Origin of the sequence: Alistipes sp. AF14-19, assembly GCF_003461645.1 — a bacterium.
Classification (GTDB): Bacteria; Bacteroidota; Bacteroidia; order Bacteroidales; family Rikenellaceae; genus Alistipes; species Alistipes shahii.
The window spans coordinates 342,108-399,778 of the sequence record NZ_QTXM01000001.1; the positions used below are offsets into that span (position 1 = coordinate 342,108).

Sequence of the window (57,671 nt, forward strand, 5' to 3'; positions counted from 1 at the left end):
GAAGAGGAACCGCAGGTCGTGGCGGATGCGCATCATCTCCCAGGCCTCGGCACGCCAGGCGTCGGCCTCCTCCAGCAGAAAATCCGATGTGAAGCAGGTGTAGACCATCTCGCCGGCGGGGACCTTGAACCGTCCGTCGCGGCTACGGCGCACCGGACGGTCGAACATCGCCGTCTGCCGCACTTCGCGGCTGTCTTTGTCGTGGCGGCTGTCCTGCCGGTAGACATAGCAGTTGCGGCAGCCTTCGCTGATTTTCCGGCATCCGTGCCAGGGGTTCCACGAAACGGACATGGTTACATGAACTCCATGCGCAGGCGCACCATGTGGCGGCACTCCACGCCGTTTTCGAAGATCGGCGTAGGGCTGTGCTTGCGGAAATAGTCTACGTCGATGCCGCAGCGGACGAATCCGCAGCGTTCGTAGAGGGCGATCTGCCCGAATCCCGAATTGCCCGTGCCGATTTCGAGCAGGCGGAACCCCGCCCGGCGGGCCGTGTCGACGGCGTGGGCCAAAAGGGCCGTGGCGATGCCCTGCCGCTGACGGTCGGGCACGACGGCGATATTCACGACCTCGGCCGTGAAGGGCCGCGTGTGGATCAGCACGTACTGTCCGACGATCCGGCCGTCGTCGCAGGCGGCGTAGCACGTTCCGCGGCCGATGTAGTCGGCCACCGAGGCTTCGACCTCGTCGGCCAGCAGCAACAGTTCCCGCGAAGGGGTTTCGGTTTTGCGAATTTCCATATCAGAAAAGGGATAGGGCGCCCCGGAAGGTCGCCAGTACGACAATGTAACGCAGGGTCTTGCCCGCGAGCATCGCGCTGCCGGTCAGCCACACGTTGCTGCGCATCAGTCCCAGCACGATGGCGATGGCCTCGCCGATGGTGGGCAGGAAGGCGAAGAAGGCCATCAGCGCCCCGCGTCCCGAGAGGAATTTCCGCGCCCGGGCCAGTTGGCGCGTCGAGACACCCAGCCGGGTGATCCATTCGGTCTTGCCCAGCGTCCCGATCCAGTAGCAGGTCATGCCGCCGAGCGTGTTGCCCAGCGCGGCCGCGACGACGCATCCCACGGGATCAAGCCCCATGCCTGCGAGCACCACCATCACCGCCTCGGAGCTGAAAGGCAGGACGCTTCCGGCGATCAGCGCCGAGAGGAAGAGGCCCCAGTAGCCCCAGTCGATGAGAAATTCGGTGATTGTTTCCATATCTATCCGCACGGGGCTTTCGGCGGCCCGTGCAGACAAAGATAGCGATTTTTTCGGTTCCTACGCCTCCCCGGCCCAGCCGCGGATCACACGGCTGCGGACGTCGACGCCCATTTCGCGGGCGCGGGCGAGAATGCGGCGCGCCAGGGCGGCTTTCCTGTCGTCGGGCGCGTAACGGAAATAGGCTTCCGCCGCGCGGATGTGCGCTGCGTCGACGAGCGGGAATTCGCGCGTTTCGGGGATTCCGAACGCCGATGCGGGGAGTTCGCGGCGTTCTTCGACGGTGAGCCGGTCGGGAGTTTTGGTTTTCGGAGCCATGACGGTGTGGTTTTTCTTTCCGGGCGGCAAAATCCGGGCCAGCGGAGCGGCGTTTGTCTGCGAGGTGGCGTGCCGACGGCGTGCGAATGGCTTTCAGGGGGCCGGGTGCAGAGCCGCCGGGCGATCCGGCTGCCGGCGGCATACCGCCCGGGACCGGCGATCCAAAGCAGCGCGAAGGCCGCGAGGCAGAGCATGTTTGATGCCTTCGTTTGGTTCTCCCAAATTGATGGATTATCTTTACAGCCGTGAATTTCAACCGCTACATAACGGAGGCCGAATTTTCGGAACTCGCCGCCTTTATCCGCCGCGAGGGCGTCGTACGGCGTTTCGCCCGCGGCGAACGCCTCTCCGGGCAGGGACTCCGCAGCCACCGCTGCGGACTGGTCGTGCAGGGCGCTTTCCGTTACGTGCACGCCGACGCCGCGGGAGAGGAGCATGTCGTGGGTTACGCCTTTGCCGGAGAGTTCGTCGGCGACTATATCTCGATGTGCGTCGATGCGCCGTCGCAGGTGACGATCGGGGCGATGTGCGGCGCCGAGGCCCTGCTTGTTCCCGGCGAACGGCTCGAAACCTTCTACCGCACCGATGCCGCCTGCGAGCGGCTGGGCCGCAGGCTGGCCGAACACATGCTGGCCGAGGTTTACGAACGTCTGCTGGACCGCTATGCCGCCTCGCCGCAGCAACGCTACGAGGCCCTGACGGAGCGTTGTCCCGACGTGTTGCAGCTCGTTCCCCTGCGGGAACTGGCCTCCTATCTGGGCGTGCGTCCCGAGACGTTGAGCCGCATCCGCCGCCGTGTCCGCTGATTTCTTGATCTGCGTCAACGTTTTTTTGGGGCGCACCCGTTAACTTTGTTTCCATGAAACGAGCGATTGTCATCGGGGCCACTTCCGGCATCGGCCGGGCGTTGGCCGAACGCCTTGCGGCCGAGGGATACCGGGTCGGCGTGACCGGGCGGCGCGAGGCGTTGCTGGAGGAGCTGGCGGCCAGCCGTCCGGGCAGCTTTTGTTACGCCGCGGCCGACATCATGGACCCTGCCGCCGCCTGTGCGGCGCTGGAACGCCTCGCCGGAGAGCTGGGCGGCATGGATTTGTGCGTGGTCAGCGCCGGAACCGGCGACCTGAATCCCGGACTGGACTATGCGCTGGAAGAGCCGGCCATCCGCACCAACGTCGTGGGCTGGACCGCGGCGGTCGACTGGGCCTACGGCCGTTTCGAGGAGCGGGGCGGCGGCCATCTGGTCGTCATCACGTCGGTCGGGGGCCTGCGCGGCGGCGGTGCGGCTCCGGCCTACAACGCCTCGAAAGCCTATCAGATCAACTATGCCGAGGGCCTGCGGCAGCGGGCTGCGAAGTCCGGACTGCCCCTCCCGGTGACCGACATCCGTCCGGGATTCGTCGCGACGGAGATGGCCAAGGGCGAGGGGCTGTTCTGGGTGATGCCCGTCGACCGGGTCGTGGAGGGGATCGTGCGGGCCATCCGCCGCCGCCGTAGCGTGGCGGTCGTCACACGCCGCTGGCGGCTGCCTGCGTGGCTGATCCGGCACATGCCGGAGTGTATTTACCGTAAAATGGGATGATGATGAACGGATGGTTTCTGGCGGCCGGAGCGTTGCTCGCCGCCGCATTCTTCGTACACGTGTTTTCAGGCAACCGCTTCTACTCGGCGGCGCGCCCTGATGCGGCAACGGCCCCTTCCGGAGCTTACGAGGCGTGGCTGATGGGCCGCTGCGGCGTTCAGATGATTTCAGTGGACCTGTTCCTCTGCGCGGCTTTTCTTTTGCTGCTGGGGACGGGCGTCCTGCCGCGCAATTTCGCGCTCGAACTCCTGCTGCTGCTGGTGTTCGGCGGCTGGTGCGTCTTCTGGCTGGTGTCGCTGCTGTGTGAAAAAGCCGGAGGGCGTCATTACCTCCGGCTGTGCCACTGGGCGTTGTTCCTCGTGCTGTTCGGTTTGGTGCTGGGCGGCATGCTCGGGTAGTCCTACTCCTCCTCTTCGTAATAGACTTTGTAGAACTTGCCCTTCTCGTCCTCGCCCTGCTCCAGCAGGTTGCGGTTGCCGTGGACGTAGATGTGGAAATTGCGGTCGAGTTTGATGACGCTCTTGTACGACCGCGCCTGCTTCTTGACGGCTGAATCCGAGATGCCGAATTCGTCCTCGATGCGGATGTCGCGGTCCTGTTCGTACTCCTGGCGGAAGCGCGTGAAGCTCTCCACGACCTCCGGCTGGCGGATCACCTTCTCCGAAAAATCGTCCATCGAAAAGCTCTCCTGCTCCTGGAAATACTTCATCGTCTCGTTGAGCAGCTCGGCCTGGTCGGCCTTCGACACCTCGAACTCCTTCGAGAGGTGTTTCGTGACGTATTTCTTGCACATCGCCAGCGTGTTGTGCGTATTGTGGTAGTTGTCCTGCCGCTGGCGCACGCGCAGGAAGTCGTCGATCCAGTAGCGTGCTTCGGTGCGGTTGGTGTTGTCGACGACGAAGACCGCAAACCCCTCCTCGCGTTCCGTGTTGAAAATGACGGCTCCCTTGTCCAGCCGTTTGATGTCGATGCCTTCGCGGGCCGCGATGTGCACCCCTCCGGCCTGCTGTTCGACGTCGAGGAACGTGTCGCGCGTCTCGGACTTGAACAGCCCCAGCGCGTCGCAGCGTTCGCCGCCGAAATTGCAGTCCGAAAAGTAGGCCGTGTAAAATTCGCCGCCCTTGATCTGCGGGTGCATGCCGCTCTCGTAGAGGTGCTTGGCCAGGCTCACCGAATGTTCGAGGAGCGCCTCCGGGTCGTCGAAGATCCTGCATGCGAAGTTCCAGACCTCGTTGCACCCGAGGTCGGTCTCGTGGTGGAGGTTGTAGCACTCCTCGCTCTTGAAGCCGCCGAGGAAATAGGCCGTGAGCGTGCGCATCAGCCCTTCGTCGGCGACCTGTGCCGAGAGTTCGGGCGAGACCGTCAGGGGTTCGTCCTTCGATTTGTTGCCGACGACGTGTACGGCCAGCGCTTCGATGCGCGTATCTTCGGTGTATAACATGTTCGGGATCGTTTAACGGACGACAAAGATGCGCATTTTTTGTCTCCCCGGCAAGTCCTGCGGCCGATAAAAAGGCCGGAATCCGCGGGGGACTCCGGCCTTCGGGCGTGTGGCGCGGCTTATAGGCGGGTCGCAGGCGCGATCTTCAGGCGGAACGTGTAGTCGGCGTAGGGAATCCGGTATTCGGGCAGCGGCAGCGCGCCCCACGAGTTGACGCACGCCAGTCCGTACTGCACCTTGTCGAGGCATACCGAAACGTTCTTCTGCTTTTCGACCTCGGGCGAGTGTCCCTGCCGTTTTGCGGGGCCTTCGTCGAGCGACTCCTGCGGGTAGTGAAGCGCCGAGGCGGAGAACGGAGCGTCGGAGGTCACCGTAAGACCCCGTCCGCCGATGTCCGCGAGGTGCCACCAGCGCAGGTCGCTCTTCGTGCCGGTCTCCTGCGGGCGGATGTAGGGGTGGAACTGCTCGTCGACGTTCTGGCGGTAAAGTCCCACGAAGGCCGACGATTTGCGGTCGGCGTAGTTCTCGCCCGGTCCGCGGCCGTAGTATTGCAGGCGGTCGAACGCCTCGGGCATCTCGAAGCGCATGCCGAAGCGGAACATGTCGGGAACTTGGGCCCCCGGCGTGGCGTGCAGCGACTGTGCGATCGTGACGGCGCCCGTGTTGTCGACGGCGTATTCGATCTCCAGCGTGGCCTGCACCCCGGGCATTTCATAGCCGGCCTTCACCGTGACGATGCCGTCGGCCTCGGCATGGGTGAGCGTCTTGAGTTTCATCTCCGGCTGTTTCCAGACGGCCATTTTGTGTTGCAGTCCGGCGCCGAAGTCGTTGTCGGTCGGCGCGCGCCAAAAGTTGGGGCGCAGCGTGGAGCCGTCGGCCAGGAAGTCGAGCCCGCGGACTTCGTAACGGGTGATGAAGCCCGTCTTGCGGCTGAAGTCGAGCCGCAGGCCGTTGCCCGCGACGATCAGGAAGTCTTTGTGGTTGTCCGCAACGAAGAGCGATTCACCTTCGGCTGCGGATTTCGCCGCGGGAGCCGTGAAGACGTATTCGCGGATCGGCAGCTGGGCGCGCGCCGCGGTGTGGCCCGCGGGCAGGATGCCTTCGGCCGTCTTGAGTTTGTAGGCCACGTCGAGCAGCAGTTCGCCCGCCGCGGGCAGCGTGGCCGGATCGTAGGGGAGCGTGATGCGCACGCGCTGCTGCGGCGCGGCTTTCAGTCCGTCGACGACGCCCCGGCGGAGGGGCGTCCCGTCGCAGAGCACCTCCCAATGGAGGTCGTAGTTTTCGAGGCCGCGGAAGAAATTTTCGTTGAGGACCTCGACCGTATTCCCCGCATCGCCGGCCCACGAGGTCCAGACCGACTGGTAGTAGTAGCGCACCTCCTCCATGTGGGGGTTCGGAATGCGGTCGGGACCGATCAGGCCGTTGTCGCAGAAGTTCTGGTCCGAGGGATCGTAGGGATTCCAGTCGCCTCCGTAGCCGTAGACCGTCACGCCGTTGCGGCCTTTCTTGCGCAGCGACTGGTCCACGAAATCCCAGATGAATCCGCCCTGGTATTTCGGTTCGCGGCGGATCAGCTCCCAGTACTCCCTGAATCCGCCCATCGAGTTGCCCATAGCGTGGGCGTATTCGCACTGGATCAGCGGTTTGGCGGGATTCTCGGCGAGGTATTTCTCACACCGCTCGTAGCCCCAGTACATCGGGCAGATAATGTCCGTGTTGCGGCTGCCGGGCGAATAGACGGCCCGTTCGTGGTGAATCGGCCGCGAGGGGTCGTAAGCCTTGATCCAGTCGTAGCAGGCGTCGAAGTTCGGCCCGTCGCCCGCTTCGTTGCCCAGCGACCAGATGATGACCGACGGATGGTTGATGCTGCGCTGCACGTTGCGTTCGTTGCGCTCCAGATGCGCCTTGGCGTAGAGCGGATTCTTGGCCAGCGTCTTTTCGCCGTAACCCATGCCGTGCGACTCGATATTGGCCTCGGCCACGACGTAGAGTCCGTATTGGTCGCAGAGCGAGTACCAGCGGGCGTCGTCGGGGTAGTGGCACGTGCGCACGGCGTTGATGTTGTTCTCCTTCATGATGCGGATGTCCTCCAGCATGCGCCCCTCGGAGACGTAATAGCCGTAGTCGGGGTCCATCTCATGCCGGTTGGCGCCCTTGATCAGCACCGGCCGGCCGTTGACGAGCAGCTGCCCGCCCTCGATCTTCACGTCGCGGAATCCGATCCGGAGCGGAATGACCTCGATCACTTCGCCCGCCGGCGCGCGGAGCGTCGCCGTCAGTCCGTACAGCACGGGCGTCTCGGCGCTCCACAGGGCGACTTTCCCGGCGTCGAGCGTGCAGCGCTCCTCGTCCTTCGTGACGCGCAGCTGCTGCGACGCGACGCTGCGCCCTTGGGCGTCGGTGAGCGCCAGTTCGACGCTGCATCCCCGCGCCTGCCTGGGGAAGAAGGCTTTGACGGCTACCGTTCCCGCGGTGTAGTTGGCCGAAGGCGCGGCGTCGACCTGAATGTCCGTAATTTGCCGTTTGTCGCGCGCGTAGAGGTAGCAGTCGCGGCCCACGCCCGAAAGGCGGAAGAAGTCCTGATCTTCGAGGTATGTGCCGTCGCACCAGCGGAAGACCTGGAACGCGATGAGATTCCGGCCGGGTTTCACGTAGGGCGTCAGGTCGAACTCGGCCTCCAGCTTGCTGTCCTCGCTGTAACCCACATAGCGGCCGTTGACCCAGAGGTAGATGTTCGACGTCACCGAGCCGAAATGCGCGACGATCTGCCTGCCGGCCCATGCCGCGGGGATGTCGACCGTACGGCGGTAGGAACCCACGTGGTTCTGCTCGACGGGAACGTGCGGCGGATCGTTTTTGAACCAGCCCCGCCAGGCGTAACCGACGTTGAGGTAGACCGGATCGCCGTATCCGTTCAGCTCCCAGAGTCCCGGCACGGGCATGTCGTTCCAGCCTTTGTCGTTGTAGCCGACGCGGAAAAAGTCCGTCGGTCGCTGGTCGGCGTCGCGCACCCAGTTGAATTTCCAGTTTCCGTTCAGCGTGACGAACCGCTCCGAGAGGGTCTTGTCGCCCGTTTGTGCGGCTTCCGGCGATTCGTACGCGAACCAGGAGCCATGCATCGGCATTCGGTTCACGGCATTCACGCCGGCGTCCTGCCATTCGTTGCTCTGCGCGCCGGCCGTCAGCGCCGTCGCCGCGGCCAGCCAGCATAAGAGGATTTTCTTCATCGGTTATCTCTGTTTTTAAGGTTTAGGCATAGTCTGCCGAAGCGGTTTCCGCTGTGCCGGATGTCCGGCGCGGTCCGATCGGTTAAATTTCGGAAAAATGTCGGGAAACTCCAAATATGGCGGCTGAAAAAGACGACAGCCGTATTGTTCCGGTGCATTTTTGCCGGGTGACGGTTATTTCCAGTCATGTACCTGGTCCGTTCTCACGCCGCCGCCCGCAGGGCAGTCCTCCTATAAAAAAGCAAGGACGCAGGTACAACCCCTACAGTCGGCCCGTTACAGCCTTATGATGGTAGTTGCCCTTACGCCCAAGCCTGTCCCCCACCCGAACGGGCAGGGACAAGGCTCAAGTTTCAGACAAATATTACACCATCATAAAAACTGCCGTATTTCTACAACAGGTAACGGTTTACTGTAGGTATAAAGGTTTGTCTTAACCTTTGTTTCTATTTTCTATTGCGAAGATAGTCAAATAATCCGACTAACCAAAAAATCCGGCCCCCTTTCGGAGGCCGGACCCACTATAAATAACTATGACAAAAACTTTCGTTTATGCGTTGGCGGTCGCCAGCGGCGAAGCCTGCGTGTAGGTGCGGGCGGCCAGCTCCTTGTCGAGCATGTACAGCCCGAACTTGTTGCCTTCGACGGCCTCGCAGGCGGTGATCATCTCGCGTGCCGACTCCTCCTCCTCGACCTGCTCGTCGACGAACCAGACGAGCATGTTCGACGAAGCGTAATCCTTGTCCTCGGCGGCGATGGCGGCCAGATTGTTGATCATGGCCGTAACCTCCTTCTCATGGACCAGCGTGTCCTGGAACATCTCCAGCGGCGAAGTCCAAGCAGTGCGCACCTCCTCGATCGGGAGCAGCTTCACCTCGGCGTCGCGCGAGAGAATGTAGTTCATAAAGATCCGCGCATGGTCCTGCTCCTCCTGGAACTGTACGTAGAACCAGTTGGCGACACCCTTCAGCCCCTTGGCCTCGGCGTCCATCGACATCGAAAGATAGAGATAGGCCGACCAAAGCTCGGCATTGATCTGCGCGTTCATCGCTTCGTGTAATTTCTTGCTTAACATAACTGTATTGTTTTAAGTTTGCGGTTTATCATCGTTCGTGATACAAATATACAATAGTTTTTCGTGATTTGTATCAAAATAGTCATCAAATTATTTTATATCGAAATGGCGAGACATTATAAAACAAAATAGACGGCGTCCGAATACGTATTCGGGCGCCGTCGGATGGTTTTCAGCGGAATGCGGATCAGTCGTCGATCTCGATCAGGCGGAACTGAAGGTCGAATTTCAGGTCGAGACCGTTGTCGAGCTTCACCTCCCAGTCGCGCTTGTCGCGGTCGATCGAGACGATCTTGCGGCCTGCGAAGTTCTTGGCGACATAGTCGCGGATCTGCTGCGGAACGATGGCTGCGGGAACCTCGCCGTACTTGCAGTCGACCTCCTTCCACGCTCCGTCCTTGGCGAACTCGACCTTCGAGCCGTTGACGAAGACCACCTTGTAATCCTTGTCGAACAGCTCCTCGTCGACTTTGGCGTAGGAGACCTCGACAGCCTTGAAGTGGGTCTGGACGAACTGTTGCGCAACGGCGGGAAGTTCGCCGACGGTGATGATCCGGTCTTTACCGGCGAAAGCGGGAACCGAAGAGGCCATGACGGCCAGCGAAGCGAGAAGAATCGTGAACTTTTTCATAATCGTAGTGTTTTAATTGAATTTCGTACTGCAAAGTTGCGGCCCGAAACTGAAACGAATCTGAAAAAAGCGGATTTCCTGCATTTTTTTCACGCCGGGAAATCGACCGCGAAGCAATGCCGCCCCTCCTTATAAGAATAGGACACCTTCAACCCGTAGAGACGGCAGACTGCGTCGACCACGGCAAGGCCCAGCCCCGTAGAACCCTCCTTCTTCGTTCCCTGATAGAACCGGTCGAAGATACGCCCGGCGTCGAGCGGACCGCCCGCACCGCTGTTGCAGACCGTGAAGCGACGCGGAGCGACGCGCACCGTCACCTCGCCGCCCTCGTCGCCGTGAACGAATGCGTTTTTCAGCAGGTTGGCGACCACGCTCCCGGCCAGCGACGGATTCATCCGCGCCGTGAGCGGCCCCTCGTCCACGAGCGCAAAGCGCATGCTGCGGTAGGCGTAAATCTCCTCCATGTCCTCGGCCGTGCGGCGCACCAGTGCGTTCACGTCGACCTCTTCGGCCTCGGGGAACTGGCCGTTGTCGATCTTCGACAGCAGCAGCAGCGAACGGTTGAGCCGCACGAGGTAGTCCAGCGTCCGCTGCACCTTGGCGATCTCGCCCAACTGCTCCCCGGTGAGCGCATGCGCATCGTCGACCAGCATTTCCAACCGGTTGCGGCAGACCGCCAGCGGAGTCTGCATCTCGTGCGAGGCGTTGCCGATGAACTGTTTCTGCCGCTCGAACGACGACTCGGCCCGCTCGGCATAGCGGCGCGCGGCATCGTTGAGTTTCCGGAACTCCGTGACGGAGGTCTCGACGGCCAGCGGCGCATTCCGCGCCCCCACGGTGTAACCGTCGAGCCACCGCAGCAGGGCGTAGAGCGGCCGCATCGTGCGGTAGAGCACGATGACCGTGACCAGCAGGATCATCAGCAGCAGGAAGAGGTAGAGGCAGACCATCCACCGGAGGATCGACTCCCGGAGGTCGTCCTTCTCGATGGTCGGAGTCATCACCGTCAGTTCGCGCCATTGCCCCGCGCCGTCGCGGAACACCTTGCGCAGCACGCGGGCCGGCTCCTTGTCGTCGCGTTCGGGAATGAAAATCTCCTCGTCGGAATAGCGTTCGTGGTGCTGTGCGGCGGCATATTGGGGCGACACTTCGTGCAGGAAATAGCCGTTGTTGCCCTCGTCCGCCGGAACGGGAAGCTCCCGTCCGGCCAGAACCCGCTTGACGATCACTTCGGCACGAGCTTCGAGCGCGTCGTCCACCTCGTCGTTGATCTCGTCGATCAGCGTGAAGTAAAACAACACGGCCCATGCCGCCAGAAGCAGCGACAGCGCCCACGAAAGGTGCAGCAGGATGCGGTAAACCAGTTTCACGGCTGTACGAGTTTATAGCCGAAGCCGTAGACTGCGCGGATCTCGATGTCGGCGCCCGCATCGTGGAGCTTGCGGCGCAGGTTCTTCATCTGCGCATAGACGAAATCGAAATTGTCGGCCTGGTCGATATGGTCGCCCCAGACCCCTTCGGCCAGCGCGGTCTTGTCGACCGTGTGGTTGGGGCGGGACATGAAGTAGTGGAGGATGTCGTACTCCTTGCGCAGCAGCTCCACCTCGCGGCCCGCCACCTCGACCCGGCGGCTGTCGGGCCACAGGCGCACGTTGCCCGCGTCGAGGCTCTCGTAACCGCCGCGCTGGTGACGGCGCAGGACGCTGCGGATGCGGGCGCTCAATTCCGCCAGGTGGAACGGCTTGGGAAGGTAGTCGTCGGCGCCGAGTTCCAACCCCTCGATCTTGTCGTCGAGGGAATCGCGGGCCGAAATGATGATCACCGCAGCCGGGCTGCGACGCCTCTTCAGCTCTTCGAGCAGCCGCAGGCCGCTGCCGCCGGGCAGCATGATGTCCAGCAGGATGCAGTCGTAGTCGTATGCGGCGATCTTGTCGAGCGCCGCGGCGTAATCGGCGGCCTGCTCGACGACGTACTGCTCCCGGGTCAGCGTCCGGACCATGATCTCCCGCAGGGAGGGTTCGTCTTCAACAATGAGTATCTTCATAATACACTCCTTTTTCTCGTTTCTCGGGACAGGGGGAGGGGCGAAAATCCGGTCTTGAAACCCGCGGCCCGCCACCGCCCTCCGAAACCCGTCTTTCAGACGGGCGAAATTACGGCCCGAATCCGAAAGGAAACTGAAATGCCGGGAATCAGCGCTGCCCGGTGCGCCGGAAATAATTCTGCAAGACCAGCAGTGAAATGATCTTTTCGCGCCGGCGGTCGCGGAACTGCGCGACGTATTCGTGCGCATGCGCGATGATCGCCTCGGCCTCGTCCGGATGCTCGATGTAGTAGCGCATCCGCTCTTCGAGGTCGGAATAGTCGGGCCGGATCTCGACGTAGTGGTAACCGGGGATGAGCGTGCCCTCCATGAACCACGTCTCGTAGGTCGGACGGGGCATCACGGCCAGCGAGTTCGACGACATGATCCACTTGAGGTTCGTCGCCACGTCGTAGCCCTCGATCGCCAGAATGAACTTGTAGTTCAGGTGGTCGTACATCGAAATATGGGGTTTGGTCCACTCCGGGGGATATTCGGGACGGGGCGTCGAGATGCCGGCATCGCAGCACTCCGAACCGAAATACATGCGCATGAAACGTTCGCGGTGGGGACGCCGCGTGATCGCCAGCCGGAAAATCGCCTTGTCCGACTTCTTCCGGAACGGAATGTCGTCCCGCAGGAAGATGAAATGGCGGACCTTGTCGAGGTTCAGCAGCACCGAATTGGCGTTGTCGCCGCAGATCGGCCTGCTCTTGACGATCGACGGCACGTCGGGAACCGTCGTCACGTCCCCGGGAACGGTATTCCACAGCAGGCGGTCGCTGAACCAGCGGGTGAACTCGTAGGTATCGAAGAAATAGGCCGTCTTGACGCCCCGACGGAACTTGTGGTCGCCTAACGGACGCAGCCCTTCGCGGGGGGGGGTCGCAGGCGCAGGCGACAGTTTGTTGTAATAATCCGCCCGCCGACAGATGTACTCCCAGTCGGGGCGGCGTTCCGCCTCGGCGAGTACCCGGTCCAGACGGGACTGCAACAACCGTTTCGGCGTAAGGTAACGCGCGAAACTCCGCAGGAACCAAAACAGTTTGATCTGTTTGTTGTGAAAAATACGGTTCAGACGGTTCATCGGCAATGGGTTTAGCTCAACAAAGATACGAAAAAGTCGAATGGGTTGCAAAACAGAACCGTACAAGATTCCGTAAAACCGCCTACTGATATAAAAGGGGCGTTACGGCTCCAAAGATAAAAAAATTCCGCGAAAACGAACAAAAAAAGGCGGAAACATCGGTTTCCGCCTTTTGCCGGGGATCGCCCCGCTTATGCCTTCAGGCCGTCGTAGGCCCACTTCACATAGGTCGCACCCCAGGTATATCCGCCGCCGAAAGCCGACAGAATGAGGTTGTCGCCCTTGCGCAACTGGCTCTCGTAGTCGCAAAGACACGAAGGAATCGTGGCGGCCGTGGTATTACCGTTGCGGTCGATGTTGATCATGCACTTGTCCTGCGTGATGCCCATACGGCGCGCCGTGGCGTCGATGATGCGCAGGTTGGCCTGATGGGGAACCAGGAAACGGATATCCTCGCCCTTGAGGTTGTGACGCTCCATCATCTCCACCGAAACGTCGGACATCTTCGACACGGCAGCCTTGAACACGGCGTGGCCGTCCCACATGATCGTGTGCCAGTTGTTCTGCACGGTTTCGACCGAAGCCGGGTAGCGCGAACCGCCCGCCTTCATGTAGAGCTGCATCTCGCCCGAGCCGTCGGAATGCAGGATCGAATCCACGACTCCGAAACCTTCGGTATTGGCTTCCAGCAGCACGGCGGCGGCAGCGTCGCCGAAGAGCGGGCAGGTCGAACGGTCGGTATAGTCGACGATCGACGACATTTTGTCGGCGCCCACGACGATGACCTTCTTGCTCGTGCCGGCCTCGATGAACTTCGCGCCGGTGGTCAGGGCGAACAGGAAGCCGCTGCAAGCTGCCGAAACATCGAACGCAAAGGCGTTCTTGCAACCAGCCTGGTCGGCGATCAAGTTACCCGTCGAGGGGAAGAACATGTCGGGGGTCACCGTGGCGCAGATCACCACGTCGATCTCCATGGGGTCCACCCCCGTCTTATCCAACAAATTGATGACCGCACGGGCGCCCATGTAGGAGCTGCCGATACCCTCGCCCTTGAGGATATGGCGCGTCTTGATACCCGTATGCGACATGATCCACTCGTCGTTGGTGTCGACCATCCGGCTCAATTCGTCGTTGGTGAGGATATATTCCGGAAGGTACTGTCCCACACCCGTAATAGCTGCTGTTATCTTACCCATTAGCTTTGGCTTTTCGTGTTTTGGTTAATTTTGAAACGCACGTTGCAGTTTCGCTGTCAGATCGGCCTTGATGACCTGTTCGGTCGAAAGGATCATGCTCCGGATCGCCTGGGGCGAAGAGCATCCGTGACCGATGATAACGGGCGCGTTGACGCCCAGGACGGGTGTTCCGCCCACGTTTTCGTAATTCATGGCGTCCCAGAAGGCATTGCGGCAGCCCAAGGCCGTGTTGATGCGGTAGAGGCCCTCGGCCATTTTCAGCGCCGTGTTGCCGACGAATCCGTCGCAGACGATCACATCGGCGACCTTGCCCGAAAAGAGATAGGAACCCTCGACATTGCCCACGAAATTGATCCGGCTCTCCGCCTTCAGCAGTTCGTAGGTGGCTTTGGTCTGGGCGTTGCCCTTGGTCTCCTCCTCGCCGATGTTGAGCACCGCCACGCGCGGACGCTCGATGCCCAGCACCGCCTCGGCGTAAATCGAGCCGATCAGGCCGTACTGCGCCAGCACCTCGGGCTTGCAGTCCACATTCAGGCCCACGTCCAGCAGCAGCGCAGGACGCCCTGCGATGGTGGGAACGATGGATGAAATCGTGGGACGCACGACACCCTCGATCGGTTTGACGGCATACATCGAACCGACCATCATGGCGCCGGTCGAACCTGCGCTCGCAAAACCGTCGACAGCTCCCTTGGCCAGGTAGCCAAACCCGACCGTGATGCTCGAATCCGCCTTGGCCTGGAAAGCCTTGGCCGGATGGTCGCCCATCTCGATCACCTCGGTGGTCGCTACGATTCCGAACCGCTCGGCGGGACATCCCTCCGAAGCGAGCACGGACTTAATTTTCTCTTCGTCGCCGAACAGCACGATACGGCTGTCCGACCCGATCGCATCGAGCGCCATGACGGCTCCCTTGACAGCCGCTTCGGGTGCATAATCGCCGCCCATGGCATCTACGCCAATCTTTATCATACTCGTACGAGTGTTGGTTGATATCCTGTCCCGCTCCCGACCCGCCCCCGGAAAACATGCACGACCGGGGATTCAGGCAGCCGGAAGGGAACCTTCATAAATTAAAAAAGAGGCACTCCCCGCGGGGATGCACTCTTTTGAGCGCCGGAATTATTCGGCAGCTTTCTTCTCGATGGCGAGCTTTCCGCGATAGAAGCCGCACTCGGGGCATACACGGTGATAGAGCACCGCTGCGCCGCAGTTCGAGCAGGTAACCACCGTCGGAACGGTAGCCTTGTAGTTGGTTCTGCGCTTATCGCGTCGCGTCGACGAGACTTTGTGTTTAGGATGTGCCATTTTTAAATATAATTTATAAGTTTAAACGTATCTTTATCCGTGTTTATTTCGCGCCGCCGGGTTCTTCGCCGCCTTCGCCTTCTTCGCCGTCCGCGCCTTCGGCCTCCATCCGCTCGCGCAGGGCGGCCAGCTTGGCCCATTCGCCCCCGCCGCGCTCCCCGGCGCCTTCGGCCGCAGCCTCGATCGACGCGAACTCCCGGTCGGAAACGATCCGGAAGCGTTCGAGCATCTCTGGGTTGCACTCCCCCTCGGGATGCACCCGCTGGTAGGGCAGCGACAGCACGATGCTTTCGTAGATGTACTGCGCAAGTTCCACGCGGTCCTCGCCCGGCAGCATCCACATCACCTCGCCGTCGTATTCGTGCACCTCGTCGGAGAATTTCACCACCAGCTGCCCCTCGAAATCAATGGGCACACGGCAGTCCTCCAGGCATCGGTCGCATTCGACGACGACATGACCCGTGATCCCGACATCGAGCGTGAGCTGCTTCTCCGAGCGGTCCACACCGACCGAGACCTCACACCGTCCGTCCTTGATCTCCGTGCTTTCGAAGGCTTCGAACAACGCCTTGTCGACCTCGAAACGGAAGTCGTGACGACCGTTTTTCAGCCCTTTCCAGGCAATCGAATATCGTTGAGCTACCTCCATTTACGCACATTTAGTGCGCAAAGTTACGAAAAAATAAGACATTTGCAAAGAAAACCGCGAGTTTTAGCACTCCCGGCCCGGCGGGGCGCAAATAAATTTGGCGTTGCACGACAGTTGTATTATTTTTACGGAAAAATAGTCCGCGCACGGACCGCCGAACCGATCCGGCGCTGCATCCGGCCCGCGCGGCCCCGACAGAACATGGACGAAAAAGGATTTACAATCGAAGTCACGAGCCGCTACGAAGGGTGGTGGCGGTACAATGCGGCGCTGATGTGCGGCTGTTTCGACGCCGCCGGCCGGCGCATCGGATTCGCCTCGTCGGCATCGACCGTGGCCGACGTCGGCTCGAACCTTGCCGAACGCCCCGCAGACATCGCCGCTGACCGCACGGCCGCGCTGCAAACCATGCCGTGCGACCACCTCGTGCTCTACCTATATATAATTCCCCACACGCTGCCCGCGGACAACGAAATCGACGCGACCAGGCCCTTCGGGATCGAGGTGAGGATCTCCTATGCCGGACGCCGCCTGCGCACCGAAAAGCGGGAGATCAACCAATGGTCGGGCGCCTCGGTCGAAATGCGGGTCGATTCGAAAAAATAGGCTCCCGACCGACCCGGAAGCCGATATAAAGAAAAGAGGAAACCATCGCTGGTTCCCTCTTTTTCTATCGGATGGCTTACGACTATTTGTTGTTGTAAGCGGCCATCTTCTCGATCAGCATGAGGACCTTGTTCGAGTAGCCCCACTCGTTGTCGTACCACGAAACGACCTTCACGAAGGTGTCCGTCAGCGCGATACCGGCAGCCTTGTCGAAGATCGACGTGCGGGCGTCGCCCAGGAAGTCCGACGAAACGACAGCCTCCTCGGTGTAACCCAGGATGCCCTTCAGTTCGCCTTCCGAAGCCTCCTTCATGGCAGCGCAGATCTCGTCGTACTTGGCGGGCTTGGCCAGGTTTACGGTCAGGTCGACAACCGAAACGTCGAGGGTCGGAACACGCATCGACATACCGGTCAGCTTACCGTTCAGCTCGGGAATCACCTTGCCTACGGCCTTTGCAGCGCCGGTCGACGAGGGAATGATGTTGCCCGAAGCGGCACGGCCGCCGCGCCAGTCCTTCATCGAGGGACCGTCGACAGTCTTCTGCGTTGCGGTGGTCGAGTGAACGGTGGTCATCAGACCGTCGGTGATGCCGAACTTGTCGTGCAGAACCTTGGCGATGGGGGCAAGGCAGTTGGTGGTGCACGATGCGTTCGAAACGATCGTCTGGCCCTTGTAGGTATCGGTGTTCACGCCGCATACGAACATCGGGGTGTCGTCCTTCGAGGGAGCCGACATAACGACGTACTTGGCGCCGGCTGCGATATGAGCCTCGGCCTTCTCCTTGGTGAGGAACAGACCCGTCGACTCTACCACGTACTCGGCGTTAACCTCGTTCCACTTCAGGTTTGCGGGGTCCTTCTCGGCGGTTACGCGGATAGCCTTGCCGTTTACGATCAGCTGGCTCTTCTCCACGTTGAAATCCACCGTACCGTCGAAACGGCCGTGCATCGTGTCGTACTTCAGCATGTAAGCCATGTAGTCCACGGGAACCAGGTCGTTGATGCCCACCACTTCGATGTTGTCGTTCGTGCAAGCGGCACGGAACACCAGACGGCCGATACGACCGAAGCCGTTGATACCGATTTTAATAGTTGCCATAATAATTTGAATTATTTGTTAATAAAAAATTGCGTTATTTTTTTAACAGCACAAAAGTACATACTTTATATAATTTACGCAAATAAAAAATTAAATTTTTTTACGAACCGCGGACGCATCCGTTTCCCGGCACGCACCCGTCCGCCGGAAACCTCCGCCGTCTTCAGGCGCACAACACCGCGGAAGCCTACTGCGCAGCCAGTTTGGCCCGTTTGGCCATGGCCGAGGCGAAGACGAAATCGTTCAGCTCGCGGTTGTCCGCATGCAGGATGTCGTCCTTCGTCCCCTCCCACCACTTACGGCCGTCGTGGATGTATACAATTTTCTCGCCGATCTCCATCACGGAGTTCATGTCGTGGGTGTTGATGATCGTCGTGATGCCGTACTCCTGGGTGATCTCGTGGATCAGGTTGTCGATGACGATCGAGGTCTGCGGGTCGAGTCCCGAGTTGGGTTCGTCGCAAAACAGGTAGCGGGGATTCATCACGATAGCCCGGGCGATGGCCACGCGCTTGATCATGCCGCCCGACAGTTCGGCCGGATAGAGTTCGTTGGCCCCGTCGAGCCGCACGCGCTGGAGGCAGAAATTCACGCGCTCCATCTTCTCCCGCTCGCTCTGCGAGGTGAAGAGGTCGAGCGGCAGCTTGACGTTCTCCACGACGGTCGAGGAGTCCAGCAGCGCCCCGCCCTGAAAGATCATGCCGATGTCCTTGCGGATACTTTTGCGTTCCCGGAAACCGAGTTTCGAAAAGTTCACCTCGTCGTACCACACGTCGCCCGAATCGGGTTCGTGCAGGCCCACCAGCGTCTTGAGCAGCACGGTCTTTCCCGAGCCGCTGCGGCCGATGATGAGGTTCGTTTTTCCGGTCTCGAATTCGACCGAGATGTCGTCGAGCACCACCCGGCCGTCAAACGACTTGACGATATGTTCGGCGCGTATCATATAAGCAGGACTTGTGTCAGGATCAGGTCGAAAAGCAGAATCACCACGCAGCTGGCCACCACGGCGCGCGTCGAAGCCGCGCCGACCTCCAGCGAGTTGCCCCGGGCGTTGTAGCCGTAGAAGGCCGAAATCGAGGTGATGATGTAGGCGAAGAAGACGGTCTTGATCAGCGTGTAGGTGATCGAATAGGGCTTGAAATCCATCAGCAGGCCGTCGACATAGTCGGCGGGGATCATAATGCCCGTCGCGGCGGCGATGAGGTATCCGCCCAGAATGCCGATCAGGATCGAGAGGATCGTCAGAAAGGGGAAGAAGACCATCGCGGCGACGATCTTCGGGAGGATGAGGTACGAGGCGGAGTTGACGCCCATGATTTCGAGCGCGTCGATCTGTTCGGTGATGCGCATGGTTCCGATCTCCGAGGCGATCGACGACCCGACCTTTCCGGCGAGAATCAGCGCCACGACCGCCGACGAAAACTCCAGGATCATCGTCTCGCGCGTGGCGTAACCCACCAGCGAGCGGGGAATGAACGGCGAATCGAGGTTGATGCACATCTGCAACGTGATGACCGCGCCGATGAAGACCGAGATGATGGCCGTCAGGCCGATCGAGTTGACACCGAGCGACTCCATTTCGAAAATGATTCGCCGGCGGTAGATGGCGGCCTTCTCCGGACGGGAAAAGACCTTTCCCATCAGCATGAAATAGCGCCCTATGAGTTCGAAAATCTTCAACATGCTACTGCTTTTCCTCTTCGAAATCGACGTAGTCGCCCACATCCTTCGACACGCGCTTCTCGGGCATTCCCGGGGTTTTGTGCACCTTCACCTCGCCTTCGCGCTCCTTGCGCGGCTGCTCTGCAAAGGGCGAGCCGAAACCGCCGAATCCCTTCGGTCCGGACTGCTGTCCGAAGCCTTCGCCGAACTGCTGCTCCATCTGCTTGCGGACCTTGTAGATCCGCCAGCGGAAAGCCAGCATCAGCACGACGACCAAAATAACAAGTCCCATAAGAAAATACAAGATAAACAGCGCGATGCCCTTGAGCAGCGCGGGGGCGCCGAGCGCCAGTATGACGATAAGGAGCATCGTCAGCGGATTGCGCTGCACGAAGCCCGCCAGGGAGTCGATGATTGCCAATATGAAATTCATTCCGATTTCGGTTTACATCTCCACAAAGGTATGGAAAATTATGCGTATTTCAATTAAATGTCGTAAATTTGGCGTCTGGAAACGAAAAACAAATCACAATCCCATATGTTAACTCCCCTCACCGCCATCTCGCCCGTCGACGGGCGTTACCGTAATAAAACGGAGAAATTAGCCGATTATTTTTCGGAGCAGGCCCTCATCCGCTACCGCATCCGCGTCGAAGTGGAATACTTCATCGCCTTGTGCGAACTGCCGCTGCCGCAGCTGACCGGCATCGACCGCTCGAAGTTCGCCGCCCTGCGCGCGCTCTACCTCGATTTCTCGGACGCCGATGCCCGGCGCGTGAAGGAGATCGAGTCGGTGACCAACCACGACGTAAAGGCCATCGAGTACATCATCAAGGAGAAAATGGACACCCTCGGGCTGGAGGCCTATAAGGAGTTCGTGCATTTCGGCCTCACGTCGCAGGACATCAACAACACGGCCATTCCGCTCTCGCTCCGGGAGGCGATGACGGGCGTCTACTACCCCGTCGTCGAGGAGGTCCGCGACGCTTTGGCGTCGTTCGCCGAGCAGTGGCGCGAGGTTCCGATGCTGGCGCGCACGCACGGGCAGCCCGCCTCGCCGACCTCGCTGGGCAAAGAGTTTTCGGTATTCGTCGAGCGGCTCGAAAAGCAGTTGTTCATGCTCCACGACATCGCCGTTCCGGCCAAGTTCGGCGGCGCCACGGGCAACTTCAACGCCCACCGCGCAGCCTACCCCGAAATCGACTGGGTGGCTTTTGCCAACCGATTCGTGAACGAGACGCTGGGGCTGTGCCGTTCGCAGTACACCACGCAGATCGAGCACTACGACAACCTGGCGGCGATCTTCGACAACATGAAGCGCATCGACACCATTCTCATCGACCTCTCGCGCGACATGTGGACCTATATTTCGATGGAGTACTTCAAACAGCAGATCAAGGCCGGGGAGGTCGGATCGAGCGCCATGCCCCACAAGGTCAACCCCATCGACTTCGAGAACGCCGAGGGCAACTTCGGCATCGCCAACGCTGTTTTCGAGCACCTCGCCTCGAAGCTGCCCGTCTCGCGCCTCCAGCGCGATTTGACCGACTCGACCGTGCTGCGCAACATCGGCGTGCCGATGGCCCACGCGGTGATCGCCCTGCAATCGCTGCTCAAGGGGCTGAACAAGGTGATCCTCAACCCCGAGGCGCTGGCGCGCGACCTGGAGAACAACTGGGCCGTGGTGGCCGAGGGCATCCAGACCATCCTGCGCCGCGAGGGTTTCCCGAAGCCCTACGAGGCGTTGAAGGCCCTGACGCGGACCAACGCCCACATCACCCGCGAGTCGATCGCGGCATTCATCGAAACGCTCGACGTCGCCGAATCAGTCAAGGAGGAGCTGCGCGCCCTCTCGCCCTCGACCTACACGGGCGTGTTCCGGTAGGCCGGAACCGGCATCGAAAACAAAGGCAGGACCCGAAAGCGTCCTGCCTTTATTCGTCCCGACGGACCGTCACTCCTTGCAGCAACGCACCGTATAGCCGTAAGACCGGTTCATGTCCAGTTCATTATTGATCGAACCGCTGCTCGACAGTTTGCTGCGGAAGAAGAGGTAATAGGATTTGACCGAAGAGGTTTCCGCCGACCAGTAAGCGCCCGAACCGCCGGTCGAGCTGCGCAGCCCCACGATGGCGCCCGAACTGTAATTGCGATAGCCCTGCGCCGGATACCAGGCCGTCTGTCCCCCGTGGGTATAGGTCATACCGTAGTTCGTTCCGTCCCATACCGAAACGCCGTCGATGTACTGACGTCCCGAAATCAGATCCTCCCATGCACCGGTTCCAGGAACCCTGTACCCCGGCGGGCAAGGGTCGTTGAGCGTTTTGGCCTCACCCCACAATGTCGCGTTCGGCGACGCAAGCCAGTTATAGCCGGTTCCGACCTTATCGTTGTAGAACGTCATGGGATTGGCGGCAGCCCCGTCGGTCGTCGTCGCACTCTTGCTGAAAGCCCAGTCCAGCGCCGGATAAGCGGGATTCACCACCGTGCCGTTCTTTGCTTCGAGGAACGCATTGGCCGAAGTTTCCGTTTTCTCGCCCCCGTAGAACGGGTCCTTGCGCCCCCACTGGTAATACATGCCGTAAGCGTCCGTACCGCCTGCGGTCGTACCTGCGGCGCCCAGGTTGCGGTCCATGAAGACCGTCCCGTTCCCGTAGGTCATCGTCTGCGGAGCGTCGGTCACCCAGACATGCCAGCTCCAGACGACCTTTCCGTCCTGCATCAGGGCGACCAGCGCGTTGCCCCTGCCTTCGCCGACCGTGAGGAAAATATCGCCGGAGGTCGTGTCGAGGGCGACTCCCGAAACGAGTCCTTCGGAGTCGGTCCACAGCCAGTCGGCCGTCATGCCGTCCGCCATCTCGATCGCCGGCTCGAATCCGACCCCTTCGCCGGCTCCGTTTCCGCGTACCCGGGCATTGAAAACATACGTTCCGGGCGCCGAAACCACATAGCAGTTGGCCGTCCCCGCAACGCTCAAGTCGTTGACCTGCGCCGCCGAAAGAGTCCCGCCGTCCGTCAGCGCGATTTCCACCCGGCCGTTTCCGGCCTTTACCGACCGAAACAACTCCACCTGCTCGTCGCCCGTGGCTTCGACCGGATTTCCGGAGCCGTCCTCGATCTGCCACGGCGTCACGGCGGCGTCCGTCGTCACGGTCCAGAAACCTTTATCATCGCGCCCCACGACGGGGACAGGCCCCGAAACAGGCATTTTCGCTCCGGCGGCATCTTTCAGCCAGGGAATATCCTTTTCCGCGGCGAGTGTCCAGTAATACGCATCCCCATCGACCGCAATGCCGATCAGCGGCGCTTCCGCCGCCGCATTGCAGGCTACCGTCACTTCGGTCCCGTCGCAGAACGTAAGGCGCACGCCGTCCTCCGTCTCGGCCAGCGACCGCACTTCCGACTGCGACACGGCTCCGGCCAGCGTCTTCAGCGAGACCAGGCCCGCATTCAGGTCTTCGATCTTTTGCAACAGTTCGGCCGAGGGGGGGGGAACAGGTTTGTCTCCATCCGGGTCCGAAGCCCCGGATTCGCTCTTGCAGCCGCCGAGAAGCAGCGCCCAGGAGCAGATCACAAATAATTTTTTCATCATACCTTGTTTTTTAGTTAATGGTTCCATCTGTTCCGTCCGTAAGGGACAGACTTCACGGAGAATACCGCGCAGGCAAAAACAGGCATGACGACCCGGCAAAGCATGGCGACGACTTCCTCATCCAACCGTAAAAAAGTCTGTCCGAAGAGGTTCGCAGCAACAGGAAAAAGAGGGCCGAAGCAAATAAGGACGCACGGAAAAACCGCCGGCGACGACTTCAGGCGCTCCCTTTCTCCGCAGGAGCAAACACCCTATCGCGCAAGGCAGGTCTTCTGACTTGTCCCCCGAGGCGGCGCCTTCCCGGTCCCGGAGGACCAGTGGCTCAAGAATGCCGCAACGAAAAAGCCCTTGCGGGCGGGACTCACAGCAGCGGGAACTGTTGCCGATTCACACGGCATTCCCTTTTAATTCCCCTCCACGGGGAAACCATTGCACGGCAAAGGTACACTTTTATCGGCAGGAAGCAAGCGATCCGGCGGAATATTTCCGCGAAACGCGCCCCGCCGCTCTGCGCAGCGGACCGTTCCGACCACGATGCGTCCCTTTTCCGGCAGACGGCGGCGCGACTTTGGCACGCGCTTTGTACTTATTTCAGTCAACTGCGGCACAGCAACCGCAGTGAGGTTTCTTCATTTATTTAAGTTTGGGTTAGTAGTTTTAGGAGGGCAACCTCCTGGGGGCAGCAGGCAATCGTGAGATTCCCTGCTGTTTTTTTATCCCCGGAGGGCATCACTAACCGAACAGGTCGTTGAGCACGGCGGCCAGACGATACGACGCCAGGATCAGCTGGCGTTCGGGCAGCAGGTAAGTGTCCGTCACGAACTGCTTGCCGTAGGTCCCGTCGGCCCGCTGCCAGTCGTAGATCACCCGGCAGGCGACGGCCGTTTCGTACAGCCATTCGCGGGGCGTACCCTTGGCCATCCCGGCCTTCTCGCGTTTGGAGAAGGTGTCCAGCAGCAGCCGGTACTCGCTGTAACTCCAGCCGTGGGCGCCGTCCAGCACGCCCCAGTCCCACATCGCATGGTAGGACATCTTTTTCCCGTTGAGGTCCGCACGGCCGCTCTTGCAACCGGGGTACTTGACATGCGAAGGGCAGTGCATGTCGCCCACGATGTGAATGACATACATTAGGTTCAACCGCACGAGCGAGTCGCTCATGTTCCGGTAGTCCTTCAGCCGGTCGATGGCGTGCATCAGCTCCACGACACAGTTGGTTTTTCCCTTGCGCAGCGTGTCGACCAGCTGCATGTCGGCATCCACGTAGCTCACGTGCTCGACATTGCGGAATTCGGGGGTGTCGCGGTACTTGTCCATCCACGAAGCGTAGTAAACGATCGAATGGTCGAGGTAGCGGGCGATGTTCCTCTTCGCCCGGGGCGTCAGGTTGCACTCGGCGATGTAGGCGATGGCATCGTGACGCGTGCGGTCCCATGCCTGCGACGGCAGCGCCGCGCAGAGCATAAGGCCCAACAAAAACAGTTTCAGGTTCTTCATTGTCTTTCAAATTAACGGGTTAACGATTCGGCGCGGAAGTTATCGAACGGCACGCGGTTCTTGCTTTTGACCGCCGGGGCGAACACCACGCGGGTCGTAGCATCGGCTCCCGCAACGGCGAAGGCTGCAAATTTTCCTTTAAAGGCACTATCATCAGGCATATGCCACAAATAAAACAATAAAAAGAAATAAAACCAAAATTATTCCGGTGAAAATTCCACGACAAGACCCGATAATCGGCCAAACGGTCCCCGGCGGACGGCGATTGCAGGTTCGGCACGCGCTTTGTACTTATTCCGGTCAGCTGCGGCACAGCAACCGCAGTGAGGTTTCTTCATTTATTTAAGTTTGGGTTAGTAGTTTTAGGAGGGCGACCTCCGGGGACAGCAGGCAATCGCGAGATTCCCTGCTGTTTTTGCGTCCGCATGCCGGGCGCGCCGTTCCCGCGTGCGCAGGGTACGAAAAAGCCGCCCGGTGTTCCGATCGGTTCTTTGCAACGCTCCGGCTGCCGATTTCACGGGGCGGCAATGCGCTCCGGCACGAAAACTGTGCGGCGGACGACGAGGGAAAACAGCAAAATCCAACCTACCCACCATGGCAAAACGTAAAAATATCACCACGACGCAGCTGGCGCTGATGACCGCTGCGGCCGTCATCAGCCTGCGCGGGCTCCCGATGATGGCCCAGGAGGAACTGACGATGTTCTTCTACATTTTCTTCGCGACGTTCCTCTTCCTGATTCCCGCAGCCCTCGTTGGCGCCGAACTGGGCAGCGCCTTCGCCGACCGCGGCGGCGGCGTCTACACCTGGGTCAAGGAGGCTTTCAACCGCCACCTGGGCTTCTCGGCGATCTTCCTGCAATGGATTCAGAACGTCGTCTGGTATCCCACCGTACTGGGATTCGCCGCCGCGTCGATCGCCTACATGATCGGCGTTCCGGCTCTGGCGCAGAACGGGCTGTACGTCGGGTTGTTCTCGATTGCGATGTACTGGTGCGCGACGCTGGTGACCCTGCGCGGCACGTCGGCCATCTCGGGCATCACCTCGAAGGGATTTCTGATCGGCACGGTGCTCCCGGGCGTCGTCGTGATCGTGATGGCGGTCATCTGGATGGCCGGCGGCAACGAAATCGCCCTGAAGGAGATTCCGGCCGGCGTCTCGCAGATCGTCAACGTCGACGCCGCGCAGCACGTCCACCCGCGTCTCTTCCCCCACATCACGGGCATGAGCGACATCGCGTTCCTGGCGGGCATCCTGCTGCTGTTCGCCGGCGTGGAGGTGCACGCCGTGCACGCTCCGGAACTGGCCAAACCCCAGACGCAGTTCCCACGGGCGATGTTCCTCGCGGCGCTGATCTCGTTCGGACTGTTCACGCTGGGCGCGCTGGCCGTGGCCATCATCACCCCCTACGACCAGATCAACCTCCAGTCGGGGCTGTTCACCACCTTCCAGATCGCTTTCGAACGTTACCACGTGGGATGGCTCTCGAACGTCATGGGACTGCTCGTGGCCTTCGGTGCGCTGGCGGGCGTGATGTCGTGGATTTCGGGCCCCAGCCGCGGCCTGCTGTGGACGGCCAGGGACGGTGCTCTGCCCTGCTTCCTCCAGAAGACCAACAAGAACGGCGTGCAGCTCAACATACTGATTATCCAGGGCTGCATCGTGACGCTCCTCTCGTCGCTTTACATCGTGATGGACGACGTCAGCGTGGCGTTCTTCCTGTTGAGCGCCCTGACCGTGGGACTGTATCTGATCATGTACATGATGATGTACGCCGCAGGAATCCGCCTGCGCTACACGCAGCCCAAGCTTATCCGCAGCTACCGCGTGCCGGGCGGAAACACGGGCATGTGGCTGATCGGAGGCGTGGGGTTCCTCGCCGTGCTGTTCTCGTTCATCGTCACCTTCTTCCCGCCTTCGCAGCTGCCCGTGGGCAGTCCGGCGACGTACACGTGGCTGGTGGTGACCGGCACGGCGGTCTTCCTCGCGATCCCCTTCATCATCAGTTTCTCAATGGACAAACGGAACGCCCGGCGGACGCCGGAGGCTTAAAACTCGACCGTCAGGCCCAGCGTCGGGAGCAGCGTGCCGCTCACCTGTTCGAGGTATTTCATGCGGTAACGCCGCTCCGACGCCGGAGCCGAGGGATTTTCGATCTCCCCCGTGGACATCAGCACGTCGGGCTGGCGCAAACGACCGCCCGCAACGTTTTGCAGGTCGATGTAGACGCCCAGCATGCAGCGGCGGAAGTAGAACACCTTGTCGACGCGCACGTCCAGCTGGGCGAAGGCGTCGAGCCGCCCGGCGTTGTATTTCGAATAGTCGTAGTAGGGCCGTCCCTGCGCATCCCACGCCTCGACGAGCGACGAACGCTCCACGTCGTAGGGCGTGTAGGGCGCACCGCCCACGGCGCTCAACTTCGCACCGAAGCTCCAGTGGCGCGGCAGGTCGTAGGTTCCGCTGACGTTGACCACGAAACGGTTGTCCCACGCCGAGGCGATCCACGGGGCCTGCCGGTCGTTGCGGTACTCCGAGCGGAACACGGTCACCGACCCCACGACGTTCACTCGCCCCGGAATCTGCCAGCGGGCCATCGCCTCGACGCCGTAGGCGCGCCCCTGCGCCGAGGAGACCAGCTTCTCGTTGCCCACCACGCCGTAATCGTTGCCCTTGCACGAGAGCGGAATCCCGTCCGCCACCGACAGCGGCACATCTCCGTAGCGTTTGTAAAATCCCTCGACCGAGACGATCAGCCGGTCGCGCAGCCGCCAGTCGACACCCGCGCTGAAGACCCCGACGCGCATGTAATCGAGCGATCGGTTGACCAGCGCGTCCTCCTCCTTGAATCCCAACGCCGTGTAGGGCGGCAGCTGGCAGTAAAGTCCCGCGCTGCCGCTCACCGACCAGCCGGGACCTACCGCATAGGAGACCGAGGCCCGGGGCGACAGCTGACGCCACACCCGCGCCATACGTCCCGAGTAGTCGCACCCGTCGGCGCGCAGGCCCGCCGAGGCGGTGAACCGCTTGTCGGCCGAGGCGTATTCGGCCCCGGCGAACAGCCCCCAGCCGACGATTCCCAGCCGGGTCCGGTAGTCCGACAACTGCGTCCTGTCGGTATAGAGCCGTTGCAGCGTGCGGTTCGTGTAGTCGGAATAATTCACCTCGACGCCCTCGCGGACGGTCCAGCGGCCCAGATAGGTGCGGTTCTCGGCCCGGAGCGTGGTCTTCTGCTCCACGGAGCGCAGCCGGAGCGTCAGGTTGTCCTCCGACGAATCATCGTTGCGCAGGTATTTCAGGTTGCGGTTGTTCAGGTAGTTGTGGCTCAAGGTCACGGTCTGCACGTGGCGGCCCGCATAGTGACGCCACGAAGCCCCCACCGTGAAGGTCTCCTGCCGGATACGGGGCAGGTAGCTCAACAGGTATTCGGCGTCCTCCCCCTTCTCGTCGACGTTGAGACGCATGTTGTCGAATCCCGCAAGGGCCAGCACCGTCAGCTCGTCGCGCTCCGAAAGGCGTGTCTTGACTTTCGCCTGCCCGTCGATGTAGTTGGGCAGGAAGGGCAGCCCCAGCAGTTTGAACAGCAGTTGCAGGTAGGACTGGCGGATGGAAAACAGATAAGTCGTCTTGCCGCCGATGTGCCCGCTGCCGCTCAACCCCACTTCCGAGGCGCCCAACGTCGCTTTGAAGGTCTGCTTTTCGGCATTGCCGTCACGGAGCCTGAAGTCCAGCACGGAACTCAACGCCCCGGCCCGGTCGGCGGGAAAGGCTCCCGTATAAAAACTGATTTCGCGCACGAGGTCGGCGTTGACGATGCTCACCGGACCGCCCGTCGCCCCCTGCGTGGCGAAATGGTTGATGTTCGGGATTTCGATCCCGTCCATGTAGAACTTGTTCTCCGCAGGCCCGCCGCCGCGCACGATCAAATCGTTGCGATACCCCACGGGCGAGAAGGCCACGCCGGGATACGAGCGCACGATGCGCGACACGTCGCGGTTCGAGCCGGGGCTTTTCTCGATCTCCCGCAGGCCGATCACCTTCAAACTTACGGGACTCTCCGCCGTGACGCGGAACGGCGACGGACGGACCGTCACGGCCTCCAGCTGCGCGGCATCCTCCTCCAGCTCGACTTCGATAAAGGGCGTGGCGGCCGAGACCATGTATTCGGGCGTCGTGAGGCTCTTGTAGCCCACCGACGAGACCGCCAGCCGCCAGATGCCCGGCTTCACGCGCTCGATGCGGAACCTCCCCAGCGAGTCGGTCGAGGCTCCCTTCTGCTCCTGCCCGGCCAGCACCACGGCGGCATAGGCCACGGGGCGGCGGCTCAAACGGTCGATCACCCGCCCGCTGACGGGATAGGTCCCGCCCTGCGCCCGCACGGCAAACGCCGCGGCCAGGCCGAAAAACAAAACAGCGACTTTCAGGAATTTCATACGGCAAAAATACTCGGTCAGGCGCCTTCCGACGCCGTTTCATCGGTACATTTCGGCAGCAGTTTCAGGTACGAGAGCAGAACCACGTTCATCACGAGGGCGTAGACGATGGCCGGGACGGCCATTTCGCCGCTGTCGAAGATCAGCGGCGAGGTGGCGACGGCGATCGCCTGCGCAGCGTTCTGCATCCCGACCTCGATGACGATCGTGCGGCGCACCGCCCGCCGGAGCCGGAACAGGCGGGCCAGCAGCGATCCGCCCGCCATCGCCAGCAGGATCAGCGCACCCGCGGCCAGACCCAGCACGCCGAGATTCTCCAGAATCGTCGAGGCGTACTGCACGAAAAAGACCGCCGCCAGCAGCATCAGGGCCGGGAAGGCCACACGCCCCAGCAGCTCGTGCACACGCCGTGCCGCCCGGGGCCGCCAATGCCTGAAAAGCGCCCCGCAGAGCATCGGCAGGAACAGCAGGACGATGTTCTGCACCAGCAGTTTCCCGACCGGAAGTTCGATGGCCGCACCGGCATGCACCGCGACGAAACGCGCGGCGAAACCCATCACCAGCGGAATCGTGAAGAGCGTGATGAGGCTGCTCAAAGCGGTCAGCGTCACCGAAAGGGCCACGTCGCCCTTGGCCAGCATCGAAAAGACGTTCGACGAACTGCCTCCCGGACAGCAGGCGACGAGCAACAGTCCCAGAAAATAGACGGGCGGCAGGCGGAAGGCCAGCCCCACGCCGAAGGCGATGAACGGCAGCAGCGCCAATTGGCCCAGCAGCCCCGCGACAACGGCCGCCGGACGGCGGGCCACACCGGCGAAGGCCTGCCGGTCGAGTTCGATGCCGAGCTGAAACATCAGCGCGATCAATACAGGCAGTACGATCCAGACGGTATTCATAAGCGATGTAAAACGGCGATCCCGGGGCGCGGACTTCCCGGCAGCCCGGTTCCATTTTACTGCAAAGGTGGCCCTTTTTTCGGGAATCCGGCCCGTTTTCCGGAAAAAATTGTAATTTTAGCCTCCCGAATTACGCGAGATACGACGGTTTATGTCCCTGAACACCAAATACGACATCCTCGACAACCGACTGGTCATCCGACGGCTCAACGCCGGGGACCGGCAGTGTTTCGAAGCATGCTACCGATTCTATTACAAGGGATTGTGCAGCTTCGCTTCGCGCTGGGTATCCCTCCCCGTGGCGGAGGACATCGTACAGGACACGATGCTGTACATTTGGGAAAACCGGGACCGCCTGATGGAGGAACTTTCGCTGAAAGGACTTCTGTTTATGATCGTCCGCAACAAGTCGCTGGACCGCATCTCCAGCCAGAAGGTCCATTCACGCGTCCACCAGCAGTTGGAAAAGAGATTCGCCGACCAGTTCGACTCCCCGGACTTCTACCTCGGCACGGAACTCGCACGGCTCTACCGCGAGGCGCTCGCCCAACTCCCCGAGCAGACCCGGCGCATCTTCGAGATGAGCCGCTTCCAGGGCATGACCCACCAGCAGATCGCCGCCGAGATGGAGGTGTCGCCCCAGACCGTCAACTACCATATCGGCCAGGCGCTCAAAGTCCTCGGCGTCGCGCTGAAGGACTACCTGCCGCTGATCGCGCTGTTTTTCGAAATGCCCGGGAACAACTGAAACCCCTGCCCCCTGCAACCGACCATATGCAATAAAAACGAAAGCCCGAAAAAAAATCGGGTTTTCGTTTAGTAACTATTTCCCCAAAACCGTATTACTGTTAGAAACCGAACTTATGAAAGAGATCGACGACAACCTGCTGACCGAATTTCTCGAAGGGAAACTCGACGAACCCGCCAACCGCGAGATCGAAAACTGGTACGACACCTCGGAGGAGAACCGCCGCCGGCTCGAAGCGCTCTACTTCGTGCTCTTCGCCGGAGACCGGCTCCGTGCCGCCGCGTCGGTCAACACCGACCAGTCCTTCAGATCGTTGCAGCGGCGCATCGAACTGCGCCGCACGAAAACAAGGCCCCAATGGCGGCAGATCGCGGCGCGCTACGCCGCCATCCTCGTCGCGGGCGTGATCGTCGCAGGCATGTATCTCTACCAAAACCGGCCGGACGACCGCATCTGCACGGTCAGCGCCGAGCGCAGCGACTGCTCGGTGACGCTGCCCGACGGCTCCGTCATCCGGCTCACCCGCAGTTCGCAGCTCAACTATCCGGCCTCGTTCGACGACGGGAACCGCACGGTGCACCTCACCGGCGAGGCCTTTTTCGAAGTCAGCAAGCGCAACGGCGCGCCGTTCACCGTCACCACGGTCCACGACGCCGAAGTCGTGGTCCGCGGAACCAAATTCAACCTGAAAGCCTACGACGACAGCTCCGACGTCGAAACCGTACTGGTCGAGGGAGCCGTCGATTTCCGCGCCGCGGACCACGTCGTGGCTCTGCACCCGGGGCAGAAAGTCTCCTACAACCCCACGGACAACGACCTGACGCTGCAAACGGTCAACGTGGAGGCGGAGCTGGCCGCGCGGCTGCGCACGTTCCGCCACGTCGACCTGGCGCAAATCGCCGGGGTGATCGAGGATTTCTACGGCATCGGCGTCGCCTTCCGCAGCGAGGCGCTCAAAAACATCCAGTTTACCGGAACGCTCGACTTCAACATGCCGATCGACCATATCCTCGAAGTGCTGACGCTTTCGACGAACACCCGTTTCAACCGCAACGGCGAAAAAATCACCATTCACAAATAATCCAATCTTAACCAAACCTCTATGAAACAAAAGTTACTCCGTATGCGGCATGCCTGGTATCTACTGGCAGCATGCCTGACACTCCTTATTCCGTGGGGGGGGGAATGCAGGCGGCGCCGTCGCCCCAGCAGACTTCGGTCCGCGTTGAAAACGTAACCAGCCTGAAAGGGCTGATTCAGGAGATCGAATCGCAGACCTCCTACCGGATCTCCTACCAGGGCAACCTGGCGGACAACGTCCCCGTAAAAATCGCCAAATCGACGAAATCGGTTTCCCAGCTGCTCGACGAAGCCCTGCGCGGAACCGGCATCACCTACATCATCCGTCAGAACAACATCATCCTGACCCGTGCGGAGGCACAAAGCCCCGCATCCGCAGCCCCGGCCGCGCCGCGAAAACAGCACATCGCGGGCCAGGTGCTCGATGCCGCGACCCGGCAGCCGATCATCGGCGCCACGATCTGGATCAAGGATTCGGCACTCGGCACGAGCACCGCATCGGACGGTTCGTTCGACTATTCGTTCTCCGGCAACTTCGGCTTCGTGACCGTCTCCTACGTCGGTTACCAGACGCAGGAGTTCCCGATCGACCGCATTCCGAAAGTGATCTCCCTTTCGCCGGACAACAACCTCGAAGAGGTCGTCGTCGTCGGCTACGGCACCCAGAAAAAGGCCAGCATCATCGGCTCGATAGCCTCCGTTCCGGTCAACGACATCAAGATGCCCACGGGCAAGATTTCGAACAACCTGGCCGGACAGCTCGCGGGCGTCATCTCCGTACAGCGTTCGGGCGAACCGGGCGCCTCGTCGACCTTCTGGATCCGCGGCATCAGCACCTTCGGCTCGAACAAGTCGCCGCTGGTGCTGGTCGACGGCATCGAGCGCGACCTCGACCTGGTGGACATCGAGGACATCAAGGAGTTCTCGATCCTCAAGGACGCCGCGGCGACCGCCGTCTACGGCGTACGCGGCGCCAACGGCGTCGTGCTGGTCACCACCCGCGGAGGTATCGTAGGCAAGCCGCAGATCAACATCAAGTTCGAGGCCGGCATGGTGCAGCCAACCAAGATTCCCGACATGATCGACGCCGTCCAGTTCGCCGAGATGTACAATGCGGCGGCCGGATACGACTTCTACTCGAAGAAGGACATCCAGATGTTCCGCGACGGTTCGGACCCCGACCTGCACCCCAACATCGACTGGGTGGATCGGCTCTACAAGGACTACTCGTTCAACCAGCGCATCAACGTCAACATCTCGGGCGGCGGCTCGACGGCCAAATACTACATCTCGGGCGGCTTCTACAACGAGGACGGCCTGTTCAAGGCCGACAACATGAAGGGGTACAACACGTCGGTCTTCTACCGTCGGTTCAACTTCCGGTCGAACGTCGAGGTCCAGCTCCACAAATACACCAAGCTCAACGTCAATCTGGCCACCACGTTCGAACGCAAGAACGAACCGGGTTCGAGCGCCACCGGCGCCAACGGCATCTGGGGCTATGCGCTCAAGACCGCAGCCAACGCCTTCCCGGACGTCTATTCGAACGGCTACCTGGCCGGCCCGGCGTCGGGACAGGGCGAGAACCCCTATGCGCTGCTGACGCAGACCGGTTACCGCGAAATCTTCTACAACACGGCGCAGTCGCTGTTCGTGCTGACGCAGGACCTGGGCGACTGGGTGACCAAGGGCCTTACCGTTTCGATCAAGGGTTCGTTCGACGCCAAGAACGAGAACAACCTGAGCCGCACGAAAACCTCGCCCCAATGGCTGGCCACCGGCCGCAACGAAGCGGGCGAACTCGAATTCAACCAGACGAAGATCGGCGAGGAGAACCTCACCTACAAGCAGACCAACAAGGGCTACCGTTCGGTCTACTTCGAAGCCGTGGCCAACTGGGCACGCACCTTCGGCAAGCACGACCTATCGGCCATGTTCCTCTTCCAGCAGTCGCAGAAGAACTACGTGGGCGAAAGCGCCAACAACTCGGAAAAAGCGCTTCCCTACCGCCATCAGGGCATTGCGGGCCGTATCACCTACAACTACGACAACCGCTACTTCGTCGAGGGTAACTTCGGCTACAACGGCTCGGAGAACTTCTCGCCCAACCACCGCTTCGGTTTCTTCCCGTCGATCGCCGTGGGGTACGTCGTCTCGAACGAAAAATTCTTCGCACCGATCCGCGACGTGGTCAGCATGGTCAAACTCAAAGCCTCCTACGGTCTGGTGGGCAACGACCAGATCGGCGGCGACCGCCGTTTCATCTACAACGAAACCGTGATCGGCGGCGGCAAATACTATTTCGGCACGACGCCCAGCCAGTACACCTCGGTCCGCCTCGGCGAATTCCCGAACCCCAACGTAGGCTGGGAAAAGGCCAAGAAGCTCAATCTCGGCGCCGACCTCTCGTTCTTCAACCAGTTGAACATATCGGTGGATTATTTCAAGGAAAACCGCGAGGGCATCTTCCTCCAGCGCAAATCCATCCCCATGTACGTGGGTCTGAGCACCAAACCCTGGGTGAACATCGGCAAGATGCGCAACAGCGGCATCGACGCCTCGCTCGAATACCACCAACCGCTCGGCAAGGACCTCCACCTCACCGTGCGCGGCAATTTCACCTACGCACGCAACCGGATCATGGACCAGGACGAGCCTGATTACGCCTATACCTACATGAACCACAGCGGCCAGATGCAGTGGCAGAAATTCGGCCTGGTGGCCGCCGGACTCTTCCAGGATCAGGAAGACATCGACTCGTGGGCCAAACAGAGTTTCGGCGAGGTGAAACCGGGCGACATCAAATACCTCGACCTCAACGGCGACGGCATCGTCGACAACTACGACACGAAGCCCATCGGCTACTCGGACATCCCCGAGATCGTTTACGGATTCGGCTTCTCGCTGCAATGGAAGGCATTCGACCTGTCGGCATTCTTCCAGGGCGTGGCGCATGTCAGCTTCTCGACCCTCACCGACCAGACGCAGGCGTTCGTCGGCCGCAACCTCAAGGAGTCGAGCGTATTCGCCGACCTCTACGGCAACACCTGGACTCCGGAGAACCCCGGCGCCAAATACCCGCGCATGACGACCGGCGCCATCGACAACAACAACCAGCTGTCGACCTTCTGGATGGCCAACGGACGTTACCTGCGCCTGAAGAACCTCGAGCTCGGCTACACGCTGCCCAAACGCATCGCCAACAAGATCGCCATGCAGAGCCTGCGCGTCTACCTCTCGGGTGTGAACCTATTCACGTTCAGCCCCTTCAAGCTGTGGGACCCCGACCTGCAAACCGGAGCCACCAACTACCCGAACAACCGGATCATCAACCTCGGTCTCACGATCGGTTTCTAACCCCTAACCGGCAACAACCATGAAAAACACGATTAAAACATTCGCCCTGTTCCTGACAGCCGGAGCCATGCTCGCTTCCTGCGACTCATACCTCGACCGCCAGCCCGACGAGCCGCTGACTTCGGACAACATATTCAAAAAGCAGAAGACCACGCTCCAATACCTGACCAACATCTACTCCTACCAGCCGGATTACGAAGCTCCCGCCTGCGTGTCGAACAGCAACGACATCCCCTGGGAGGCCAGCTCGGACGAGACCTCGTTCGCCTACCTGGACCGGTCCTACACCCAGATCAACTACAACTCGTGGAACCCATCGCTACACATCTACCGCGACGACACCTACAACACGCCCTATAAGGGCATCCGCGAAGCCAACTACTTCATGCAGAACGTCCACAAGTGCCCTCCGGAGGAACTGAACGATGTCGACAAGGGCTACTACTACAACGAGGCCCGCTTCCTGCGCGCGCATTTCTACGCCATGATGCTGCCCGTCTACGGTCCCGTCTTCCTCATCGGCGACGATCCGGTGGACTTCACGCAGAGCGGACTCGACCAGCGCGAGCGCAACACCTGGGACGAGTGCGTCAACTACGTCGCGAACGAGCTTTGGGAAGCCGCCAAGGGGCTGCCCGACAGCTGGCCCGACATCTACTACGGCCGTGCCACGAAAGGCGCCGCCCTGGCAGCACGCGCCCGCCTGCTGCTCTACTCGGCCCGCAAGCTCTTCAACGGCAACGAACTCTACAAGGGTATCGTCAACAAAAACGGCGACCACCTGTTCCCGACCCAGTACGACGAAAAGAAATGGGAGCTGGCAGCCCAGGCCGCCAAAGACGTTATGAACCTGAACCTCTACTCGCTGGTCGGCGCCGACGGCACGGACCCCTACGCCAGCTTCAACACGCTCTTCACGTCGGTAGGTTCCGGGACCGGCGGCGCTACGGAGAAGATCTACACGCGCATCGCCAGCGGCTACCAGTGGCGCGTGGTCACCACGCCCCCGAGTGTCGGCGGAACGGCCTACGGCGGCTACGGCGTAACCCAGAAACAGGTCGACGCGTTCGCCATGGCCAACGGCCGCTACCCCATCACGGGCTACACCGACGGCGACCAGGCGCGGCCGATCATCGACCCCGACGCAGGTTACAGCGAAAGCGGATTCTCGAAGTTCAAGCACCCGATCTACGGCGACGAACTGGAGACGTTCAAAATGTACCAGAACCGCGAACCGCGCTTCTACGTCAACGTGTTCTGGAGCGGCATGACCTGGCACGGAGCCAACAAGAAAACAGCCAACGTCCAGTTCTATTTCAACGGCAATTCGGGTCCGGGAAAATCGCACAACTATCCGCCGACGGGTTATCTGGCGCATAAGTTCACCAACCCGTCGATCGACACCTCCACCGGCAACTATGGCTACCTGGATTTCCCCGTATTCCGCTATGCGGAGATCCTGCTCAACTACGTCGAGGCGCTTAACGAGTACGATCCGTCGAACGCGGACATCACGCTCTACCTGAACATGATCCGCAAACGCGCCGGCGTTCCCGACATCGAGGAGGTCTATCCCGACGCCGCCGGCGACCAGACCAGGATGCGCGAACTGATCCGCCGCGAACGCCAGGTCGAGCTGTGCTTCGAAAACCTGCGCTATTTCGACACGCGGACCTGGATGACGGCCGAGACGGACAACAACATGCCGGTCTACGGCATGAACATCTCGGCCAAAGACCACAAGGCGAACGGCGAATTCTGGCAGCGCGTCATCTGCAAATACGACGGCGGCCGCGACGGCAACCGCGTCTTCACCAAGCGCTGCTACCTCTTCCCGATTTCCCAGGAAGAACTCGACCGTGTGAAATGCACGCAGAACTACGGCTGGTAAACCCCTCTAATCCGGATAATTATGAAACTGAAAAACATATTGATACCCTTCGCAGGTGTGCTGCTGCTGACCGCCTGCGAAAAAGACCACCGCAACGACAACCTGACCGACCCGCGCGTCTACATCGTCAACAACGGCGTGCAGAACGCAATCTATTACGACGTGGAGGAGACGATCGACTACAACATTTACGCTTACAGCAGCGGCTACTTCGGACAGCCGTCGGAGGTGAAGGTCGTACCCGACCCCGATGCCGTCGAGGCTCTCAACGCCGCGAACGGCTCCTCCTACACGCTGCTCGGCGAGGAGTACTACCAGATCGTCAAGGACACCGGTTCGATCACGGCCGAAGGCCGCCGCGCCACCCTCACCGTCCGCCTCGACTGCAAGGGGATCATGGCGCTGCCCTACATGAACGACTACGTCCTTCCGCTGCGGCTCTCGGCCACGGGAACCGAGGTCAACGAGAAGCTGAACACCATCCTGATCAATCCCCGGATGCAGGAGACCGAGGTGCTGGCCGAGAACGCCGGTGTCGTGGAAAGCGACTTGAGCGCCACCGACGCCAATACGCTCGAATTCACAGCCTACACCGAGTTCAACAACAAGTGGGATTCCGAGATGGAATACGAACACGGCGATGCAGTGCTCGCGGCCTATAACGCCGAGCACGGCACGCAATACATCCCGCTGCCCGAAAGCGCCTACACCTTCACGGGAGCCGACCTGAAAGCCGGCTCGAACAAAGCGGTTTCGACCATCGACATCGACAAATCGAATCTGACGGCAGACCGTTACTACACGCTGGCCGTAAGGCTCAAGAGCAATTCGAAATTCAAGATCGGCGAGAAGAACACGGTGCTTTACCACATCTCGCTGCTCCCGATCTACGACAGCCGCAGCAAGTGGAATCTCGTTTCGTGCAGCTCCTACTACACCGGCCGCGGCCCCGAGCTGATGATCGACGGCGATCTGGTCACCCGCTGGGAGAGCCGCTACAACAACACCGGAGAGGGCGACATCAACCCCAACGAAGCATCGACCGTATGGGATATGGGCAAGACGTACTACTGGTGCGGCATGACGCTCGTCCGCCGCAGCGACTCCTACGTGACCGACCTCCGCGCCGGCTACATCGAGCTTTCGGACGACGGCAAGAACTGGACGAAAGCCCAGGACTTCGACTTCGGCGACAAGACCAACACGTCGACGACCGGAACCTACGCCGTCGAGCAGTGGACCGTTTCGGGCCGCTACGTACGACTGGCCGTAAATGCCAGCAACCGCAACAAACTGTACTCCGTGTCGGAATTCGTTCCGGTGCTGGCGGAAAAGACGAAATGAACCCGAAATCCAAAATTCCCGAACCGATGAAAAAACCGATTCTGCTTTACCTGACGACCCTCGCCCTGACCGCACTCTGCGGCGGGGCGGCGGCCGGGCAGGCTGCGGCGCAAAGCGCGCCCGACATGTCGAAATACATCCTGACCCCGAAACCCGCCGACACCCCGCGCATCAACGGCGCCCGCGTCTTCGGCGTCCGCCCGGGTTCGGAATTCCTCTACACGATCGCCGCGACGGGCGTCCGTCCGATGACTTTCTCGGCCGAGGGGCTTCCCAAAGGGCTGAAACTCGACCCCGAAACCGGACGGATCACGGGACGCGTAACCGCTCCGGGCGAATATACCGTGCACCTGAAAGCCGCAAATGCGTCGGGCAGCTGCGAGCGTAATCTGAAGATCGTCGTGGGCGACGAAATCGCACTCACTCCGCCGATGGGCTGGAACAGCTGGAACTGCTGGGCGCGCGACGTCACGCAGGAGCAGGTGCTCTCGTCGGCGCGCGCGATGGTCGAAAGCGGACTCGCCGACCACGGCTGGTCCTACATCAACATCGACGACGGATGGCAGGGCAAACGCGGCGGCAAACACAACGCGATCCAGCCGAACACGAAATTCCCCGACATGAAGGGCCTTGTACGCGAGATTCACGACATGGGCCTGCGGGTGGGCATCTACTCCACGCCGTGGATCGGGACCTATGCCGCGCATATCGGCAGCTACTCGGACAACCCCGACGGCGTCAACGAGTGGATCAAAAAAGGCCGGCACAACGAGCATTACCGTTATCAGAAAGAGGGCGGCAACTACTGGAAGGACCGGACCGAAGTCTGGCACCTCGGCCCTTACTCCTTCGTGGAGGCCGACGTGAAGCAATGGGGCGAATGGGGTATCGACTACCTCAAGTACGACTGGAATCCGCTCGACTATTACCACGTCAAGGAGATGCACGACGCCCTTCGGACGCTCGACCGCGACGTCGTTTACAGCCTCTCGAACAGCGCACCCTACGGCGACGCCCCGCAGTGGATGCGGTACTCCAACTGCTGGCGCACGACGGGCGACATCCGCGACACGTGGGAGAGCATCAGCAGCATCGGGTTCAGCCAGGACCGCTGGCTGCCCTTCAACCGCCCGGGTCACTGGGCCGACCCCGACATGCTGGTCATAGGCATGGTGGGCTGGGGCCCGAAACTCCACTACACGCAGCTCACGGCCGACGAGCAGTATACGCACATCAGCCTCTGGTCGCTGCTGGCCGCGCCGCTGCTGATCGGCTGCGACATGGCGCAGATGGACGACTTCACACGGAGCCTGCTGACCAACGACGAAGTGATCGACGTCAACCAGGACCCGCTGGGCCTGCAGGCCGTTCCCGTCTGGCAGCAGGGCGACCAGGTGATCTACGCCAAGCACCTCGAAGACGGCTCGATGGCCGTCGGGCTTTTCAACCGGGGCTGGCAGACCGTGAAGATGAACTTCACGCTCCGCATGCTGGGTCTGCGCGGCAGGCAGACCGTGCGCGACCTGTGGCGGCAGAAGGACCTCACGGAGTGCACCGACAAGTTCGAAACCGCCGTTGCGCCTCACGGCGTCGTTCTGGTGAGAGTCTACCCCGGCAACAGCCGCGAACAGGCGACCGGCAAATAGCACGGCCCTGTTTCATAATAAATAAAAGACGGATACCTGCGTATCCGTCTTTTTCTTGAGCGGCATTGCCGCAATGTCGACAGAAAAGCCTTCCGAAACGAATCCGAAAGGCTTTTCTGCTTGTGGGAACAAGCGGATTTGAACCGCTGACCTCCTGCTTGTCGAGCAGGCGCTCTAAACCAACTGAGCTATGCTCCCGGCATAAAAAACCATCCTGTTTTGGATGGTCTCTGTCGTGGGAGCTGAGGGATTCGAACCCCCGACCCTCTGCTTGTAAGGCAGACGCTCTGAACCAGCTGAGCTAAGCTCCCCTTTTGCTGAATTGCGAGTGCAAATGTATGATAAATAAATCATTCCTGCAAGTCCTCGCTTCATTTTGGGAAATCTTTTTTCGCTGGCAGTTCATTCGGTTGACACGCTGGTTTACACATTTGCATAAAGCCAATGCTGGTTAAACAATAGTGAATTAGTTGATAATCTTATATTTGAATAAGAGAGGACAAACTTTACAAAGGGGCCTATAAATATACCCCTTTCGCAAAGTCTGTCCTCGTATCAGTCGAGAAAAACGCGCGGGAAAATCTTACCCTTTCCCCTGTTCCCTCCTTTTAAGAATGTTGTTTTGCTTTTGTTTCTGTAAAATTCTTTAAAAAATTCAAAGAAATTTAAAGGATTTTAATGTTTAATCTACCAACTCTTTAAATTTCATACTCCTTGCATATATGCTTTTTACTTTGTTCACAGGTATAATGTCGACATAGCCAAGTTTTACCAGTCCCTCTAAATCCCCTTTTGCCGTCGGATAAGATACATTCATGCGCGTCTGAATTTCCTTAACAGAGAATGAAAGATTAGGAGAGTCGTTATACCATTTGATAATTTGAGCTTGGCGAGCGTTTATATTACCCAATTTCAAAAAATCAGAAGTTTGTTGTTGGTCATCTATTTTTCGTTGAATATATTGCCGAAGTTCATTATAAGCTAAACTAACCGCCCGTAAATGGTAAGCTACAAAATAACCTAAATCGTTTCCGTCGCATTCCGTATATAAATAGGCTTTTTCGTATTGTCGTTTACTTCGACTGATTATACGAGAAATAGAGAGATATTCTGTCAGCCAATATCCTTTACGAAGCATATACCAGTAGAATATGGCACGGGCAGTACGCCCATTTCCATCTACGAATGGATGAATGAATGCGATTAAAAAATGAATTATGATTCCCTTAACAATGGGATGAATGAATACACCATTAAAATCATCATCATTAAAAAGTCTACATATGCTGTCAATCAGTCCCTCAATCTCGCAGCAATCGGGCGGAGTGTGAATTGTTTCGTGAGTAATCCCGTCTTCAACGACCACATTATTGTCTGTACGGAATCGACCTTCATCATTGCTATCATCCAATGTCCTATAAGTCATCAGTTGGTGAATATGCAATAATGTCTCTTTCGTAAATTCCTCGTCTTTGTGCTGAAGAATGAAACGGATCGTTTCATAATTGTTATGAATCATCTGTTCCCCCCGCGTCCGTGGAGAAATAGATTTCCGCAACATATCTTTTGCAATTTTTCGAGTCGTAGCTGCTCCTTCCATTTGACTGGAAGCAATTGCTTCCTCCATATTGGAACTAATCAGATAACGATTCTTATCTGCTTCGGGGATAAAACTTTGTGTCCCCAAATACCCGCCCAGATTCATGTCAAATTCATGGCACAACTGCTGCATGTGGTCTGTCACATATAATTTGAACCGATAATTGCCTATTTCCAATGTTTTGGCAAACATACGTGACAACTTAACGCAAGCCCATACATCTTGTGCGAGCACTTTGTCTGGAAGATGTTTATATTTAATCTCTGTCCAATATTGGTACTGCCTATTGATCTCGTTTACCACATCGGCAATTTTCGGATCACAACTCAGACGGAGCGCTTTATCGAAATCTTCTTTGCGTATTTTCGGAGGAGATTCTATCATATCTCATATAATTTTTGCATGTACAAATGTAATAAAATTCTTTAAAATACTTAAAAAACTTTAAAGAATCTTAATGTTGGTCCTTACACGAATTGCTCCAAATATTTCTCCTTAAACCCTGCCAACGGGAATTTGAAATCTCTTTGCTTGCCCTCTGTTGTCGTATAGCGGATAATAACCGTATCGCTTTTTATATGTAATTCGAATAGGTTTACCTTATCGTGTCCCCATCCAAGGATATTGGTTATACGCCCTCTGCGCTAAAAGGTTCGTATATCCTTATCTGTATCATCAGGTAGAATATACCTAAAACATCAGGCACATCCCGCAAAAGTTATCATAGGCAACGACTTTTCAAATCATCATGCGCCGTTCATCACTACCCTGCCGTCATTCGGTTTTTGGTGTTTTATACATTTTAGCTAAAATTTACGTTGTCATTAAATCTTTGATTATGATATAAATATAGGGAAATTTATGACTTATGCAAGTAAAATAGAAAGGACAAACTTGTGCAGAGAGTCTAAAAGTTAACCCTTTTGCACAAGTCTGTCCTTTCAATTTGGGAATATGAATCAGATTTTTTTAAAAGTAGTGGTTATTTCTGCTTTATAGCCGTCGCTATCGTCTACTTTGTATAAAAGGACAAGTTTGCTTTTTGTTAATTCTTTAATGTTATACACAGATGTCGGATTGCCTTCTTCAGGTTCTTCATACATCAATAATTGGTTATTAGAAATCGTGTATTCAATAGACCAATTACTATCCAATCTATTATTGTCATAATAATAGTAGCTTTTATATCTCCCCGTTCCATTTTCATTAAACGTATAGGTGAAATAAAAACCGTAATCATCATTTACATCGTCAATCGGATATGTAATATCCTTTTCCATTTTGCCCTCTCCTGGTACAATTTCATAACCGACCTCACGTGTAATTTGCCACGTTCCTGCAATTTGATTTGGGTCAATTTTGTTGTCATCATCATCGGAGCATGCCGAGAATGAAACTGCCGCAAACATAGCGGCCACCAATAAAAACAACTTTTTCATAGTTGTAATAAGTTTAGTTTGTCGCTACGCACCATCGCGACGGTTAATTTTTGGATTTAAGGAAAACAGAAAGCGTGGTGCCGAAAACTTATCTTATTAGAGTAGGTCGTAGGAAACCTTGAAGATAAAATAAGCAACAGCCCCACGCCTATATCCACGAATGGATATGACGCGAGAAGATGTCGGCCTACTCCTTCTTCAGATTGAATTTCCTACGTTCACTCTAAAGGAATAAACTTACACTTTCCGTGTTTGTCGTATGTCCCACAAAGATAGACAAGACAAACTAAAAAGCAAAACATCTTTCCGATTTCTCGGAACTGTTGCAGATTGAATTATAAAGAATAAGCCGAAAGATGTCTCCTCTTTCGGTAAATCAAAGGACAAACTTGGTCGCAGGGTATTAAAATAGCCCCCTCGTCCAAGTCTGTCCTTGTCGCTGGTATTTGACAATGATATTCCGCATTTCTTCCGTCAGCAGAAAATTGATAGGTTTGCCCGTTTTCTTGCGAACGTATTGCACCCGACCGTCCCGTACATTCCCGTATTTCAGCAGGGCGATGTCTGCAAAGTTAATCCCTGCTCCGAAATAGCTGAACACGAAAATATCCCGTGCTAATCGTTCGGAGGGATAGCCTTGCGACAAATCGAGTGCAATAACCTTGCGCACGTCCTCTTTCGCAATGGCCCGTTTCTTCGTCCGCGTATCGAATTTGCTGACTTTATAGGCATCGAACGGGTAATAATCCCGTTTCACCAACTGCAATTCTACCGCCTTGTTGAACACGCTACGCAACGTCCGAAAGAGTTGGCTGATGGTCGTATCACCGCAACCGCTCGTCCGTAACCAATTCTCGTAACGACGCAACCACACGGCGTCAATGTCGCTGAACGGGATTTGCAACCGCTGCCCCGTGAATTTCAGCAACGATGTACGGGAGTATTTGTAAACGCCTGCATTGCCGAGTTTACCGCCGCGTTTCATGTCGTCAATCAGTTTATCGTACAATTCAACCACCGTAGCGCAACGGACTTGGTTATGAAAATGGGACACGAGCGTTTCCACCGTGTATTCACGTTGCTGGGAGGTCATTTCGACAATCAAATCGTTGTATTCCGCCGTTTTTGCGGCTATCAGCCGTTCGATTTGCTCCTTGTTGGGACAATTCCGTTTGGGCTTGCTTTTCTCGAAATCCCAAAATTTTTCGTGCAGGGAAAGGCCGAGCGAAACGTATTTGCGTTTGCGGTCTTTCGTAACTCGGAGCATTAAAGGAAGCGTTCCGTCTTTGAGAGGTTTGTACTTGTAACAAATGACCTCAATGTTTGCTTTCATGCGTCATTTCGGTTGACACATTGGTTAACACAAACGGGCAAAAAACGTGTAAACCGACCACGGAGGCACACAAAAGAAAAACGACCTACATTGCTGTAAGTCGTTGATTTTCAGTTGTGGGAGCTGAGGGATTCGAACCCCCGACCCTCTGCTTGTAAGGCAGACGCTCTGAACCAGCTGAGCTAAGCTCCCCTAAAAATGGCTTGGGACTGCAAAGGCAATCTTCCGATCACCCTCCGGACCACCCTTTTACGGACGACCCCTTGCAGGCGTTTTTTGAAAGAACCTTTACGCAACCCTCGCGCATCTGCGCCTGAACAAGGACTTGAACCTAGGACCCCATGATTAACAGTCATGTGCTCTAACCAACTGAGCTATTCAGGCATTTCGAAACGGGTTATCCCGTCGTTTCGGAGTGCAAATATATAGCAATTTTTCATTCCCGCAAAATTATTGCACGATTTTTTCGCAAAAAAAGTATCTTTGCATGTCGCACAAATCATAAAGAAATGATCCCGAATCGCGTTATTTTCCTTATTCTCTTGACGCTATGCGCCTTAACGGCCTCGGCGCAGGAACATCTGTCTTTTCGGCCCGATACGTGGGACTTCGGCACGATCCGCGAAACCGACGGCCGCGTCAGCCACACGTTCACGGGTGTCAACCGCGGCGACAGCCCTCTGGTGATCCTCGACGTGGTGACCACCTGCGGCTGCACGGTCCCCGATTTCTCGAAGAAACCGATCCTTCCGGGCGAAAAGACGCAGATCACCGTCACCTACGACCCCGCCAACCGCCCCGGCTCATTCACCAAGGAGCTGTGGGTCTACTCTTCGGAGAAGCGGAAAATCGCCACGCTCACCGTGCAGGGGAGCGTCATCCCGCGGCAGAAAACCGTCGAGGAGCTCTACCCCGTCGATGCCGGCGGAGGGCTGCGGCTGGCCTCGACGCTCAACGCCTTCTCCTATATTTATCCGGGGCGGCAGGTGCAGGCGGCGATCGGCTACGCGAACACCTCGAAACGCCCGGTCCGCCTCGAACTGCGGCCCGAAACCACGAGCGGAGCGCTTCGGACCAACTATCCGAAACAGATCGCGCCGGGCGAACGGGGTGAAATCAACTTCACCTACCTCATCCCCGCCGACAAACCCCGCTACGGGACCGTGCGCGACGCGCTGGAGGTCCTGATCGACGGACGGAGCAACGGCACGACGCTCGTCACCCACGGCATCGGCGTCGATCCGCAGCCCGCGGATGCAACACAAAACGCCCCGAAAGCCGATTTTTCGGAAAATATCCTTAAATTTGGACCGGTCAAACATGCGGGACCAGTCCGGAAAAAGCACTTTACGCTTTCGAACGCGGGCGGCGCGGAGCTGATCGTGCGGGCCGTCGAAGGCGAGGGACACGTGGCCACGACACTCGCCCCGGGGCAGAAAATCGCCCCCGGAGATTCGCTGCGCTGCGAAATTCTGCTCGATCCCCGGACGCAGGACTACGGCATCGTGACCGAACACCTCGTGGTGGTGACCAACGACCCCGTGCGGCCCATGCGGCGCATCCGGGTGACGGCAATCATCGAAGAGTGACACACAAACACACAACGGATATAATGTACCCCATTCTTGAAAAAAGACTCCTCGCAGAGGGCATCTGGCTGATGAAGGTCCTCGCACCGCGCGTGGCCCGCTCGGCGCAGCCCGGACAATTCGTCATCGTGCGCGCCGACGAACACGGCGAGCGCATTCCGCTCACGATCTCCGATTTCGACGCTGCGGAGGGCAGCGTGACCATCGTCACGCAGGCCATCGGCGCCTCGACGCGCAAAATCTGCGCACTGAACGAGGGCGATGCCCTCGCCGACTTCGCAGGTCCGCTGGGCCACCCTTCGGAATTCGTCAAAATGCCCGTCGAAGAGCTGCGCCCACGCCGCTACCTCTTCGTGGCGGGCGGCGTGGGCACGGCCCCGGTCTACCCGCAGGTCAAATGGCTCCGGGAACACGGCGTGAAGGCCGACGTCATCATCGGCGCCAAGACACGCGACATGCTGATCTACACCGACGCCATGCGCGCCGTAGCCGAAAACCTCCATATCGCCACCGACGACGGTTCGGAGGGTTTCAAGGGACTCGTGACGGCGCTGATCGGGGAACTGATCGAAAAAGAGGGCAGACACTACGACGAATGCGTGGCCATCGGCCCGATGATTATGATGAAGTTCGTGGCCCTCACCACGAAGAAGTACGCGCTGAAAACCACCGTGTCGCTCAATGCGCTGATGGTCGACGGCACGGGCATGTGCGGCGCCTGCCGCGTGACGGTCGGCGGCCGGACGCGCTTCACGTGCGTCGACGGCCCGGAGTTCGACGCCCACGAGGTCGATTTCGACGAGGCGATGCGCCGGCAGGGCATGTACCGCACCCAGGAGCAGCGCGCCGCGGCGATCGAGGCCGAGCGCGAGGCCGGACACGTATGTAAGATCGGATTGGACAAGTAGAAAGGTGAAAGGCATTTCAGCGACGGAGACCATGCAGAATATATAATTATCTCCCGCATAGAACTTCCCACTTTTCACCTTTCACCTTTCACTTTTCACTTTTCACTTTTAACCTTTCATCTGCTATCACATGGCAAACAAAATACCCCGCGTGCCGGTGCGCGAACAGGACCCGGCGATCCGTGCGACCAATTTCGAGGAGGTCTGCTACGGCTACGACCTCGAAGAGGCCACACTCGAAGCTTCGCGCTGCCTGCGCTGCAAGAATCCCCGCTGCGTGGCGGCCTGCCCCGTAGGCATCCGCATCCCCGACTTCATCGCCGCCCTGCACGAAGGGCGGTTGCAGGAGGCAGCCGACATCATCTCCGAGGACAGTTCGCTGCCGTCGATCTGCGGCCGCGTCTGCCCGCAGGAGAGCCAGTGCGAAGGCTCGTGCATCCTGGGCATCAAGAGCGAACCGGTCGCCGTGGGCAAGCTCGAACGCTTCGTCGGCGACTGGAAACTCGAACACGGCGCCCCCGTGCAGCCTGCCGCCGTGCGCAACGGCCGCAAGGTCGCCGTCATCGGCAGCGGCCCGGCCGGGCTGGCCTGCGCCAGCGACCTGGCCCGCATGGGCTACGAAGTGAAGATTTTCGAGGCGCTGCACAAGGTGGGCGGCGTGCTGGTTTACGGCATTCCCGAATTCCGCCTCCCGAAGGAGCGGATCGTGGCGCGCGAGATCGCCCAGGTCGAACGGCTGGGCGTCGGGATCGAGACCGACGTGATCGTGGGCCGCACCGTGACGATCGACTCGCTGCTGGACGACGAAGGCTATGACGCCGTATTCATCGGCTCGGGCGCCGGGCTGCCCCGCTTCATGGGCATCCCGGGCGAGAACCTCAACGGCGTGGTTTCGGCCAACGAGTTCCTCACGCGGGCCAACCTGATGCATGCCTACGACAAGGCGTACGACACCCCGATCTACGTCGGACAGCGCGTCGTGGTCGTAGGCGGCGGCAACGTGGCGATGGACGCCGTGCGCACGGCCAAACGGCTGGGCGCCGAGGCCACGATCGTCTACCGCCGTTCGGAAAAAGAGCTTCCGGCGCGCGTCGAGGAGGTCCACCACGCCAAGGAGGAGGGCATCCGCTTCCGCATGCTGACCAACCCCACCGCAGTCCTCGGCGACGAAAAAGGCTGGGTGACGGGTCTGCGGTGCGTGGAGATGGAGCTGGGCGAACCCGACGAAAGCGGCCGCCGCTCGCCGGTGGTAAAGGAGGGCTCGGAGTTCGAAATCGAATGCGACGTGGTGATCATGGCGCTGGGAACCTCGCCCAATCCGCTGCTGGCCGCCACGACCGCCGGTCTGGAAACCACCCGCCGCGGCTGCATCACGGCCGACGAGCGCGGCGCGACGACCCGTCCGGGCGTCTTCGCGGGCGGCGACGCCGTGACGGGCGCCGCGACGGTCATCCTGGCCATGGGCGCGGGACGCACCGCGGCCAAAGCCATCGACGAATATGTAAAATCACGTGCAAACGGCACACATTAAGCGAGAGTTCCGTATATTAGCTGCAACATGCAAATCCGATAAATCCGACACCATGAACAACATCAAATCCCTGATCGCCGCACTGACTTTCGCCGGCCTGACGGCCTGTGCCGACAACAGCCCCAAAACCTTCTCGGGATTCATCACCGACGCCTCGATGAACACCGTCACCGTCCGTGCGCTGACCGACGAGAGCACCTGCACCTTCGCGACCACGGACGCCGACAAGAGCGACGCCAACGGCCTGCTGCTCGGCGCCCCCGTCACCGTAGACTACACGGGCAAGCTGAAGGACGGAACCGCCGCCACGAAGATTGCGACCGATCCCACCTACGCCGAAGCCGTCGGCAAATGGACGATGCCCGACCCGATTGCTCCCGAAGGCGTCATGGGCGTCGAGATCATGGTCGAAGGCGCAGCCAGGTCGATCAACATGGCGACGCTGGTCTACACCTCGTGGGAACTTCAAGGCGAGGCGGACAAAATCCTGCTCAAGGGCCAGAGCCTCGGCAACGGCCAGACCATCGACTTCACCCAGACGGGCATGATCGCCAAAACGGCCGACGGGAACTACACCCTCACGATCGAGGGCACGGGCACGGTCTACACCAAGGCCAAGCAGTAAACAGCTTTTCCGCCCCGAAAAGCCAGCGCCTCCGGACTTCCGGGGGCGCTTTCGTTTCCGGGAGGGTCCGGCGTCCGTTTTTCCCCGAAAATAGCGGCTCCGACGCTTGCTAAATCCGTGCTAAATGCGTAAATTTGTGGCTACTAACCCGTTTATCCGAACCATGAACAAAATTCTGACGGGAGCCTTGCTGCTCCTCTTTTCCTCCAGCGCCGCGGCGCAGACACCCCGCGACTCGATTGCATTCGCCACCGCCCAATGGCGCACGGCCGACCTCGGCGGCGGCGCCGAATGCCGCTACGCCCAGATCGACATGTTCGGGTCGCGGCAGAGCATCTCCGTCGCCACCTACCCCGGACGCAGGTTCACCACCTCGATCGTCCACCTCGATCGCAGGGCCGAGTCCACGAGCGATCTGGGGAAGGCCGCCGGCGCGGAGATCGCCGTCAACGGCAGCTACTTCAACGTCAAAACCTTCGAACCGGTCACCTTCGTCCTGCTCGACAGGAAGATCGTGGGACGCACCACCCCCGAGGAGGCATTCCGCACCAACGGCGTCATCGCCTTCAAGGACCGCAAGGGCCGCCGGATGGAGATCTTCCCGTGCGACACGACGCAGTATGCCGACGTGGCGCGCCGCTACCGCTCGGCGCTGGCCGCAGGCCCGGTGCTGATCGACGGCGGCAAGGTGGTCGAATACACCTCCGGGAGCAGTTTCTACACGCGCCGCCATCCCCGGACGCTGATCGGCAAACGGGCCGACGGCACGGTGGTGATGGCCGTGATCGACGGGCGTTTCAAAGGCCAGGGCGACGGCGCGACCATCGCCGAAACAGCCTACATCGCACGCCAGCTGGGTCTTACCGAGGCGCTGAACCTCGACGGCGGCGGCTCCTCGACGCTCTGGACGGCGCAGGAAGGCGTCCTCAACCATCCCTACGACAACCGCCGCTTCGACCACGAGGGCGAGCGCGGGGTCCCCAACTGCATCGTGGTCCGCAGGTGACCGGCCAGCGGCCCGGAATCAAAGAACGCGGTTTGATGAAATTGCATCAAACCGCGTTCTCATTTAACCCGACCGTCCTTATTGCTTCGACTGCACGTACTGTTCGTACAACCGGTCGTAACAAGCCTTCAACTGCGGGAACTCCGCCTTCTTCACCTCGTACATGAAGACGCCCCGGTAGTGCGCATCCTCGTACAGGGCCTTCAGGATCGCCGTCCAGTCGTTGTCGCCCCGGCCCTGGCCCGGCAGTTCGTGACACTCGCTGCGGCCGTCGCCGTCGCTGACGTGAATCGTCCTCACCCGGCGTCCGAGCGCACTGATCAGCAGTTCGGGATTGTCGATGTGGTTGGTGTCGACCGCGGCGTCCACCTCCCGGGGCACGAGCGACATGATGTGCAGCACCTCTTCGACCGTACGGCCCAGCGGGCGTTCGTAGTTCCCGTCCTTGACCAGTTCGTAGCCCAGCATGTTCTCGATCACCACCCGGGCGCCGATCTTCTTCGCATCGGGAAGCAGCTCCCCGACCGAGCGCACCAGCTGCGCGATCCGCGCGTCGCGCTCCCCGTGCCCGAGATACCAGCTCGGGTGGAACAGCACGATCCGCGGCGACAGGATCTTGCAGAAGCGCAGCACGCGGCGGTGCAGTTCGACACTCCGCTGCCGCACGGCCTCGTCCGTCTGCGAGAGGTCGATCTCGCGGCCGAAAGGCATGTGCACCGACCAGATTTCGATTCCGGCGCGCTTGAGGTCGCGCTTCAGCTGACGGCAGCGCGCCTCGATCTGCCGATCGTCGGTCATCTCCTTGTTCAGGAACAGCGTCGACGCGCTGATCTCGATGGCGTCGATGCCAGCCCTCTTCGCCTCGGCGAAGGTTTCGTAGGTCCAGTTCGTCACCGGGCCGAAAATCCCGGACGAGGAACCCACCTTCAGCCGCGGCGGCTGCCCGGCAAACACCGGGATTGTGCATAGGACTGCAAGCAGCAGCAGTCCGGTTCTGTAAAGTTTCATAACTGTAAAGATCATAAAAAAGTCGGGCCGATGCAAAACCGCACCTCCTTGCGGGGGGGGCGGCCGGACGCCGCGACAGATAAAAGGGGCGTTACGACCCCAAAGATACAAAAAAAGGGGCGCACCGATGAAAGCACGCCCCCTGTGAACAGATTTATTTCACGACGGCTCCGATCACCGTCTTGCCCGTGCGCGAAGCGCCGGTCTGGTCGATGGCGCTGACCGCCTCGCCGAAGGCCGGATCGAGCGTCTCGCCCAGGATCTTCAGCTCCGAAGCGGACATGCCGTACTGGCGCGCCGGATTCGCGTCGCCGAGCAGCACGCAGGTCTTCGTCGCACCGCCGTTGTCGCCCAGCGGGCTGAGCATCGAGGCAGGATCGAACGCCGCGCCTGCGACAGCCATACCGTCGGCATTGTAGACCGTGCCTCCGATAATGGAGTTGGCGACCTTGTAGCTGGCGTCCTTGAACCAGGCGACATCGTCGGCCGCGCCGTCCGTCGTATTGCCCGAGATCAGCGTATTGTAGACCTCGATGGCCCCTCCGACGGCAGCCTGCTGCAATCCCGCACCGTTTCCGGCCGTCACCGTCGTGTTGCCGGCAATCGTACAGCTGACGATCACCGCCTTGCTCGGCTTGGCCGCCTTGCCGTAGACCGCGATACCGCCGCCCTTTCCGGAATGGTTGCCGCAGACCGTCGAATTGACGATCACCAGGTTGCCGTTTTCGCGGACGTAGATACCGCCGCCGTTTAGGGTCGCATGCTCGGGATTGACGCTGTTGCCCGAAATCGTGGTGTTGCTGATCAGCACATTGGTCTTGCCGCCCGTGTCGCCGAAGACGTAGATACAGGGAGCTACGCCCGACGCCTTGTTGTTGCTGAACGTACAGTTGTTGATCCGCAGCAGTTTGGCTCCGTCGGCCCACAGGCCGCCGCAGTTGTACGTCGTCGTCGACTTGGTCGCATTGTCGGCAACCACGCAGTTGTCGAACAACGCCTCGGCTCCGGCGTCGACACGGATGGCGCCCATGCGGATGTCCGTATTGTCGACGATCTTGCAGTTGAGGATGTCCACCGTCGCGTTGCCGATGAAAATGCCCGCGCCGTAACTCTGGTAGAACTTCACGCCGCCTATCGTCGTGCTGCCCACCGTACTGAACTGCGACGAACCGTTCTTGATCGTGAATCCGTCGAGCGAAGCCTTCATGCCGTTCATCTTGGCCGCCGTCACCGCAACCACGTGGCATACGGCGTGGTCGCCGTCCAGAATCGTCTCGTTCGCCACGGGATCAGCCACGGCGCCCTCGGCCGCATCGGCCGGATAGCCGCCGATCATCGAGAAGTTGCTGTGGATTTCGAACGTGTTGTCCAGCGCGGTCTTCATGCCCGTCAGCGGAACCGAAGGCACGTAGGAACCCGCAGCCACATGGATCACATCGCCGTTCATCGCCTGGTCGATCGCGTTGGCCAGCGTGGTCGCCGTCTCCCATGTCAGGCCGTCCTTGTCGGCCGAGCCGTCGGTCTTGACATAGTAGTGCGTCGCCAGGTCCGAAGCGCTCGCAGCGGCCTGCGTCACGGGCAGCGTGACGTTCTCGCCCTTGATGACATAGGCCGAGATCGTCGCCGTGCGTTCGTCGAGCGTACGGTTTGCGGCCACGGTCACCGTGATCGTGGCGTCGCCCTGTCCGTACGACGGATCGAACGACACCCAGTCCTTGTCGCATTCGATGCGCCACGGAAGGTTCGATTTGATCGAAAGTTCGTAGTCCTTGGTGGCCTTCTCCGCGGTGATGCTCGTCTCCACGAACGACAGTTCGGGCGTCTCGGGAGTAAAGGCCGTATCGTCGCTAAAATCCTGGCAGGCTCCCAGCGCCGCGCATGCGGCCGTCAGGAGCAGGTATTGAAATATCGTTTTCATCGGTTCCGTCTTTTATTGTTCAACAATCGCCAATCCGGTCGCCACCTTGCGCATGACCCCGCCCTGGTCGGTCGGCCAGTTCAGCAGTTTGAGTTCGCCCTCCGCGCCGTCGCGAGCGATGAAGGTCGACGAGCCGCCGCCGTCGAGGTTGAGCGCGTCGCAGGCTCCGCAGGCCGACATCAGGTTCATCAGGTCCAGCAGGTCGGCGCCGTTCGAATAGTAGAAGTTACGGCCGTCGACCACCATCAGGTAGACCTCCTTGCCGTCCTGCGACACGCCGATCGCCGTACGCGGTTCCATGTTCGCCACCGGCATCGTGTTGCCGCTCTGGTCCAGCTGCTCGCCGTTCTTGAGCAGCAGCGTGCCGAGGCCGCAGACTGCTTCGCGGACGATGTCCTTGTGAAGAGCGTACTCCTCCTCCGTGAAGCAGCAGGCCTCGTTGTCCTTCGTGATCACGAAGACGTTGCAGTCCGTACGGCTGAACGAAGTCTTCACCGCCACGCCGTCGCGGTAACATACGCCGTAGGGGATGTAGGTCGTATTGAAGAAGTCGGCGTTCGTGCCGCCCAAGACCTTCTTCCCGTTCTTCTGCATCGCCTCGAGCTGCTTCATAATCGTCTGGCCGGTGCCCACCTGGTTCTTGTCGTCGGCGAGCGTCGTGCGCAGGGTGATTTTGTCGCTCAGGGCGATCTTGAACAGGAACAGCTGCATGGCCAGTCCGTCGTCGGCCAGAAATGCCATCTCCAGCACGTCCACGCCGTCGGCCAGGTTGTAGGTCCTGTCGCTCTTCACGTGAGCCACATACCCGTTCGATCCGTCGACGATGCTCTGTCCCCAGGCCGTCTGGGCGGTCGTGTCGAACTTGGCGTATTCGTCGAAAGCATTCGAATTGTCGCACGCAGCAAGCAGCCACACGCACAACAGCATTCCGATCATATATCTGTATGTTTTCATCGTTTTATCGTTTTATGCATATTGGACAATCCCGCTAATAACCCGGATTATTCGGTTTGAGGTTCGGATTGTAAAGCAACTCCCGGCTCGGAAGCGGCATCAGGCACTGGTAGTCCTTCGTGCCGAGCGTCTGCGTAGCCTTTCCGGTCCGCACGAGGTCGTACCAGCGGAAACCCTCGGCGAGGAACTCCAGACGGCGCTCCTGAAGCACCGCGTCGAGAAAATCGGCTTCGTTCCCCGGACTCACCCTGTCGAGGCCGCGCTTTTCCCGCAGTTCGTTGAGACGATCCAGACCTCCGTTCAACCCCTGCGCCTCGGCGCTGATCAGGTACATTTCGGCCAGACGCGAAATCACCACGGGGTCCGACCCGGTCTGCCCGCTGGGGTATTTGTTGACGAAGTTCAGGTTGTCGAGCGTGGTGATCGACACCTCCTTGCGCAGGTCGTTGTCGGCGTACATCGTCATCACGTCGCCCGCGGGACGGTAGTTGTAACTGCCCTTGTTGGGGTGGTTGTAGGAGTAGAACTGGTTGGAAATCTTGATCGACGAACCGTCCTCGGTCAGGCACGAGAAGGCGAAGATCACCTCCTTGTTGGCCTTCGAGCGGAAAATCTTGTCGAAGTCGTCGAGTGCGTAGTTCGGATTGGCGATCAGGCTCTCGGCCAGCTCCTTGGCCTCTCCCTTCTTGCCCAGATAGAGTTTCACGCGCGCTTTCAGGGCCGTCACGGCGGCGGGCGACACGTAGTAGAAACTGTCGGCGCTCAACCCGTTCAGGAAGCCCGAAGCCGCGTCGAGGTCCTCCTCGACCAGTTCCCAGGCCATCGAGGCCGGGTCGCGCGAAACCTTGGCCTGGGTGTTCTGCCGCAGGACGGGCACGTCGCCGAAGCGGGTCACCAGACAGAGGTAAATATACGCCCGGAAATAGCGGCACTCGCCCAGCACCCGGTTCCGCGTGGGGCTGTCGGCCAGCCCCTCGGCGATCGACATGACGTTGTTCACCTGCAAAAGCGCCTTGTAGTAGCCGTTCCACTGGCTGCTGACAAACGTATGCAGCGCATTGGAAAGCGAGTTGATCAGGTCGATCGGGCGGCCCGTGCTGGTCATCAGCTCACCGCCGAAGAGGTCGAACGCGATGTAGGAGTAGTAGGTAGGTCCCTCCTGAACCTTATTGTACATTCCGATGCGCAGCGCCTCGATGTCGTCGGAGCCGACCACCGTCGGGGAGACCGCCGAATGCGGCTCGATGTCGAGCATGCCGCTGCAAGCACCCATCAGGGGCAGCAGGGCAAACAAGATGATTTTATGCAACGATTTCATGATTGTCGGATTTAGAAAGTGATGTTTACGCCTAACTTGAAGATGCGCGGCTGGGGAACGCCGTCGTTATCCTCGCCGTAGAAGCGCGGATCGAGATTGACGCTCGTCTCGGGGTCCCAGCCGGGATAGCGCGAGCAGAGGAAGACGTTGTCGCCCTGGGCATAGACCCGGAGTCCCTTGAGGTGGATTTTCGAAACCAGCCGCTGCGGGAAGGTGTATCCCAGCGTCACCGAGCGCAGGCGGATGAACGAACCGTCGGTCAGGTACATCGTCGAGTTCTTGCCGTTCCAGCCGCTGTACGAGTAGATCGCGCGCGGGTATTTGTCCGACGTGCCGGGTCCCGTCCAGCGGTTGTCGGCATAGGCTTTCAGCAGCGAGCGGGTATGGCCGGGCTTGGAGCCGGGGATCATCCACGACGCATACACGTCGTTTCCGTAGCTGTACGTAAAGAAGAGGCTCAATTCCAGCCCTTTGTACTTGAAGGTGTTGTTCCAGCCGCCCGAGAATTTGGGGTTGGGGTTGCCCGTGACGATACGGTCGTCGTCCGTGATGTTCCCGTCGCCGTTGCGGTCCCAGTACTTGACGTCGCCGGCGCGCACGCCCTTGTCGTAGAGCGCCTGCGGCACCTCGCCGTCGTACTGGTAGATGCCGTCCGTGCGGAAGATGTACCACGAACCCACCGTCCGGCCGAGTTTCAGCGCGCGGTTGGCGCCGATCGACAGCAGGTCGTCTTCGAGCAGCGACGTCAGCTTGTTGACATTGCGGGCGATGTTGAACGACGAACTCCACAGCACCTTGCCCAGATTGAGGTGGGTGTTGATCGTGAACTCGACACCCTTGTTGCGCATCGACCCGATGTTGCTCAAGATCGAGGTCTCGCCCGTCGTGGCGTGCACGGGCTTCGAGTAGAGCAGGTTGTTCGTGTTCTTCAGGTAAACGTCGGCGATCATGTTGATCTTGCCGCCCAGGAAGCTCAGGTCGAATCCGGCGTTGTACTGGTCGGCGGTCTCCCACGTCAGACGGTCGTTGCCGCTCGACGAAATGGCGATGCCGCTCTGGCCGCCGTAGTTGACGCCGCCGCTGATCAGGGCCTGCCAGCCGTAGTTGCTGATTCCGTCCTGGTTACCCGTGCGGCCGTAGCTGGCGCGGATCTTCAGGTCGGTCTTCTCGGCGTTCCAGAACGACTCGTTCGAGACGTTCCAGCCGACCGACACCGAGGGGAACCAGCCCCAGCGGCAGTCGGGCGCGAAGCGCGACGAACCGTCGGTACGGATCGTGGCATTGACCACGTAACGGTCCTTGTAGGCGAGGCTCAAACGGGCGAAATAGGATTCGATGGCATATTCCGACAGTCCGGCGCTGGCATCGACGATGTTGGCGGCCACGCTCGCCACGTCGAACGCCGGCGAGGGATAGTTCTGCGCATCAATGTACGACGTGCGGCTCCTGGTCTTGAGGAACGAGTGACCCACCATGGCCCCGAGTTCGAAATCTTCGCCGATCTTGCGGTTATAGTTGGCGTAGAGGTCGATCGTGTTGGTCATCACGAACCGGTTCCGGTCCAGGATGCGGCCCTTGTCGGCAGCATAGGGGTGGTTCTGATTGTAATAGATGTAGTCGTAGGTGTAGGCCGAGTCGTTGTTGTACGACGCCCTGACCGTCAGGCCCTTGATGATCTGCGCCTCGGCCCAGAACGAACCGATGAAGCGGTAGTTGTCCGTATAGGAGGTCTCCTCGGAGAGAATCTGCACGGCATTGTGCAGCAGCAGTTCGTCGGTTCCGCCCGTGTAATAGCCGCCGTTGGGTTTGTAGGGACGGTCGAAGGGACGCTGCTGCACGGCGCGTCCGATGATCGTCGATCCGAGATCGGCTCCCGGGATACGGTTGTTGTGCAGGTAGTTGCCGCTGATGTTGGCGCCCACCTTCAGCCATTTGAACATTTCGTGGTTGATGTTCGACTTGAGGTTGACCTTCGAGATGTCGTTCGTCTTGATGACGCCCTCCTGGTAGTTGTAGCTGCCCGAAAGGTAGTATTTGGTCTTGGCGTTGCCGCCCGAAAACGACAGGTCGAGGTAGTGCGACTGCCCGAGCCGGGTGATCAGGTCGAGCCAGTCGGTGTCGGGCATGTCTCCGTAGGGATTGCGGATGGGCTTGACATATCCCGAGCTGTTGACCGTGAAGCCGTTCTGGCGGTTGTAGTTGTCGACGCCCTCGTTGAAGACCTCGACGTACTGCTTCGAACCGACGTATTCGCGGCGCCCGGTGTTGGGAAACTGCGTGATGCTGAAGCCGTAGTTGACCTTGACCTCCGATTTGCCCTCGCGGCCCTGCTTGGTGGTGATCAGCACGACGCCGTTGGTGGCGCGCGAGCCGTAGATCGCGGCCGAAGCGGCGTCCTTCAGCACCTCGATCGACTCGATGTCCGTGAGGTTGAGCGTCGCCAGCGAACTCATGTTCTCGCCGAACGAATAGAGCGACGCCGAGTTGTTCGACAGCGGAATGCCGTCGATCACGTAAAGCGGCTCGTTGCTGGCGCTGAGCGACGACGAACCGCGGATGCTCATCTTCTCGGCCGAGCCGAGGTTACCCGAACTGGTCGAGATCGACACGCCGGCGATGCGGCCCTGAAGGAGTTCCGAGGGCGACATCACGCTGCGCATGTTCTCCTCGGTGGGCTTGAACTGGCTGATGGCGTTGGTCACCAGGCTGCGGCGCTGCGTGCCGTAACCGACCACGACCACCTCGTCGAGGGCCATGTTGTCGTTTTCGAGCCGGACCTCATAGAACCGTGCCGGATCGTCCA

The 57,671-nt window shown here is 59.5% G+C and carries 48 protein-coding genes, 4 tRNA genes and 1 riboswitch (2 of these 53 cut by a window edge); of the genes, 17 read left to right on the plus strand and 35 right to left on the minus strand.

Annotated elements, in window-relative coordinates:
* The 4 genes in view from DWW03_RS01465 to DWW03_RS01480 are tightly spaced (at most 60 nt apart) and all read right to left on the minus strand, a layout consistent with a single transcriptional unit that may run on beyond the window.
* Positions 1-291, minus strand: partial view of a DUF5131 family protein gene (locus tag DWW03_RS01465; RefSeq protein ID WP_022062002.1) — the beginning only. It extends 435 nt beyond the left edge of the window; 291 of the gene's 726 nt are visible here — the first part of the coding sequence; the start codon lies at positions 289-291; the stop codon falls past the left edge of the window.
* A 2-nt stretch (positions 292-293) separates the two neighbouring features.
* A complete protein-coding gene (locus DWW03_RS01470) occupies positions 294-740 on the minus strand; it encodes a GNAT family N-acetyltransferase (protein WP_118406162.1) in 447 nt (148 codons plus the stop codon).
* A gap of 1 nt (position 741) precedes the next feature.
* Entirely contained in the window at positions 742-1,200 is a 459-nt protein-coding gene (locus DWW03_RS01475) for a YqaA family protein (protein WP_015547473.1), read from the minus strand.
* 60 nt (positions 1,201-1,260) lie between these two features.
* A complete protein-coding gene (locus DWW03_RS01480) occupies positions 1,261-1,518 on the minus strand; it encodes a hypothetical protein (protein ID WP_022062005.1) in 258 nt (85 codons plus the stop codon).
* 245 nt (positions 1,519-1,763) lie between these two features.
* Between DWW03_RS01480 and DWW03_RS01485 the strand changes: the two genes are divergently transcribed.
* The 3 genes from DWW03_RS01485 to DWW03_RS01495 are packed head-to-tail and all read left to right on the plus strand — an operon-like array spanning position 1,764 to position 3,495.
* Positions 1,764-2,324, plus strand: a complete 561-nt coding sequence (locus DWW03_RS01485) for a Crp/Fnr family transcriptional regulator (protein WP_022062006.1) — start codon at positions 1,764-1,766, stop codon at positions 2,322-2,324.
* 53 nt (positions 2,325-2,377) lie between these two features.
* A complete protein-coding gene (locus DWW03_RS01490; protein ID WP_015547474.1) occupies positions 2,378-3,097 on the plus strand; it encodes an SDR family NAD(P)-dependent oxidoreductase in 720 nt (239 codons plus the stop codon).
* 2 nt (positions 3,098-3,099) lie between these two features.
* The gene (locus DWW03_RS01495; RefSeq protein WP_022062008.1) at positions 3,100-3,495 is read left to right on the plus strand and encodes a hypothetical protein; all 396 of its coding nucleotides are present in this window, start codon (positions 3,100-3,102) and stop codon (positions 3,493-3,495) included.
* A 2-nt stretch (positions 3,496-3,497) separates the two neighbouring features.
* Here DWW03_RS01495 and DWW03_RS01500 read toward each other — a convergent pair whose 3' ends face one another.
* From DWW03_RS01500 to DWW03_RS01550, 11 genes are all read right to left on the minus strand, one after another.
* Entirely contained in the window at positions 3,498-4,538 is a 1,041-nt protein-coding gene (locus DWW03_RS01500; protein ID WP_022062009.1) for a nucleoid-associated protein, read from the minus strand.
* Between the two features lie 119 nt (positions 4,539-4,657).
* Positions 4,658-7,765, minus strand: a complete 3,108-nt coding sequence (locus DWW03_RS01505) for a glycoside hydrolase family 2 TIM barrel-domain containing protein (RefSeq protein WP_118406163.1) — start codon at positions 7,763-7,765, stop codon at positions 4,658-4,660.
* A gap of 550 nt (positions 7,766-8,315) precedes the next feature.
* Positions 8,316-8,840, minus strand: a complete 525-nt coding sequence (locus DWW03_RS01510; protein WP_022062013.1) for a ferritin — start codon at positions 8,838-8,840, stop codon at positions 8,316-8,318.
* 187 nt (positions 8,841-9,027) lie between these two features.
* Complete coding sequence (locus DWW03_RS01515) at positions 9,028-9,471, minus strand: PepSY-like domain-containing protein (protein ID WP_015547470.1); 444 nt, start codon at positions 9,469-9,471, stop codon at positions 9,028-9,030.
* Between the two features lie 89 nt (positions 9,472-9,560).
* A complete protein-coding gene (locus DWW03_RS01520; protein WP_022062014.1) occupies positions 9,561-10,841 on the minus strand; it encodes a sensor histidine kinase in 1,281 nt (426 codons plus the stop codon).
* Positions 10,838-11,515, minus strand: a complete 678-nt coding sequence (locus DWW03_RS01525) for a response regulator transcription factor (RefSeq protein ID WP_022062015.1) — start codon at positions 11,513-11,515, stop codon at positions 10,838-10,840. Before DWW03_RS01525 ends, DWW03_RS01520 begins: the two co-directional genes overlap by 4 nt.
* A 148-nt stretch (positions 11,516-11,663) precedes the next feature.
* Positions 11,664-12,641, minus strand: coding sequence for a glycosyl transferase family 90 (locus DWW03_RS01530; protein ID WP_022062016.1), 978 nt, complete (start codon positions 12,639-12,641; stop codon positions 11,664-11,666).
* A gap of 191 nt (positions 12,642-12,832) precedes the next feature.
* A complete protein-coding gene (locus tag DWW03_RS01535) occupies positions 12,833-13,837 on the minus strand; it encodes a beta-ketoacyl-ACP synthase III (RefSeq protein WP_022062017.1) in 1,005 nt (334 codons plus the stop codon).
* 24 nt (positions 13,838-13,861) lie between these two features.
* Entirely contained in the window at positions 13,862-14,809 is a 948-nt protein-coding gene (gene plsX / locus DWW03_RS01540; protein WP_083810235.1) for a phosphate acyltransferase PlsX, read from the minus strand.
* 150 nt (positions 14,810-14,959) lie between these two features.
* A complete protein-coding gene (gene rpmF, locus DWW03_RS01545; RefSeq protein ID WP_010264557.1) occupies positions 14,960-15,145 on the minus strand; it encodes a 50S ribosomal protein L32 in 186 nt (61 codons plus the stop codon).
* A 43-nt stretch (positions 15,146-15,188) separates the two neighbouring features.
* On the minus strand, positions 15,189-15,794 hold the full coding sequence (locus tag DWW03_RS01550; protein ID WP_022062018.1) for a YceD family protein: 606 nt from the start codon (positions 15,792-15,794) through the stop codon (positions 15,189-15,191).
* A gap of 201 nt (positions 15,795-15,995) precedes the next feature.
* On the opposite strand from DWW03_RS01550, the gene DWW03_RS01555 reads away from it, so the two are divergent.
* Positions 15,996-16,400 (plus strand): hypothetical protein, encoded by a 405-nt coding sequence (locus DWW03_RS01555; protein ID WP_022062019.1) that lies wholly within the window; start codon positions 15,996-15,998, stop codon positions 16,398-16,400.
* Positions 16,401-16,482: 82 nt separating this feature from the next.
* Here the strand turns inward: DWW03_RS01555 and gap are convergent, their stop codons facing one another.
* From gap to DWW03_RS01575, 4 genes are all read right to left on the minus strand, one after another.
* Positions 16,483-17,499, minus strand: coding sequence for a type I glyceraldehyde-3-phosphate dehydrogenase (gap, locus tag DWW03_RS01560; protein ID WP_015547455.1), 1,017 nt, complete (start codon positions 17,497-17,499; stop codon positions 16,483-16,485).
* 187 nt (positions 17,500-17,686) lie between these two features.
* On the minus strand, positions 17,687-18,442 hold the full coding sequence (locus tag DWW03_RS01565) for an ABC transporter ATP-binding protein (RefSeq protein WP_015547454.1): 756 nt from the start codon (positions 18,440-18,442) through the stop codon (positions 17,687-17,689).
* Positions 18,439-19,182: an MlaE family ABC transporter permease gene (locus DWW03_RS01570; protein WP_022062020.1), complete on the minus strand. Its 744-nt coding sequence runs from the start codon at positions 19,180-19,182 to the stop codon at positions 18,439-18,441. The genes DWW03_RS01565 and DWW03_RS01570 overlap by 4 nt, the downstream gene beginning before the upstream one ends.
* A gap of 1 nt (position 19,183) precedes the next feature.
* Positions 19,184-19,594, minus strand: coding sequence for a DUF4834 family protein (locus DWW03_RS01575; protein ID WP_022062021.1), 411 nt, complete (start codon positions 19,592-19,594; stop codon positions 19,184-19,186).
* Between the two features lie 105 nt (positions 19,595-19,699).
* Here DWW03_RS01575 and purB point away from each other — a divergent pair, with 105 nt between their 5' ends.
* Positions 19,700-21,046: an adenylosuccinate lyase gene (gene purB / locus DWW03_RS01580; protein ID WP_022062022.1), complete on the plus strand. Its 1,347-nt coding sequence runs from the start codon at positions 19,700-19,702 to the stop codon at positions 21,044-21,046.
* 69 nt (positions 21,047-21,115) lie between these two features.
* Here the strand turns inward: purB and DWW03_RS01585 are convergent, their stop codons facing one another.
* Both DWW03_RS01585 and DWW03_RS01590 read right to left on the minus strand, forming a co-directional pair.
* A complete protein-coding gene (locus tag DWW03_RS01585; protein WP_022062023.1) occupies positions 21,116-22,750 on the minus strand; it encodes a PL29 family lyase N-terminal domain-containing protein in 1,635 nt (544 codons plus the stop codon).
* Positions 22,751-22,997: 247 nt separating this feature from the next.
* A riboswitch (cobalamin riboswitch) is annotated at positions 22,998-23,199 on the minus strand.
* A gap of 286 nt (positions 23,200-23,485) precedes the next feature.
* Positions 23,486-24,247, minus strand: coding sequence for a S1/P1 nuclease (locus tag DWW03_RS01590; RefSeq protein WP_022062024.1), 762 nt, complete (start codon positions 24,245-24,247; stop codon positions 23,486-23,488).
* A 594-nt stretch (positions 24,248-24,841) separates the two neighbouring features.
* Here DWW03_RS01590 and DWW03_RS01595 point away from each other — a divergent pair.
* Positions 24,842-26,299 (plus strand): amino acid permease, encoded by a 1,458-nt coding sequence (locus tag DWW03_RS01595; protein ID WP_118406165.1) that lies wholly within the window; start codon positions 24,842-24,844, stop codon positions 26,297-26,299.
* Here DWW03_RS01595 and DWW03_RS01600 read toward each other — a convergent pair.
* Positions 26,296-28,677 (minus strand): TonB-dependent receptor, encoded by a 2,382-nt coding sequence (locus tag DWW03_RS01600; protein WP_118406166.1) that lies wholly within the window; start codon positions 28,675-28,677, stop codon positions 26,296-26,298. The two genes, DWW03_RS01595 and DWW03_RS01600, sit on opposite strands and share 4 nt — an antisense overlap.
* A gap of 17 nt (positions 28,678-28,694) precedes the next feature.
* A complete protein-coding gene (locus DWW03_RS01605) occupies positions 28,695-29,573 on the minus strand; it encodes a bile acid:sodium symporter family protein (protein WP_118406167.1) in 879 nt (292 codons plus the stop codon).
* A gap of 151 nt (positions 29,574-29,724) precedes the next feature.
* Here DWW03_RS01605 and DWW03_RS01610 point away from each other — a divergent pair, with 151 nt between their 5' ends.
* The 6 genes from DWW03_RS01610 (at position 29,725) to DWW03_RS01635 (ending at position 39,639) form a co-directional block, all read left to right on the plus strand.
* Positions 29,725-30,321, plus strand: a complete 597-nt coding sequence (locus DWW03_RS01610) for an RNA polymerase sigma-70 factor (RefSeq protein ID WP_022062029.1) — start codon at positions 29,725-29,727, stop codon at positions 30,319-30,321.
* A 115-nt stretch (positions 30,322-30,436) separates the two neighbouring features.
* Entirely contained in the window at positions 30,437-31,402 is a 966-nt protein-coding gene (locus DWW03_RS01615; protein WP_118406168.1) for a FecR family protein, read from the plus strand.
* A 71-nt stretch (positions 31,403-31,473) separates the two neighbouring features.
* Positions 31,474-34,758: a SusC/RagA family TonB-linked outer membrane protein gene (locus DWW03_RS01620; RefSeq protein WP_240046588.1), complete on the plus strand. Its 3,285-nt coding sequence runs from the start codon at positions 31,474-31,476 to the stop codon at positions 34,756-34,758.
* A gap of 19 nt (positions 34,759-34,777) precedes the next feature.
* A complete protein-coding gene (locus tag DWW03_RS01625; RefSeq protein ID WP_118406169.1) occupies positions 34,778-36,649 on the plus strand; it encodes a RagB/SusD family nutrient uptake outer membrane protein in 1,872 nt (623 codons plus the stop codon).
* A 21-nt stretch (positions 36,650-36,670) separates the two neighbouring features.
* Positions 36,671-37,993, plus strand: a complete 1,323-nt coding sequence (locus tag DWW03_RS01630; RefSeq protein ID WP_118406170.1) for a BT_3987 domain-containing protein — start codon at positions 36,671-36,673, stop codon at positions 37,991-37,993.
* 26 nt (positions 37,994-38,019) lie between these two features.
* On the plus strand, positions 38,020-39,639 hold the full coding sequence (locus DWW03_RS01635; protein WP_118406225.1) for a putative Ig domain-containing protein: 1,620 nt from the start codon (positions 38,020-38,022) through the stop codon (positions 39,637-39,639).
* 123 nt (positions 39,640-39,762) lie between these two features.
* On the opposite strand, the gene DWW03_RS01640 is transcribed toward DWW03_RS01635, so the two are convergent.
* The 7 genes from DWW03_RS01640 to DWW03_RS01670 form a co-directional block, all read right to left on the minus strand.
* Positions 39,763-39,837 (minus strand) — tRNA-Val (locus DWW03_RS01640).
* 38 nt (positions 39,838-39,875) lie between these two features.
* A tRNA-Val gene (locus tag DWW03_RS01645) sits at positions 39,876-39,950 on the minus strand.
* Between the two features lie 371 nt (positions 39,951-40,321).
* Positions 40,322-41,623 carry a Fic family protein gene (locus tag DWW03_RS01650; RefSeq protein ID WP_118406171.1) on the minus strand — a complete coding sequence of 434 codons (1,302 nt, stop codon included), beginning with the start codon at positions 41,621-41,623 and terminating at the stop codon, positions 40,322-40,324.
* A gap of 575 nt (positions 41,624-42,198) precedes the next feature.
* Positions 42,199-42,678 (minus strand): lipocalin family protein, encoded by a 480-nt coding sequence (locus DWW03_RS01655; protein WP_118406172.1) that lies wholly within the window; start codon positions 42,676-42,678, stop codon positions 42,199-42,201.
* A gap of 403 nt (positions 42,679-43,081) precedes the next feature.
* Positions 43,082-44,011, minus strand: coding sequence for a site-specific integrase (locus tag DWW03_RS01660; protein WP_229094737.1), 930 nt, complete (start codon positions 44,009-44,011; stop codon positions 43,082-43,084).
* A 117-nt stretch (positions 44,012-44,128) separates the two neighbouring features.
* Positions 44,129-44,203, minus strand: a tRNA-Val gene (locus tag DWW03_RS01665).
* 118 nt (positions 44,204-44,321) lie between these two features.
* Positions 44,322-44,395 (minus strand) — tRNA-Asn (locus tag DWW03_RS01670).
* 125 nt (positions 44,396-44,520) lie between these two features.
* On the opposite strand from DWW03_RS01670, the gene DWW03_RS01675 reads away from it, so the two are divergent.
* The 5 genes from DWW03_RS01675 to DWW03_RS01695 all read left to right on the plus strand — a co-directional run bounded on the left by DWW03_RS01675 (position 44,521) and on the right by DWW03_RS01695 (position 49,670).
* On the plus strand, positions 44,521-45,600 hold the full coding sequence (locus DWW03_RS01675; protein ID WP_118406173.1) for a DUF1573 domain-containing protein: 1,080 nt from the start codon (positions 44,521-44,523) through the stop codon (positions 45,598-45,600).
* 23 nt (positions 45,601-45,623) lie between these two features.
* Complete coding sequence (locus DWW03_RS01680; RefSeq protein WP_118406174.1) at positions 45,624-46,508, plus strand: sulfide/dihydroorotate dehydrogenase-like FAD/NAD-binding protein; 885 nt, start codon at positions 45,624-45,626, stop codon at positions 46,506-46,508.
* Positions 46,509-46,638: 130 nt separating this feature from the next.
* Positions 46,639-48,039: an NADPH-dependent glutamate synthase gene (gltA, locus tag DWW03_RS01685; protein WP_118406175.1), complete on the plus strand. Its 1,401-nt coding sequence runs from the start codon at positions 46,639-46,641 to the stop codon at positions 48,037-48,039.
* Between the two features lie 52 nt (positions 48,040-48,091).
* Positions 48,092-48,664 (plus strand): lipocalin family protein, encoded by a 573-nt coding sequence (locus tag DWW03_RS01690; RefSeq protein WP_022061778.1) that lies wholly within the window; start codon positions 48,092-48,094, stop codon positions 48,662-48,664.
* A gap of 163 nt (positions 48,665-48,827) precedes the next feature.
* Positions 48,828-49,670, plus strand: coding sequence for a phosphodiester glycosidase family protein (locus DWW03_RS01695; protein WP_015547423.1), 843 nt, complete (start codon positions 48,828-48,830; stop codon positions 49,668-49,670).
* A 78-nt stretch (positions 49,671-49,748) separates the two neighbouring features.
* Here the strand turns inward: DWW03_RS01695 and DWW03_RS01700 are convergent, their stop codons facing one another.
* The 5 genes from DWW03_RS01700 to DWW03_RS01720 all read right to left on the minus strand — a co-directional run.
* Entirely contained in the window at positions 49,749-50,678 is a 930-nt protein-coding gene (locus DWW03_RS01700) for a sugar phosphate isomerase/epimerase family protein (RefSeq protein ID WP_022061777.1), read from the minus strand.
* Positions 50,679-50,832: 154 nt separating this feature from the next.
* Positions 50,833-52,596 (minus strand): BACON domain-containing protein, encoded by a 1,764-nt coding sequence (locus DWW03_RS01705; RefSeq protein WP_022061776.1) that lies wholly within the window; start codon positions 52,594-52,596, stop codon positions 50,833-50,835.
* 12 nt (positions 52,597-52,608) lie between these two features.
* On the minus strand, positions 52,609-53,550 hold the full coding sequence (locus tag DWW03_RS01710) for a phosphodiester glycosidase family protein (RefSeq protein ID WP_118406177.1): 942 nt from the start codon (positions 53,548-53,550) through the stop codon (positions 52,609-52,611).
* A gap of 34 nt (positions 53,551-53,584) precedes the next feature.
* Positions 53,585-54,868, minus strand: coding sequence for a RagB/SusD family nutrient uptake outer membrane protein (locus DWW03_RS01715; protein ID WP_015547420.1), 1,284 nt, complete (start codon positions 54,866-54,868; stop codon positions 53,585-53,587).
* Between the two features lie 11 nt (positions 54,869-54,879).
* Positions 54,880-57,671, minus strand: partial view of a TonB-dependent receptor gene (locus DWW03_RS01720; protein WP_022061774.1) — the 3' portion only. 541 nt of this gene lie beyond the right edge of the window; only the last 2,792 of its 3,333 coding nucleotides appear in the window; the start codon falls outside the window, past its right edge; its stop codon occupies positions 54,880-54,882.

What these genes read in the sequence shown, in the direction of transcription:
- DWW03_RS01610 (WP_022062029.1), top strand. Translation starts at nt 29,725, where the DNA reads ATGTCCCTGAACACCAAATACGACATCCTCGACAACCGACTGGTCATC.
- DWW03_RS01530 (WP_022062016.1), bottom strand. Translation starts at nt 12,641, where the DNA reads ATGAACCGTCTGAACCGTATTTTTCACAACAAACAGATCAAACTGTTT.
- DWW03_RS01565 (WP_015547454.1), bottom strand. Translation starts at nt 18,442, where the DNA reads ATGATACGCGCCGAACATATCGTCAAGTCGTTTGACGGCCGGGTGGTG.
- DWW03_RS01600 (WP_118406166.1), bottom strand. Translation starts at nt 28,677, where the DNA reads ATGAAATTCCTGAAAGTCGCTGTTTTGTTTTTCGGCCTGGCCGCGGCG.
- DWW03_RS01695 (WP_015547423.1), top strand. Translation starts at nt 48,828, where the DNA reads ATGAACAAAATTCTGACGGGAGCCTTGCTGCTCCTCTTTTCCTCCAGC.
- DWW03_RS01555 (WP_022062019.1), top strand. Translation starts at nt 15,996, where the DNA reads ATGGACGAAAAAGGATTTACAATCGAAGTCACGAGCCGCTACGAAGGG.
- DWW03_RS01590 (WP_022062024.1), bottom strand. Translation starts at nt 24,247, where the DNA reads ATGAAGAACCTGAAACTGTTTTTGTTGGGCCTTATGCTCTGCGCGGCG.
- DWW03_RS01510 (WP_022062013.1), bottom strand. Translation starts at nt 8,840, where the DNA reads ATGTTAAGCAAGAAATTACACGAAGCGATGAACGCGCAGATCAATGCC.
- DWW03_RS01480 (WP_022062005.1), bottom strand. Translation starts at nt 1,518, where the DNA reads ATGGCTCCGAAAACCAAAACTCCCGACCGGCTCACCGTCGAAGAACGC.
- DWW03_RS01500 (WP_022062009.1), bottom strand. Translation starts at nt 4,538, where the DNA reads ATGTTATACACCGAAGATACGCGCATCGAAGCGCTGGCCGTACACGTC.
- DWW03_RS01650 (WP_118406171.1), bottom strand. Translation starts at nt 41,623, where the DNA reads ATGATAGAATCTCCTCCGAAAATACGCAAAGAAGATTTCGATAAAGCG.
- DWW03_RS01615 (WP_118406168.1), top strand. Translation starts at nt 30,437, where the DNA reads ATGAAAGAGATCGACGACAACCTGCTGACCGAATTTCTCGAAGGGAAA.
- DWW03_RS01680 (WP_118406174.1), top strand. Translation starts at nt 45,624, where the DNA reads ATGTACCCCATTCTTGAAAAAAGACTCCTCGCAGAGGGCATCTGGCTG.
- DWW03_RS01675 (WP_118406173.1), top strand. Translation starts at nt 44,521, where the DNA reads ATGATCCCGAATCGCGTTATTTTCCTTATTCTCTTGACGCTATGCGCC.
- DWW03_RS01490 (WP_015547474.1), top strand. Translation starts at nt 2,378, where the DNA reads ATGAAACGAGCGATTGTCATCGGGGCCACTTCCGGCATCGGCCGGGCG.
- plsX (WP_083810235.1), bottom strand. Translation starts at nt 14,809, where the DNA reads ATGATAAAGATTGGCGTAGATGCCATGGGCGGCGATTATGCACCCGAA.
- purB (WP_022062022.1), top strand. Translation starts at nt 19,700, where the DNA reads ATGTTAACTCCCCTCACCGCCATCTCGCCCGTCGACGGGCGTTACCGT.
- DWW03_RS01660 (WP_229094737.1), bottom strand. Translation starts at nt 44,011, where the DNA reads ATGAAAGCAAACATTGAGGTCATTTGTTACAAGTACAAACCTCTCAAA.
- DWW03_RS01515 (WP_015547470.1), bottom strand. Translation starts at nt 9,471, where the DNA reads ATGAAAAAGTTCACGATTCTTCTCGCTTCGCTGGCCGTCATGGCCTCT.
- DWW03_RS01715 (WP_015547420.1), bottom strand. Translation starts at nt 54,868, where the DNA reads ATGAAATCGTTGCATAAAATCATCTTGTTTGCCCTGCTGCCCCTGATG.
- DWW03_RS01630 (WP_118406170.1), top strand. Translation starts at nt 36,671, where the DNA reads ATGAAACTGAAAAACATATTGATACCCTTCGCAGGTGTGCTGCTGCTG.
- DWW03_RS01700 (WP_022061777.1), bottom strand. Translation starts at nt 50,678, where the DNA reads ATGAAACTTTACAGAACCGGACTGCTGCTGCTTGCAGTCCTATGCACA.
- DWW03_RS01495 (WP_022062008.1), top strand. Translation starts at nt 3,100, where the DNA reads ATGAACGGATGGTTTCTGGCGGCCGGAGCGTTGCTCGCCGCCGCATTC.
- DWW03_RS01535 (WP_022062017.1), bottom strand. Translation starts at nt 13,837, where the DNA reads ATGGGTAAGATAACAGCAGCTATTACGGGTGTGGGACAGTACCTTCCG.
- gap (WP_015547455.1), bottom strand. Translation starts at nt 17,499, where the DNA reads ATGGCAACTATTAAAATCGGTATCAACGGCTTCGGTCGTATCGGCCGT.
- gltA (WP_118406175.1), top strand. Translation starts at nt 46,639, where the DNA reads ATGGCAAACAAAATACCCCGCGTGCCGGTGCGCGAACAGGACCCGGCG.
- DWW03_RS01620 (WP_240046588.1), top strand. Translation starts at nt 31,474, where the DNA reads ATGCCTGACACTCCTTATTCCGTGGGGGGGGGAATGCAGGCGGCGCCG.
- DWW03_RS01635 (WP_118406225.1), top strand. Translation starts at nt 38,020, where the DNA reads ATGAAAAAACCGATTCTGCTTTACCTGACGACCCTCGCCCTGACCGCA.
- DWW03_RS01655 (WP_118406172.1), bottom strand. Translation starts at nt 42,678, where the DNA reads ATGAAAAAGTTGTTTTTATTGGTGGCCGCTATGTTTGCGGCAGTTTCA.
- DWW03_RS01595 (WP_118406165.1), top strand. Translation starts at nt 24,842, where the DNA reads ATGGCAAAACGTAAAAATATCACCACGACGCAGCTGGCGCTGATGACC.
- DWW03_RS01575 (WP_022062021.1), bottom strand. Translation starts at nt 19,594, where the DNA reads ATGAATTTCATATTGGCAATCATCGACTCCCTGGCGGGCTTCGTGCAG.
- DWW03_RS01690 (WP_022061778.1), top strand. Translation starts at nt 48,092, where the DNA reads ATGAACAACATCAAATCCCTGATCGCCGCACTGACTTTCGCCGGCCTG.
- DWW03_RS01505 (WP_118406163.1), bottom strand. Translation starts at nt 7,765, where the DNA reads ATGAAGAAAATCCTCTTATGCTGGCTGGCCGCGGCGACGGCGCTGACG.
- DWW03_RS01550 (WP_022062018.1), bottom strand. Translation starts at nt 15,794, where the DNA reads ATGGAGGTAGCTCAACGATATTCGATTGCCTGGAAAGGGCTGAAAAAC.
- DWW03_RS01475 (WP_015547473.1), bottom strand. Translation starts at nt 1,200, where the DNA reads ATGGAAACAATCACCGAATTTCTCATCGACTGGGGCTACTGGGGCCTC.
- DWW03_RS01705 (WP_022061776.1), bottom strand. Translation starts at nt 52,596, where the DNA reads ATGAAAACGATATTTCAATACCTGCTCCTGACGGCCGCATGCGCGGCG.
- DWW03_RS01605 (WP_118406167.1), bottom strand. Translation starts at nt 29,573, where the DNA reads ATGAATACCGTCTGGATCGTACTGCCTGTATTGATCGCGCTGATGTTT.
- DWW03_RS01625 (WP_118406169.1), top strand. Translation starts at nt 34,778, where the DNA reads ATGAAAAACACGATTAAAACATTCGCCCTGTTCCTGACAGCCGGAGCC.
- DWW03_RS01710 (WP_118406177.1), bottom strand. Translation starts at nt 53,550, where the DNA reads ATGAAAACATACAGATATATGATCGGAATGCTGTTGTGCGTGTGGCTG.
- DWW03_RS01585 (WP_022062023.1), bottom strand. Translation starts at nt 22,750, where the DNA reads ATGAAAAAATTATTTGTGATCTGCTCCTGGGCGCTGCTTCTCGGCGGC.
- DWW03_RS01470 (WP_118406162.1), bottom strand. Translation starts at nt 740, where the DNA reads ATGGAAATTCGCAAAACCGAAACCCCTTCGCGGGAACTGTTGCTGCTG.
- DWW03_RS01525 (WP_022062015.1), bottom strand. Translation starts at nt 11,515, where the DNA reads ATGAAGATACTCATTGTTGAAGACGAACCCTCCCTGCGGGAGATCATG.
- rpmF (WP_010264557.1), bottom strand. Translation starts at nt 15,145, where the DNA reads ATGGCACATCCTAAACACAAAGTCTCGTCGACGCGACGCGATAAGCGC.
- DWW03_RS01570 (WP_022062020.1), bottom strand. Translation starts at nt 19,182, where the DNA reads ATGTTGAAGATTTTCGAACTCATAGGGCGCTATTTCATGCTGATGGGA.